General features: G+C 53.5%; 49 protein-coding genes. 20 read left to right on the forward strand and 29 right to left on the reverse strand.

The genetic code is table 11. The annotated features are described in order from the left end of the window. Positions 1–56: 56 nt before the first annotated feature. From ACR0IM_RS19835 to ACR0IM_RS19855, 5 genes are all read right to left on the reverse strand, one after another. Positions 57–533 carry a DUF411 domain-containing protein gene (locus ACR0IM_RS19835; RefSeq protein ID WP_480682970.1) on the reverse strand — a complete coding sequence of 159 codons (477 nt, stop codon included), beginning with the start codon at positions 531–533 and terminating at the stop codon, positions 57–59. Between the two features lie 93 nt (positions 534–626). Continuing rightward, complete coding sequence (locus tag ACR0IM_RS19840; RefSeq protein WP_480682971.1) at positions 627–1118, reverse strand: c-type cytochrome; 492 nt, start codon at positions 1116–1118, stop codon at positions 627–629. Between the two features lie 4 nt (positions 1119–1122). Then, positions 1123–2022: a c-type cytochrome gene (locus tag ACR0IM_RS19845; RefSeq protein WP_480682973.1), complete on the reverse strand. Its 900-nt coding sequence runs from the start codon at positions 2020–2022 to the stop codon at positions 1123–1125. Between the two features lie 9 nt (positions 2023–2031). Then, positions 2032–2601, reverse strand: a complete 570-nt coding sequence (locus ACR0IM_RS19850; RefSeq protein WP_480682974.1) for a c-type cytochrome — start codon at positions 2599–2601, stop codon at positions 2032–2034. Between the two features lie 55 nt (positions 2602–2656). Next, positions 2657–2962, reverse strand: a complete 306-nt coding sequence (locus tag ACR0IM_RS19855; RefSeq protein WP_480682975.1) for a hypothetical protein — start codon at positions 2960–2962, stop codon at positions 2657–2659. 141 nt (positions 2963–3103) lie between these two features. Between ACR0IM_RS19855 and ACR0IM_RS19860 the strand changes: the two genes are divergently transcribed. Beyond that, entirely contained in the window at positions 3104–3298 is a 195-nt protein-coding gene (locus ACR0IM_RS19860) for an RNA 2'-phosphotransferase (protein ID WP_480682976.1), read from the forward strand. Between the two features lie 552 nt (positions 3299–3850). Here the strand turns inward: ACR0IM_RS19860 and otnC are convergent. The 7 genes from otnC to ACR0IM_RS19895 are packed head-to-tail and all read right to left on the reverse strand — an operon-like array spanning position 3851 to position 10174. After that, positions 3851–4492 carry a 3-oxo-tetronate 4-phosphate decarboxylase gene (gene otnC, locus ACR0IM_RS19865; protein WP_480641999.1) on the reverse strand — a complete coding sequence of 214 codons (642 nt, stop codon included), beginning with the start codon at positions 4490–4492 and terminating at the stop codon, positions 3851–3853. Beyond that, complete coding sequence (gene otnK / locus ACR0IM_RS19870) at positions 4489–5766, reverse strand: 3-oxo-tetronate kinase (protein WP_480682977.1); 1278 nt, start codon at positions 5764–5766, stop codon at positions 4489–4491. Before otnK ends, otnC begins: the two co-directional genes overlap by 4 nt. Continuing rightward, the gene (locus tag ACR0IM_RS19875) at positions 5763–6560 is read right to left on the reverse strand and encodes an N-acyl homoserine lactonase family protein (RefSeq protein WP_480682978.1); all 798 of its coding nucleotides are present in this window, start codon (positions 6558–6560) and stop codon (positions 5763–5765) included. Before ACR0IM_RS19875 ends, otnK begins: the two co-directional genes overlap by 4 nt. Further along, entirely contained in the window at positions 6557–6844 is a 288-nt protein-coding gene (locus ACR0IM_RS19880; protein WP_480682979.1) for a putative quinol monooxygenase, read from the reverse strand. The genes ACR0IM_RS19875 and ACR0IM_RS19880 overlap by 4 nt, the downstream gene beginning before the upstream one ends. Further along, positions 6844–8355, reverse strand: a complete 1512-nt coding sequence (locus ACR0IM_RS19885; RefSeq protein WP_480641995.1) for a tripartite tricarboxylate transporter permease — start codon at positions 8353–8355, stop codon at positions 6844–6846. Before ACR0IM_RS19885 ends, ACR0IM_RS19880 begins: the two co-directional genes overlap by 1 nt. Before the next feature lie 4 nt (positions 8356–8359). Next, a complete protein-coding gene (locus ACR0IM_RS19890; protein ID WP_480682980.1) occupies positions 8360–9109 on the reverse strand; it encodes a hypothetical protein in 750 nt (249 codons plus the stop codon). Between the two features lie 57 nt (positions 9110–9166). Then, the gene (locus ACR0IM_RS19895) at positions 9167–10174 is read right to left on the reverse strand and encodes a Bug family tripartite tricarboxylate transporter substrate binding protein (RefSeq protein ID WP_480682981.1); all 1008 of its coding nucleotides are present in this window, start codon (positions 10172–10174) and stop codon (positions 9167–9169) included. Between the two features lie 135 nt (positions 10175–10309). Between ACR0IM_RS19895 and ACR0IM_RS19900 the strand changes: the two genes are divergently transcribed. The 3 genes from ACR0IM_RS19900 to ACR0IM_RS19910 are packed head-to-tail and all read left to right on the forward strand — an operon-like array spanning position 10310 to position 13100. After that, the gene (locus tag ACR0IM_RS19900) at positions 10310–11398 is read left to right on the forward strand and encodes an isocitrate/isopropylmalate dehydrogenase family protein (RefSeq protein WP_480682983.1); all 1089 of its coding nucleotides are present in this window, start codon (positions 10310–10312) and stop codon (positions 11396–11398) included. Continuing rightward, a complete protein-coding gene (locus tag ACR0IM_RS19905) occupies positions 11395–12426 on the forward strand; it encodes a Gfo/Idh/MocA family protein (RefSeq protein ID WP_480682984.1) in 1032 nt (343 codons plus the stop codon). The genes ACR0IM_RS19900 and ACR0IM_RS19905 overlap by 4 nt, the downstream gene beginning before the upstream one ends. Then, positions 12423–13100, forward strand: a complete 678-nt coding sequence (locus ACR0IM_RS19910; RefSeq protein ID WP_480682985.1) for a GntR family transcriptional regulator — start codon at positions 12423–12425, stop codon at positions 13098–13100. Before ACR0IM_RS19905 ends, ACR0IM_RS19910 begins: the two co-directional genes overlap by 4 nt. 83 nt (positions 13101–13183) lie before the next feature. Here ACR0IM_RS19910 and ACR0IM_RS19915 read toward each other — a convergent pair whose 3' ends face one another. The 8 genes from ACR0IM_RS19915 to ACR0IM_RS19950 all read right to left on the reverse strand — a co-directional run bounded on the left by ACR0IM_RS19915 (position 13184) and on the right by ACR0IM_RS19950 (position 17531). Then, entirely contained in the window at positions 13184–13354 is a 171-nt protein-coding gene (locus ACR0IM_RS19915) for a hypothetical protein (protein WP_480682986.1), read from the reverse strand. Positions 13355–13618: 264 nt separating this feature from the next. Beyond that, a complete protein-coding gene (locus ACR0IM_RS19920; RefSeq protein WP_480594764.1) occupies positions 13619–14173 on the reverse strand; it encodes a CIA30 family protein in 555 nt (184 codons plus the stop codon). An 11-nt stretch (positions 14174–14184) separates the two neighbouring features. Then, on the reverse strand, positions 14185–14637 hold the full coding sequence (locus ACR0IM_RS19925; RefSeq protein WP_480682987.1) for a TspO/MBR family protein: 453 nt from the start codon (positions 14635–14637) through the stop codon (positions 14185–14187). A gap of 13 nt (positions 14638–14650) precedes the next feature. Continuing rightward, positions 14651–15130, reverse strand: coding sequence for an aggregation factor core (locus ACR0IM_RS19930; RefSeq protein WP_480682988.1), 480 nt, complete (start codon positions 15128–15130; stop codon positions 14651–14653). 160 nt (positions 15131–15290) lie between these two features. Continuing rightward, on the reverse strand, positions 15291–15674 hold the full coding sequence (locus ACR0IM_RS19935) for a nuclear transport factor 2 family protein (RefSeq protein WP_480594767.1): 384 nt from the start codon (positions 15672–15674) through the stop codon (positions 15291–15293). A 144-nt stretch (positions 15675–15818) separates the two neighbouring features. Then, positions 15819–16199 (reverse strand): VOC family protein, encoded by a 381-nt coding sequence (locus ACR0IM_RS19940; RefSeq protein WP_480682989.1) that lies wholly within the window; start codon positions 16197–16199, stop codon positions 15819–15821. Continuing rightward, complete coding sequence (locus ACR0IM_RS19945; protein ID WP_480682990.1) at positions 16200–17213, reverse strand: zinc-binding alcohol dehydrogenase family protein; 1014 nt, start codon at positions 17211–17213, stop codon at positions 16200–16202. It abuts the gene before it with no gap. Between the two features lie 27 nt (positions 17214–17240). Continuing rightward, the gene (locus ACR0IM_RS19950; RefSeq protein WP_480682991.1) at positions 17241–17531 is read right to left on the reverse strand and encodes a putative quinol monooxygenase; all 291 of its coding nucleotides are present in this window, start codon (positions 17529–17531) and stop codon (positions 17241–17243) included. A 104-nt stretch (positions 17532–17635) separates the two neighbouring features. Here ACR0IM_RS19950 and ACR0IM_RS19955 point away from each other — a divergent pair, with 104 nt between their 5' ends. Next, positions 17636–18523: a LysR family transcriptional regulator gene (locus ACR0IM_RS19955; RefSeq protein WP_480682993.1), complete on the forward strand. Its 888-nt coding sequence runs from the start codon at positions 17636–17638 to the stop codon at positions 18521–18523. A gap of 509 nt (positions 18524–19032) precedes the next feature. On the opposite strand, the gene ACR0IM_RS19960 is transcribed toward ACR0IM_RS19955, so the two are convergent. Continuing rightward, entirely contained in the window at positions 19033–19926 is an 894-nt protein-coding gene (locus ACR0IM_RS19960; protein ID WP_480682994.1) for an ankyrin repeat domain-containing protein, read from the reverse strand. Positions 19927–20270: 344 nt separating this feature from the next. Here ACR0IM_RS19960 and ACR0IM_RS19965 point away from each other — a divergent pair, with 344 nt between their 5' ends. Next, positions 20271–21398 carry a linear amide C-N hydrolase gene (locus tag ACR0IM_RS19965; RefSeq protein ID WP_480682995.1) on the forward strand — a complete coding sequence of 376 codons (1128 nt, stop codon included), beginning with the start codon at positions 20271–20273 and terminating at the stop codon, positions 21396–21398. Positions 21399–21652: 254 nt separating this feature from the next. Here the strand turns inward: ACR0IM_RS19965 and ACR0IM_RS19970 are convergent, their stop codons facing one another. Further along, entirely contained in the window at positions 21653–22660 is a 1008-nt protein-coding gene (locus ACR0IM_RS19970) for a helix-turn-helix domain-containing protein (protein WP_480682996.1), read from the reverse strand. Between the two features lie 132 nt (positions 22661–22792). Between ACR0IM_RS19970 and ACR0IM_RS19975 the strand changes: the two genes are divergently transcribed. From ACR0IM_RS19975 to ACR0IM_RS19990, 4 genes are all read left to right on the forward strand, one after another. Further along, complete coding sequence (locus ACR0IM_RS19975; protein WP_170337131.1) at positions 22793–24190, forward strand: amidohydrolase family protein; 1398 nt, start codon at positions 22793–22795, stop codon at positions 24188–24190. A 26-nt stretch (positions 24191–24216) separates the two neighbouring features. After that, a complete protein-coding gene (locus ACR0IM_RS19980) occupies positions 24217–24981 on the forward strand; it encodes a DUF3299 domain-containing protein (protein WP_170798132.1) in 765 nt (254 codons plus the stop codon). Beyond that, a complete protein-coding gene (locus ACR0IM_RS19985) occupies positions 24978–26156 on the forward strand; it encodes a carbohydrate porin (RefSeq protein WP_480682997.1) in 1179 nt (392 codons plus the stop codon). Before ACR0IM_RS19980 ends, ACR0IM_RS19985 begins: the two co-directional genes overlap by 4 nt. Before the next feature lie 114 nt (positions 26157–26270). Continuing rightward, the gene (locus tag ACR0IM_RS19990) at positions 26271–26651 is read left to right on the forward strand and encodes a hypothetical protein (RefSeq protein WP_170568694.1); all 381 of its coding nucleotides are present in this window, start codon (positions 26271–26273) and stop codon (positions 26649–26651) included. Between the two features lie 377 nt (positions 26652–27028). Here ACR0IM_RS19990 and ACR0IM_RS19995 read toward each other — a convergent pair whose 3' ends face one another. The 3 genes from ACR0IM_RS19995 to ACR0IM_RS20005 all read right to left on the reverse strand — a co-directional run bounded on the left by ACR0IM_RS19995 (position 27029) and on the right by ACR0IM_RS20005 (position 29555). Continuing rightward, positions 27029–27229 (reverse strand): hypothetical protein, encoded by a 201-nt coding sequence (locus ACR0IM_RS19995; protein ID WP_480682998.1) that lies wholly within the window; start codon positions 27227–27229, stop codon positions 27029–27031. Positions 27230–27591: 362 nt separating this feature from the next. Next, on the reverse strand, positions 27592–28698 hold the full coding sequence (locus ACR0IM_RS20000) for an alkene reductase (RefSeq protein ID WP_480682999.1): 1107 nt from the start codon (positions 28696–28698) through the stop codon (positions 27592–27594). A 122-nt stretch (positions 28699–28820) separates the two neighbouring features. Beyond that, entirely contained in the window at positions 28821–29555 is a 735-nt protein-coding gene (locus tag ACR0IM_RS20005; RefSeq protein WP_480431840.1) for a TetR/AcrR family transcriptional regulator, read from the reverse strand. A 482-nt stretch (positions 29556–30037) separates the two neighbouring features. Between ACR0IM_RS20005 and ACR0IM_RS20010 the strand changes: the two genes are divergently transcribed. Continuing rightward, on the forward strand, positions 30038–30412 hold the full coding sequence (locus ACR0IM_RS20010) for a hypothetical protein (protein WP_480683000.1): 375 nt from the start codon (positions 30038–30040) through the stop codon (positions 30410–30412). Positions 30413–30734: 322 nt separating this feature from the next. On the opposite strand, the gene ACR0IM_RS20015 is transcribed toward ACR0IM_RS20010, so the two are convergent. From ACR0IM_RS20015 to ACR0IM_RS20025, 3 genes are all read right to left on the reverse strand, one after another. After that, positions 30735–31505 carry a lysophospholipid acyltransferase family protein gene (locus ACR0IM_RS20015; RefSeq protein WP_480683001.1) on the reverse strand — a complete coding sequence of 257 codons (771 nt, stop codon included), beginning with the start codon at positions 31503–31505 and terminating at the stop codon, positions 30735–30737. A gap of 529 nt (positions 31506–32034) precedes the next feature. After that, a complete protein-coding gene (locus tag ACR0IM_RS20020; protein ID WP_170575353.1) occupies positions 32035–32805 on the reverse strand; it encodes a hypothetical protein in 771 nt (256 codons plus the stop codon). A gap of 74 nt (positions 32806–32879) precedes the next feature. Further along, positions 32880–33395 carry a DUF805 domain-containing protein gene (locus ACR0IM_RS20025; RefSeq protein WP_170575351.1) on the reverse strand — a complete coding sequence of 172 codons (516 nt, stop codon included), beginning with the start codon at positions 33393–33395 and terminating at the stop codon, positions 32880–32882. Between the two features lie 560 nt (positions 33396–33955). On the opposite strand from ACR0IM_RS20025, the gene ACR0IM_RS20030 reads away from it, so the two are divergent. From ACR0IM_RS20030 to ACR0IM_RS20065, 8 genes are all read left to right on the forward strand, one after another. Then, positions 33956–34255: a hypothetical protein gene (locus tag ACR0IM_RS20030; protein WP_113790467.1), complete on the forward strand. Its 300-nt coding sequence runs from the start codon at positions 33956–33958 to the stop codon at positions 34253–34255. Between the two features lie 243 nt (positions 34256–34498). Next, the gene (locus ACR0IM_RS20035) at positions 34499–34918 is read left to right on the forward strand and encodes a hypothetical protein (RefSeq protein ID WP_170334806.1); all 420 of its coding nucleotides are present in this window, start codon (positions 34499–34501) and stop codon (positions 34916–34918) included. A gap of 55 nt (positions 34919–34973) precedes the next feature. Next, positions 34974–35588, forward strand: coding sequence for a hypothetical protein (locus tag ACR0IM_RS20040; RefSeq protein WP_170575347.1), 615 nt, complete (start codon positions 34974–34976; stop codon positions 35586–35588). A 52-nt stretch (positions 35589–35640) separates the two neighbouring features. Continuing rightward, positions 35641–35946 carry a hypothetical protein gene (locus ACR0IM_RS20045; protein ID WP_170334802.1) on the forward strand — a complete coding sequence of 102 codons (306 nt, stop codon included), beginning with the start codon at positions 35641–35643 and terminating at the stop codon, positions 35944–35946. Between the two features lie 42 nt (positions 35947–35988). Continuing rightward, positions 35989–36162, forward strand: coding sequence for a hypothetical protein (locus ACR0IM_RS20050; RefSeq protein WP_170334800.1), 174 nt, complete (start codon positions 35989–35991; stop codon positions 36160–36162). Between the two features lie 120 nt (positions 36163–36282). Next, the gene (locus ACR0IM_RS20055) at positions 36283–36927 is read left to right on the forward strand and encodes a hypothetical protein (protein WP_480683002.1); all 645 of its coding nucleotides are present in this window, start codon (positions 36283–36285) and stop codon (positions 36925–36927) included. A gap of 19 nt (positions 36928–36946) precedes the next feature. Continuing rightward, positions 36947–38380 carry a hypothetical protein gene (locus ACR0IM_RS20060; protein ID WP_480683003.1) on the forward strand — a complete coding sequence of 478 codons (1434 nt, stop codon included), beginning with the start codon at positions 36947–36949 and terminating at the stop codon, positions 38378–38380. Further along, positions 38370–39311: a metallophosphoesterase family protein gene (locus tag ACR0IM_RS20065; protein WP_480683004.1), complete on the forward strand. Its 942-nt coding sequence runs from the start codon at positions 38370–38372 to the stop codon at positions 39309–39311. Before ACR0IM_RS20060 ends, ACR0IM_RS20065 begins: the two co-directional genes overlap by 11 nt. Here ACR0IM_RS20065 and ACR0IM_RS20070 read toward each other — a convergent pair whose 3' ends face one another. After that, positions 39312–40070: a DUF4956 domain-containing protein gene (locus ACR0IM_RS20070; RefSeq protein WP_170520100.1), complete on the reverse strand. Its 759-nt coding sequence runs from the start codon at positions 40068–40070 to the stop codon at positions 39312–39314. 181 nt (positions 40071–40251) lie between these two features. Between ACR0IM_RS20070 and ACR0IM_RS20075 the strand changes: the two genes are divergently transcribed. Next, positions 40252–41184, forward strand: a complete 933-nt coding sequence (locus ACR0IM_RS20075) for an SdiA-regulated domain-containing protein (protein WP_480683005.1) — start codon at positions 40252–40254, stop codon at positions 41182–41184. Positions 41185–41353: the final 169 nt, after the last annotated feature.

The raw sequence follows: 41353 nt of genomic DNA on the forward strand, positions 1-41353 counted from the left end.
AAAAAAGGGCGGGTCAGGAGACCCGCCCTTGTTACCCATCAAACGGGTGCCGCGGTTCAGGCCGCCGCGTAGTGGTTGAACACTTCTGTGGTGCCATCCTTGCGGATCAGGAAGACCGAATAGGCCTCCCGTTCACTCTCCGGTCCCATGCCGGGTGAGCCAAAGGGCATACCGGGAACGGACAGCCCCACCGCATCGGGGCGCTCGGCCAGAAGACGCCGGATATCGGTTGGCGGCACATGGCCTTCGATGACGTAGCCCTCGACCAGTCCGGTGTGGCAGGAGGCCATCTCCTCCGGAACACCTTTGCTGGCTTTATACCGCGACAATGTCTCCCAGGAGGCGTTCTGCACCTCTATCTCGAATCCGTCGCGTTGCATGATGTCGATCCAGGCGCCGCAGCACCCGCAGTTCGGGTCCTTGAGGACCTCTAGCCGCAGTTTGGCGGTTGCCAGAGCCGGCGAGGCCAGAGCGATGCCGGAGGCACCGAGGCCAGCCAGGAAGAGGCGGCGATCGAGTGTCGGGTTGGTCATGTCATTTCCTTTCCGTTTTCGCGCTCGCGGTACGACGACGCGTTTTGTAATCGAGGCCGCAGGCAAGTGTCATGATTTGTGTCAAGCGGGCGGTCATAAGCCGCCCTGCATCTGTTCGCTTTCGGAGCGCACCGCCTGCATGTCGCGGATGCGCTCGGGCCAGGTGGATTTGATATAGGCCAGGATGTCCCAGATCTGCTGGTCGCTCAGGCTGTCTCCGAACCCCGGCATGCCGCTGGCAAAGCCGGGCACGCCACGGGCTTTGAGCGCCACTTCCCCACCCTGTTTGGTGTAGTCAAACAGCAGCGCATCCCCGTGGTGCCATGTATGGCCGGTCTCGTCATGCGGCGGCGCAGGCATTGTCCCATCCTCATTTGGGGCACGCCAGTTGGGCTGCCCTTCCAGATCGGCACCATGGCAGGACGCACAGAACTCGGCATAAAGCACCGCACCTTCCTCAACATCGGTCGTTTTCGGTTGCACTGGCGGTCCCGCCTCCGTGCCTGATGGCGCGAGCCAGGCGACCGCAGCACCGATGACGACCATCCCGGCCAAAGCAAATGCAAGGATTATTCCGGTTTTCATTGCCTCATCCCCCTTCATGTTCGTCCATCAGATAGGTCGCGATGGCTGTCCGGTCGGCCTCGGTCAGGAAACTTGTGCCGTAAAGCACGACCTCGCCCATGGACCCGCCAAAGGCATCCCCTTCGGGTGTAATGCCCGTACGCAGGGCATAGGCAAGGCTGGCCACATCCCATCCCTTGTCAGCCAATGTCAGGTGATCGATGGCTGGTGCTTTCTCACCACCTGGCAACGCATTGCTGCCCTTGAAGTGCTCCGTTTCCGACTTGCGCGCGCCAACGATGTTGCGCGCCGTATGGCAGGCCGCGCAATGGCTGGCCCCTTCGACCAGCTCGCGGCCCCGGTTCCATGTCTCCACCTTGCCCGTTATCGGCTCTGTCCTTGGAGGCTCCAGAAAAGCGGCGCGCCAGAGTTTCAACCCCCAGCGCTGGTTGAACGGAAAGCTCATTTCGGGCGGGCGCGAGGGTTCGGCGACCGGTGGCACGCTTTGGAATGCCGCCCAGAGATCGGCAACCTCTTGATCCGAGAAGTTGGCATAGAAAGGATAGGGAAAGGCCGGGTAATAGGCGTGCCCTTCGGGAGAGACCCCTTCGCGGACAGCGCGGGTGAACTGTGCCTGGCTCCAACTACCGATCCCGTGGTCAGGATCGGTGGTCAGGTTCGGCGAAAACAGCGTCCCAAACGGTGTATCCAACGCCATGCCACCCGCCAGTGGCGCTCCGCCTTTCGCATAATCGGTGTGACACGCGATGCAGCCAGAGGCGCGGGCCAGATAGGCACCGCGGTCGGCATCCCCCTCCACGGTGATGAGCGCGAGAGGCTGGCCGATCGGCCAGACCATCAGGCCGGCAAGGCTGACCGCGGCGATAACAGCGCCCGTCAGCCCCAGACGAAAGAACTTGCGCATCGTCCCGGCCTATTTCTCGACCCGAAAGCGGGTATGGCAGGCCGTGCAGACCTGTCCCATCATGGTGAAAACCCCGTCGGCCGGCATCTGTGACAGGTCCATCATATCGGAGCCTGCACCAGTGCCCATCATGCCACCCGCCATCATGCTGCCGCCCATCATATCACCTGCAGCAGACGTTTCACCGGCCATCATCAACCCGTTTTCGGAAGCGTCCGCCAATCCATCCGCCATCACGCGCAGCTGATCAGCTAGGGCCGAAAACGCGTCCCAGTCCTGCCAGATCTCTGGCTTCGCTTCGGATGGCGCATCAAGGCTGGCTTCGGGGAACAATCTGGTCATCGCCTCGCCCGCATGGCGACTGATATCCCCAGACCGTGCGCGCACAACGGATGCATCGTAATCGACCTGCCCCCGCATCATCGGCGTTAGCATTTTCATCGCCTCTTTCATCACCCCCATGCCATCCATGCGTTCTTTGACAACGCCGGTAGCTCCGCCATGCGCAAACACCGATTGGCTTGACACAGCCAGAACGGACGCAATCAACGCGCGCAGCAACAGTTTTTCAGTTTTCATCGGATTTCCCTGTCTGAGTTATCTCATCACGCCAAAGGGCGTGCGCAGATACGGATCAGATCAGGGCTTTGGGTGGGGGCGGATCAAAATTCGAAACAACCGGGATGCCCTTGGTCGCGCGCGGCAGCCCATACTGTTCGCTGCATCCCAATAGATTCGCGTAAAGATTTGACAGTTGGACGATCGCAGGGCCGCTGCAGAACGCCCCACCGTGACAATGGCCTTGATTGTCCTTTCCAGCATGTTCAGCGTGCGTTTGAACCTCTAGAGAAACCACGGAAGGCTCATGTTTTCCATGGGCCTCAGCGACGCCACTGGACATAAGCAGGGCGGCGACGAACACGCCAACCGCGACGAGCATCAGCCCGATCCATCTGCGCCTGTCCAAAAGCACCGCTCAACTCATCCCGTTGTCTAGTTTCAATTCTCTTACCAAGGCGATGATGTTCTCAACGTCCGCGCGGGTCAAGTCTTCGACCAGCGATAACTCGCCGAACCGCCAATGACGCGCGTTCACTCGCTTCTATCCCCTTGCGTTGATCCCGAGACCGCTGAAAAGGTAGGGCAACGGCACGGAAAACCGACCGTCCTTCGAATAGAAACTGGCAGTATGCATCGGGACGGTTATGCGTTCTATCGAGCGGACAATGCGGTTTGGTTGACGGATTTCGTCCCTGTGCAATACCTCGGTTTGTAATCCGCTCATAAAGTTGCAAAGCGGACGAGCACCTGAACCTAGCGGGCTTATTGAATGAAATTGGCGATGGAAGGCACCGGTCGTGAGCAAACCATCTTTGAAACAGTGGTTCGGACGTTTAGGTCCAGCCAGGGAAACCGACCGGATGCCATCGGGCTTGCCCATTAGTTTGCGCTGCTCGAAATTCGCGCCCAAGTGATGGTAGTTTCGGCGTGAATCCGTCAACTTTGAAGAATTATCGCTCATTTAGAAGTGTATTTTGATTGATATAATTCAAGCTTCATCTGAATAAGGCAACACATCTGGTAGGTCGTGGTAGATCCCCTTCAACTCAGTTCGACGAGGCTCGCCATTTCTGCCGGTCGACGCAATTGCAAAGTCGCAGGCATACCGAACTCACGCAATGCAACGGGTGTGTGGGGTTGTAGCGCATGCACTTATGATCACCATTAATTTAGGTTGAACAAAACACAGTCCGAAGGAGCCCCCTATTTGCACATAACTTTGCGCGGTTTGCCCGAAAGTTTGCACACGTACCATTTCGGTGTCGGTCTAAATCCTTCCGAAAACTTCCTTGAGTTCTGTGACTTGTTCTGCATCCAGTATCCGGGTTGGCATACCCCGCAGCGCCACGAGCAACTTGGCCGTTTCTTCTAACTCTTCTGCTGCACAGACCGCTGAGAAAAGGTCTTTTCCTGATACGACGGGTCCGTGGTTGGCCAGCAGAACCGCACTATATTTGCCACCCAGTTTGCGGATCAAATCACCGGATTGCGGGTCACCGGGCTTTATGTACGGAACCAGTTTGACCGTGCCGACGCGCATGACCACGTATGGTGTCAGTGGTGGAATACAGTCATTGGGATCGGTGTCTTCCAGACACGACAGAGCAGTGGCCCAGGTCGAATGTAGATGCACCACGGCGCCAGCCTCTGGTCTTGTCTCATAGAAGGCCTGGTGCAGAAAGACTTCCTTGGTTGGCTTGTCCCCAGAGACGTGGTTGCCATTAGGATCAATCTTGGCAATACGCTCAGGGTCGATATCTCCTAAAGTCGAATTGGTGGGTGTCATAAGGATTCCGTCGTGCAGACGTACGGATACATTGCCCGCAGTGCCGACAGAAAAGCCACGCGCAAACAGCGAGGCGCACAGTTCCGACATCTGCTGTCGCAGCGCCAATTCTTCAGAAATCACTTGCCTGCCTCCATCAATCTGAGGGCTTTCGCGAAAAAGTCCGCAGCGCCAAAGTTTCCAGACTTTAGTGCCATCGCAATGGGTTGAGTTTTTCCAACGCTCAGGACTGGCACCCCCGGATCAATCTCCGGTCCAATCGACATGGCAGGGAAACCCACTGTCTCAGACACGGCCTGGGATACTGCGCCGGAAGTCTCCCCTCCGGCCACGACAAGGCGCTTGTACCCCGTTTGGACAAGCTGCCGTGCTGTATCAGCAAAGAGATTGTCCAGCTTTTTCGCCACGGCTTCCTGACCGAAGTGGTTTTGGATCGCACGTACATCTTCCGGGCTTCCTGATGAATATGCGAGAGGCGCCCGGCCCGAATGCGTTTCAAAAAATTCCAGCAGCGTTTGCATGGTCACTTCCCCGGACATTACACCCGAAACATCAATGGCCAACGTCGGATGAGACGTCGCGTGAGTTTCGATCTGCCTGCGGGTCGCACCTGAACAAGACCCAGCAAGGATCGCTGCGGGTCCAATAATACCAGTGAATGCGCAACCGGCTCTTTTGGACGAAGCCTTTCCGAGAAAATTTCTGGGTAGCCCCAGCGCAATCCCCGACCCGCCAGTAACGAGCTTGGCGTCATACAGAGCCTCACCCCAAGCCAGCAAATCCTCATCCGAAATCGCATCACCGATCACAAATCGTTCGTCGGCCTTCTGCAAAGCAGCCGCAATCGCCTCTGGTCCTTGCTTCACGATATTAACTGGCACCAACCCAACCGCTTCGTCGGTCTGATGCTTTAACCAGCGCCTGATGTTCGCATCGGTCATTGGAGTAAGAGGGTGATTTTCCATCCCAGACTCGTGCAACAGCTTGCCAAGCACAAAAAGATGACCCTGATAGACGGTGCGCCCGGTTGTCGGAAAGGCCGGGCAGAAAACCACCTTTTGCGCACCCAGTTCGTCGGCCAACGCTTTCGCAACTGGGCCGATGTTTCCCTCCATCGTGGAATCGAAGGTCGAGCAATACTTGAAGATGAACTGCTGGCATCCTTGATCCGCGAGCCACCGCAAAGCGCTCAGACTGTCTGCAATGGCTTCCTCAACCGATGCAGTGCGGCTCTTGAGTGAGATCACACCCGCTTCGATCTCCTCATCGGCCGGGGTAGTAGGAATACCCGGAAATTGAGCCGTTCGTAATCCACCCTCCGGTTCCACGCCCCTCGCCAAGGTGTTCGCAATATCACTCGCACCAGTAAAGTCGTCTGCAATGACACCTATTTTCATATTTCGATCTCCCTCAAGGGCCCTGGATCCAAGCGGTGGATATGAGGCGCGGCACCGACCGGGAAAATCTCACGCACAAGTGGATCATGGCCGGGCACGATCAGGCGAGGAGCCGAGGCCAACCTCTCGAGTGTCTTGAAGCCATCCATCATGTCCTGCAAATCGACAACGATGGGAAAGGCTTTGCGCGCCATGAAATTCTCATAGTAATGCGAGGCGTCCGAGGCGAGAACCATCCACCCGGCTGCCGTTCTTACGCGAACGCATTGCAACCCGCGCGAATGCCCGCCGATGCAATGCACGGTCACCCCATCTGCAATCTCGGCCTCTCCATCGTAGAACACGACCTTACCTGAATAGAGGCGTTTTACGACCTCGCAAATATGGCCCGCGGTGAAAGGCGCGCGCAGGTGGTCGTGGCACATGCAGGGGCCGGTAGCGAAGGCCATTTCCGCCGATTGCATGTGCAACTTCGCGTTTGGGAACATATGCAGCCCGCCCGCGTGGTCATAGTGAAGATGGGTCACGATGATGTCTGTCACCGCTTCCGGTGTGATGTCCAAAGGGCGCAGAGCCTCGCGCGGGTCCATCGCAATGGGGCGACCACGGGCGGCAGCCTCTTCGGTGTCGTAACCGGTATCGACCAGAATAACATCGTTACCGTGCTTGAGTACCCAAATGAAATAGTCCATCGCATGAGGCGCGTCGTGGTCGTCATCCAAGATGAAGCTGTCGCTCCGGGTTCGAGCGTTGCGATCCGCGTATTTTATGGCGTGGATTTCCCAATCGTTCATCTGATGACCTCGGAAAACTGGTGAATTACCTTGGCGGCGATCATATCAGCCACAGCCGCATCGAAGGACTTGAAATGCGGGCTTTCGAGGTGAGCTTCGAAGGCGGTAATGTCATCATAAACTTCATAGAGAAAAACGGACTCATTATCTTTGCCGAGGCACACGTCGAACTGCTGGCATCCGGGTTCATCAAGCAAAGAGGTTGAAGCGTTTTCGATCATCAGCGGCAAAAAGGTGTCCCGCGTTCCGGGCTTGAGAGTGAAGGTGACAGTAACCACAAACATCAGACAGAAAGTCCTTTCAGGCGTGAGAATGCGCGCTTCGCAACGGGCAGTTGGCTGAGGATCAGACCGATGTTGAGCACCAGCAGAATGGCCGCACCGGGGCGTGAAAAGAAAACCGAAAGATCCCCATCCGACAGGAACAATGACCGGCGGAAGGTTTCATCAAACAGACTTCCCAATATAACCCCAATAACCAGCGGAGCGATTGGGTACTTCATGAGGTTCATGAAATAGGCAACGGCGCCAACGCCAAGCATCAGGTAAAGATCGTTGATGCCACCACCGACGCTGAAAGACCCGATTGTTGTCAGGACCATCACGACCGGCAGGAATATGGTCTGCGGGATGGCGAGTATTTTGATAAAGACCCGAGCGGTGAAAAGCCCCATCAGGAACATCGTCAGGGATGCCAGCACTAGGATTGCAACCACGCGCAGAATGATTTCTGGGTCTATCGTCGGGCCCGGGATCACATTGTTGATTTTGAAAGCCCCCATCAAAGCGGCGGCAGGCGGCGAACCGGGAATGCCCAACACCAAAAGCGGGATCAGCGCGCCTCCAATGCAAGCGTTATTTGCGGTCTCTGAGCAAAGCAGACCTTCCAATGACCCTTTTCCAAACTTGTCGCCGTCGGCAGATACGGTCTTCCCGACACCGTAGCTGACCCAACCAGCGACATCTTCGCCGACGCCCGGAAGCGCCCCTACCCCGGTCCCGATCACCCCAGACCGGCCAATGGTCGGTAGATAGCGTCGAATAGAGCGAAGGTTCGGAAGAATACGGCCATTCAATGCCAGAACTTTCCCGGCCTCAACGTGCCTCAAACCATCGATGATTTGGGGGATGGCAAAGGCCCCCATCAAAACTGGCACGACCTGAAATCCGCTCATCAGGTAAGACCAGCCGAAGGTATAGCGCGGCTCAGACAACAGAGGGTCGAGCCCCACCATGGACATCGCAAGCCCGATCAGACCGGCGATCCATCCCTTAATCACCAGGTCTTCGCTCATCAAAGTGCCAGAAAGCAGAATGCCGAAAAGGGCAAGCAGCGCTTTCTCCGGGCTTGCGATGTTCTTTGAAACCAAAAGCAGCGCCCAGACAAAAATCAAAAGCGTGATGGTCCCGATAACTGTGCCAATGAAACTGGCCGTTGTGGTCAGCCCAAGTGCTTCGCCCCCTCGACCCGCTTTGGCCAACGGGTAGCCATCCATGGCCGTTGCCGCGCTGGCTGCCGTACCCGGAATGTTCAGCAGGATTGACGGGTAAGAGCCACCGTAAATCGCGCCCACATAGGCCCCGAGCAAGGCGATGAGCGAATAGTCCAGCGGGATCTTGTTGCCGAAAAACCCCGTCAGGATCGTCACCGCCAGCGTTGCCGTAAGGCCGGGCAATGCGCCGAACGTGATGCCCAGGAATACGGATGCAATCAAATACAGATAGGTCAGCGGGTCCACTGCCAGATCAACGAACGCCGTCCCAAACCCAGCCAGTTGCGAAAGGATAAAGTCCATCCGGTCAATCTTTCCATAGCGGACGAAGCGTCACGTAGTAGTGGTATTCGATTTGTTTGAATATCAGCCCGCCACGCGAGGGAACGTTTTGCCGGAAGACAAACGCCATCGCGCAAACAAGGATGAGCGGGGCCAACACCGCGACTAGTGGCACGAACCGCAAAACGCGTTCGGAAGCCGCTTTGGTCAGCACCAAGAGTGTCAACGCGACCCAAACGGCCAATGTAAACCAATCATCAGCGTGTGCATTCCAATCCGCCTGAGCAGGAAACACGGCGAACGCAAACAAACCGGCAACGACAACTGCGATACTGGCCTCCAAAGCACGCCGCGCGTAACCTCCGTAGTAGCCGTAAGTCAAAGCTGTAATCAGCAACCCGGAACACAAAATGAAGTCCACCCTGGGAACCAGCCCGACGACATATGCAAGAAGGATCAGGCCTATTGTTGAAGCCCGATAGGCTTCCGACTTGTCCCATCCGATCCCCAAAGCAGTGAGCGCGTTTTGGGCCCCACCAGAGCGGATCGAAATAGCCAGCAAAACGAAGGACAGGACAAGCAGTCCACCGAAGATGAACAACGGTACAATTGCAGCCGAGTTGTACCAGTCCGACCCGCTTACACCTGCGCGGTTTTCACCCCAAAGGGGGATGTCCGACGTCTTCCAAAGGAAAAAGACGGACACCGCTATTAGAACAACCGAAGCCCAGAAATCGCGTGTCCGCATGACCAGAGTTTCGTCAGGTTTGTCCATTGCCTGCCTCCTATGGGAAAGGGCGCGATCAAGCGCGCCCTTTCAAAACTGATCGGATTAGGGCTTCTCGATACCCAGCGAGGCCGGATCGACGGTCGCGGCGCCCAGATCTTGCAAGGTATAGGCAAAGGTAGCCTCAAGGTTCGCAAACAACTCCTGAGCTTCTTCGCCGTGTTGACCACCGACATCGTAATTGTTGGCCGCAGCCCATTCAGCGACAGTGTCAGATGCTATCGCCTGTTCGAACGCTTCGCCGAGGGCTGCCTTCACATCATCTCCGGCCGAACTGTGAACGGCAAATCCGATGGCCTGTTTGAGCGGCAGGTACTGGTCGAGTCCGTCATAAATGCCAAAGGCAGATGGTACTGTAGCTCCGGCAATCTGCGCAACTTCGGGTGTCAACATCGCAAGAGGCTTCAACTGACCGCCTTCGATCAATGGGGCTTGTTCAGCCAAAGAGGTCACAACCAACGCGACCTCGCCTGCTATCGCCGCTTCCTGCCCTGGCGCTGAGCCCTTGTATGGAACAAACTTGAATTCTGCGCCGGACCCCTTCTCGATGGCGAGAAGGTTCAAGTGGTGGATCGAACCCGCGCCGGAAGCCGCAGCTGGAATAGTGCCAGGGGCAGCCTTGGCGGCGTCGACCAGTTCTTCCAGCGTGTTATAGGGGCTGTCGGCAGGAACCGAAATCAAGTCAGGTGATCCGCCAACAATAAACGGGTACCAAAAGTCGAATTTCTTATCCCAACCACCCTGTACCGCAGCGGTAACGTTCGACTCCGACAAACCAACCAATGTGTAGCCATCGTCCGGTTGGTTCATCACGTAAACCATTCCATTGGAGCCCGCGACTCCACCTGTTTGATTGATTACGTTGATCGAGACCGGAAGGTGTTTTTCCATCTCGGCCATGATCATCCGGTTGATCGTGTCCGTGCCACCACCGGCCCCCCAAACCACAGCTGTGGTGATATCCCGATAGGGGTAATCCTGTGCAGCAGCAGCCCCTGCAATCCCGGTTGCCATCACAGCTGCGGCCGCCAACCGCCCTAGCTTCAGTTTCATTTCCAGTCCTCCCAAAACAACTTCGCGTTTATTATTGCATTTATTTGCGTATACATTACACAATGCATTGTCAACGGAGTGTAACGAAAACAGCTATCGCGCTATGAATGCGTAACGGGAAGGAAGCGGGCTAAAATGAAAAAGAACTACAATGTGGCAGTGTTTCACGGGGACGGAATCGGCCCTGAAATCATGGCCCCTACGCTTGAAATTCTGCGCCAGCTTTCAGGCAACAATCCCAGCTACGAGCTAGCGTTTACGGACGCGCCAGCAGGCGCCTCTCACTACGCAGAAACCGGAGAATCGTTTCCAGCGGGATCACTTGAAACGGCACGTAAGGCTGACGCGATACTGCTTTCGGCAATGGGTTTACCGGATGTGCGCTACCCTGACGGAACCGAAATTTCACCACAGATCGACCTGCGAAAGCGGCTTGGCCTATTTGCTGGCGTACGCCCGGTAAAAGTAAGCAAGGGGCAATCGACTCCTTTGTCGCTCCCCAACGGAAAAGAGATCGACTTCGTCTTGATCCGCGAAAGCACAGAAGGGCTGTTCTTCACTCAAGGCGCAGGGGAAGTCACCGAGCACGAAGCACGTGAGACTCTGCTTATCACTCGTGAGGTGTCCGAAAAGCTGTTCCGCTTCGCATTTGAACTCGCCCGAAACCGCAAGGCAACCGGCCGTGGCCAGGGACGGGTCACCTGTGTCGACAAGGCCAATGTATTCAGAGCATTTGCATTCTTCAGATCGATGTTTGACGCTGAGGCCAGCCGCCACCACGATTTGCAGGCAGATCATGCCTATGTGGACGCTACCGCTCTATGGATGGTGCAAAAGCCCTGGGAGTTTGATGTCTTGGTGACCGAGAACATGTTCGGAGACATCCTCTCCGACCTTGGCGCAGGTCTCATGGGCGGTCTTGGGTTGGCTCCTTCAGCGGATATAGGATTGAACCACGCTGTGTTCCAACCCTGCCACGGCTCCGCTCCGGACATTGCTGGACAAGGTATTGCCAACCCCTTTGCTATGATCCTGTCCGCGGCAATGATGCTTGAGTGGTTAGGTTTGACCCATGATCACCCAGAACTGTCCTGCGACGGTGCACGATTGCGCGAAGCCGTGGAAAGAGTGACGACAAACGGCCACAACCTGACGCGGGACTTAGGTGGCACCGCGGGAACGCAGGCCGCAGCCTCATCAGTAATGGAAGCATTGCAGGCATGAATACTCAACAAGCCATCAGGGTCGCGTGTGTGGGTGCAGGTTATTTCAGCAAGTTCCACTACGACAGCTGGTCTCGAATGCCCGGCGCTGTCCCGGTTGCATCCTGTAACCGGGACATCAAAAAGGCGAAAGAAACAGGGCTGGCCGCTTATGATGATCTGTCAATAATGCTGGAGGCGGAAAAACCGGATCTCGTGGACATCATCCTTCCACCTGTAGCGCAGGCCGAGGCCATCCGAACGGCACTGCGCTCTGGAATAAAATGGTTGATCTGCCAAAAGCCATTCTGCTTGTCTTTGGATGAAGCTGAAAAGATCGCCTCCGAGGCTGAAGCGATAGGTACAACTATCGTTGTGCACGAGAATTTTCGCTTTCAGCCCTGGTATCGCTCAATCAAAGAGGCGATGACCGAGGGTCGAATTGGAACGCCCCTCCAAGCTACTTTCCGACTTCGGCCCGGCGACGGACAGGGGCCACGCGCCTATCTTGACCGGCAGCCGTACTTTCAGGAAATGCCGCGGTTCCTTGTTCATGAAACAGCGGTTCACTGGATAGACACGTTCCGATTTTTGTTCGATGCGCCCAGCGCGGTTTACGCAGACTTGCGCCAAGTTAATCCCGTTATCGCGGGCGAGGATGCAGGTTACATATTGTTTGACCATCCCAACGGTCTGAGGGCTCTGTTTGATGGAAACAGGTGCCTGGACCACAGTGCCGAAAACCTGCGTCAAACCATGGGCGAAGCTCTCATCGAAGGAACGGAAGGATCACTGGTTCTTAACGGCGACGGTTCAGTAGAACTCCGCGCTTTTGGAAAACAGGATCGACAACAAATTCTACCTCCGAGCGATCATGATGGATTTGGCGGAGATTGCGTCCACGCCTTGCAAAGTCACGTTGTTTCAGGCCTTCTACGGGGCACGCCGCTGGAAAACACGGCCCGAGATTATTTGGACGTGATCCGCATCGAAGAGAAAATCTATCATTCGGCTGCGGAGGGACGAAAGGTAAAGCTGGAGACACCGTGAAGGATCAGGACACCAAAACTCTTTCCAATACACAGCGCGCTGCAAGGGACTTGCGGCGGATGATTCTGTCCGGCGAACTTGCAGCCGGGACTGACCATCTGGAGTCGGAACTCGCCGAAACTCTGGGTATGTCCCGCACCCCGATACGGGAAGCTGCGCTGATGTTGGAGAGTAAAGGGTTGCTGGAAATGCGGCCCCGCAAAGGCGTGCGAATACTGCCTGTTTCATCGGACGATATGCGCGAAATTTACGACATATTGACGGAACTCGAGAGTCTCGCAGCACAGCGCGCCGCCGAAGCTGGTTATTCAGAAGATGAATTGGCGGTACTTGCTGGGTCAATCGCAAAAATGGATCACGCCATCGAAACCGAAGACCTGGAAGCCTGGGCGGAGGCCGATGAGTTGTTTCATCAGGAGCTCGTTCGCTTGGGCGGCAACAAACGGGTCGAAGCGATTGTCGCCATGATGAGCGACCAGGTGCGGCGCGCGCGCGCAACGACGTTGTTCATCAGACCCCTACCCGTCAAATCCAATGAAGATCACCGCGTCGTTTTCCAAGCGATTAGTGAAGGTCGACCGGATATCGCCCGTGAACGTCATCGAGAGCACAGGCTGCAAGCCAAGGCCATGCTTTGCGGGATTCTCGAAAAGCATCGACTTAACAGTCTCTGACCCTCTCGTGTCCGATCTTCAACCGACTAGAATAACTGCTTGTTTTCGACCTTCTTGGCGTCCGGAATTTTCGTTGAAAACGCTCAAGCTTCAGCGATCATTGTACCCCAGCTGGAAAAGCCGCCATCTGTCTCACAGATGATCATCTCCATCCCGGTTACCGCATCGTTCCCAAAATAACACTCCGCAAACGCACCAGTGCCGATAAATGATAGAGTCAGGGCAACAAGGCCCAAAGCTGCAATCCTCTTCATGATACTCACTCCTCTAGATGAGCGTCATGTGGGAGTTGTTTTTGGCTGAAAGTACTTTGCTTTGATTAAGTTACGTTAATGGAAGGCTGACAGAAGAGTTGTCTCTTCAGAAAGCAGCACGCTCTGAACGTTCGCTCAGAAAATGCATTTTCAGAATCTAAAATGAAGAAACAGCGCCTCTGCGTTCAGGCATTGGCACATTTCGATCTCACACGGCGTCAAGCAGACCTATTTGAAGGTTGCAGCCCCTCGCTTGGTCGACCTTCAGTAAAAACCAATCTCGCTGACATCTACACGGGCTTCGTGATCGCGCCCGTAGGCTACAACTCCAACTGAGGTGATTTCGTCAGCAACGGGAATAGCGCGCAACATGGCACCTGAAGCCTTGAAGCCTGACAGAGGTAAATGGACTTCGGTCCATTCGTCAGACGTTGCGAACTCGGCCTGATAGTATTGCCACGGAAGCACCGTGCCACGCGTCCTGAGGTGAACAAAGTATTGTCCGCCGTTGCCCCGCACCAACAGCCTGACGCCCGATACACCTGCATCTGGCCGATCAGGCAACTTGCGTCGGAACTGGATGAAACCGCCGTTGTTTTCTGTACTGACGGTTCCGGTCAACCGCGCGAATGCAACATCACCTTCCGAACTAAACTGCACTTGCCCTGAAGAAACTCCTCCCATGACAGTGTCCGCAACGTAGTCCCAACGCGTCTCCGGAGATTTGGAGAAGTTCTCAGCAAGCTTTCCATCAGCCTGTGCCATTGTAGATCCGATAAAAACAACACCTGAAACAAGCCCAACGAAGTTTCCAAGCATATTGTTCTTTCTCAGTTCAGTATCGCAATAAAAAGGTTCAAGGCCGTGGCGAATGCGACCCACACAAAGTACGGCAGGAAGGTCAGTGCGGAAACCCGATCTGAATTCCTGACCCGAGCGATGAACACGACGATGACAATCAGCAACGCGACAATGACCACAAGGGCCAACCATGGCAGTTGCAGTACGAAAAAGGTTGGAGACCACAAAAAGTTCAGACCCATCTGCGCCCACCACAGCTTCATGGCGGTCGAGCTTCTGTCTGCTTCAAACTGGCGCCAACCCGCCATGGCGATCAACACATAAAGCACCGTCCAAACCGGGGCAAAAATCCAATTTGGTGGATTGAAAGCAGGTTTAGAAAGCTGCGCATACCAATCGCCAGGTGCGGTCAGTGTCCCGATCAGGACGCCACCTCCCAACATGAGCGCAAGAAATGCTATGCGGATCAACGAATTCGACATTGTGGGTCGGCTTTCAGCAGTCCTTGGTCGTCACGTTGACAAGCGCTTCGGAAGAGAAGGTCGCAATACCGGTTTCATCCGCATCGGTATATGACACCGTGGCGCCTTCGATCTCCGACCCTGTTACGGTGATTTCGCGTTGCCCGATGGTGTCATCTACATCGATGGTAAAGGCTAGTCTGTCCCCGGCCGCGAGGGAAGCGATCTCAAGCTCAATTGTATTTTGCCCGTCCACAACCGAAGGAAATTGACGCAGTGCATCAGCGCCCTCAACAAATTCAAGAGGTTGGAAGACCTTCACGCCCGCGCCTTTATCTGTGACGTCGAAAATCAAACGTCCGGCAGATTGCGAAAAGTCAATTTTTAGAGTCGAGGCTTCAACTTCACACGTTCCGACATTTGTCAGAACAAAACGGTCCTTGGGTGCGCCTTCTATGAAGCGAATTTGAACTCCGGCTTGAAGCGATGTGGCTGAGAAAACTCCAAGGGTCACCGCAAAAACGCAGGGTGGGAGCATGTTTATCTCCTTGCTGAGAGGTACTTGGTAGATACGCTTCGGCGGGTTTCTTGGATCAGACTTATGCTTTTTGACTATTGCAGTTCAGCAGACAGGCTCTTTCGAAGTTCCATGCTCCGTGTCTAGATCGATTAGGTCAAAACATACCATTGTCGTTCTCGCTCTTCGCGGGGACTTCCTGAAGAACGTCCCAATGTTCGACAATCTTACCTTGAGCGTCGAGGCGAAAGATATCGATCCCTGCGTACTCGAGACCATCTGGCCAGATCTGATGGCAATGCAGAACAACGTGGTCGTCTTCAGAAAACGCACGTTTGATGTCCACGCGCTTTCCCGGGTATTCGGCGGCCATGCGCTCGAAATATTCGACAAACGCTTGCTTGCCGTCGCCAACATGCGGATTGTGCTGCGTATAGGTTTCACCAACAAAGGTCGCTATGGCCTCGGCTGGTCGACACTCGTTGAACATCATTTCGTAGAAAGCGATGACGTTTTTCTTGTTTGTTTCGATGTCCGGCATACTGACCTCCAAATCGACGTTTGCACCGCCCAAAAGTTTTGGCCCGCGTAATTTTCGGAAGCAACCCGGCAAGGACCTCGATCACCAATCGGCAAGAAGTTACCAGCTTGGTTTTGCGTTCCGACTGTTTCGAGGGTTTGCCACTTACTCGATTTCTTCGAAGTCGATATGAATATGATTTCCATCAGGATCGGCCACATGGATTTGGACCATGCGGGCCCCCGGGACGTTAGTTTTGCGATACTGGATCTGACATGAGGTCAGTTTTTCCTCGAATGCGCCCAACCCCGTGGCTGAGAGCGCAAAATGCTCGAGCTTGAGCTGCACTTCGGAGCCGACATTAGGCGTTCCTTCCTGACCCACAAGGTGGACCACGGCGTGATCACCCGCATACAACCAAGCTCCGGGAAACGGAAAATCAGGGCGGGCCCCGAGTTTCAAACCCAGGACCTTTTCATACCAAGTAACCATGTCAGACAACTTAGTTGTCACGATGTTCACATGATCCAGCCGTTCGATTCTCATCTAGAAACCCTCAAGCACGAGCTTTCCTTTGGCTTGGCCGCTTTCGAGGATAGCATGCGCTTTCATTAAGTTTGTTGCATTGATCTTACCAAGTGTTTCGGTTGCAGTGGATCTTATCTTTCCAACATCTATTAACCCAGCAACCTGATTCAGGATTTCGCTTTGACGGTTTATATCTCCAGTCCCAAAAAGCGAGCGAGTGTACATGAACTCCCAATGCACGGAGATCGACTTGGGTTTGAACGGCGCGATGTCAAATTTCTCTGGATCGTCGATCAACCCAAAACGACCTTGGGGTGTCATCACCTCTCCAGCCTGAGAGGCATAAAGCTGGGAATGGTTCGTTGAATAGATGAAATCCACGTTTTCGACACCAAGAGCCCCAAGCTGTGTGCCAAATGGTTCCGCATGGTTGATGACATGGTGTGCGCCCAACTCTCGAACCCACTCTTGTGTCTCGGTACGGGATGCGGTGGCAATCACCGTCAAGTCAGTGAGAGCCCGCGCCAATTGAATGGTGATTGACCCGACACCACCTGCGCCACCTATGACCAGCAGCGTATTGGACCCGCCGGGAACGGCATTTTGGACTCGCAAGCGGTCGAACAGCATCTCGTACGCAGTAAGCGTCGTGAGCGGCATCGCCGCAGCCGCTGTCGCAGTTATGGATTTTGGCGCGGCTCCGACGATACGCTCATCCACCAGATGAAACTCAGCATTGGTTCCCGATCGGTTGATCGCCCCGGCGTACCAAACAGTATCGCCCGGACTGAAAGTCTTAACCAATTCGCCAACGGCCTCGACGACCCCTACGGCGTCCCACCCCAAAATTTCAGGTGACGGGCCTTCAGGAGCACGTTTTTGCCGAATTTTCGTATCGACCGGGTTCACTGACACGGCCTGCACCTTCACCAACAAGTCGTGCCCCTTCGGTGTAGGTTTATCGGTCTCGAAATCGATTAACGCGTCCGCCCGATCAATCGATCCTGTCTGTCGGTATCCCACGGCTTTCATAACGTGCTCCTTTGTCCGGTTTTTTAATCAACCGATGATGGTCATCTCATTCAATGTGAATTCTGCAACTGCGCCCTCTGTTGCTTCCAGGTACGCAGTCAGATGCTGAGCACCCATGTGGGTCTGCCAAAGCTCTCGGCTTTCCCAGTTTTCGTAGAACACGAAATGAGCCGGGTTGTCGTTGTCCTGATGCAGGTCATAGTTGATGCAACCCTCTTCGGCGCGGGTTGTGTCGATGAGCTTGATAAGCTCAGCCTTTACAAGGTCAATTTTGTCGGGGTTGGCTTTGATGTTGGCGACGATTGTTAGCTTGGACATTGGAGTAGATCCCTTGTGTTCTTGAACGATGCGCAAGATTTACGCCGCAGTGTTTTCGGGATAAACAGGGCAGGATCGAACATATAATCCGGAAATTCCGCTTAATGCTCCTGGACAATCTTCGCTTGTTTCTGACCATAGCCGAGAAAGGCAGCCTTGTGGCCGCGGCGCGAGAGACTGGGATGTCGAGCACGACAGTATCCGAGCGGCTCGCGGCTCTGGAAGCACATTACGGTGTGGTTTTGTTCAACCGCACCACCCGTTCCATTAGCCTGACCGAAGAAGGCCGGGTACTAGCCGATGGCGCAAAAAGCGTACTTAGCGAATTTGCGGACCTGGACACACTTGTTCGGCACGGCGCCGAAACTCTATCTGGTCCAATTCGCATAAGCGCGCCTATCGACTTGGGACGGAGCTTTGTTTCCGAAGTTATTGCCGAATTCACCGAAGATAACCCTGCCGTCTCAATCGAGTTGTCCCTCTCAGACGGCTACGTCGACCTTGTTGGCCAGGGTTTTGACCTCGCCGTTCGCTTCGGCAACATCACAGACAGCTCGCTCAGATTGCGAAACCTAGGAAGCTACCAACGGTTCGTATGTGCATCCCCGGGTTACCTGGCCTCATTCGGAACGCCCGAAAAACCAGAAGACCTATTAAACCACAACTGCTTGGTCATGAGGTTTGGAGACATGATCGACAATGTTTGGGAGTTTGGATCAGGACCAAGTGCCAAGCGCGTATCGGTAAAGGGAAATCGAATAGTCAATGATGGTTCACTAATCCGCGATTGGGCGATTGCAGGTCATGGGGTCGTCTTGAAGTCGGAACTTGACGTCGGCGGCGATGTTCGATCTGGCAGACTTGTTTCTGTCTTGCGCGAGTTCCTCCCACCGCCGAAACCTTTGCAAATGATGCTTCCACCCAGCCGGGCCCAACCTCGGCGCGTAACAGCCTTGACTGAGTATTTGCGTCGCAAATTTAATGCGAGTTGAGACAGAGAGCGTTTGTGCAAAGACTATTTCTTCAAAAGGCACGCTCTGGTTCGCAGACTTGCAGGGTGAAGCCCGCTTGAAGTTAAAAAGACAAGCGCAGCGAGATTGGGATAACTTCCTGGCTTTGAGATTGCGGGAGTTGCGTAAAGGCGGCAGGCCTATGGTCTCAACACTGGGTGCCATCCCGGATGCGAGCGAGGTCAATGGCATTTGCAGTTCTGGCCGACATACCTATTCTTCAAAAAAGAAGCCAAGCGCGCTGCCGCGTTTGATGTCAATTGCACCGGTTAGCACTAGGCTTCAAGCCCCTAAGCTAGGCAGTTGTAACACAAGCTGTTGGCGTGTCTGCGTGTCTTCAGCCTCAGAGGCCCAACCGACCTCCAAAGGCAGATATTTCAGCGATCAACAAATTCGCTAGACCTCAGAAATTGCGCTCGCAGTCCGAAGCTGACATTCCCAACTGAGCTTGGCAATACCAGCCCGTGAACAAAGCAGCCGTACACCCATTGCTAGGGTGTAAGTTGGGTGAGATAGGCGATTATGGCGATCCGAGCTGATCGATCAGGTTGACTGCCACGAGTCATGTCGGTTCCGGGAACGATGTTGAATGGATCGGCCAGAAAAACGTTCAATTCATCGGGTGTCCAGTATCCAGTCTGGGTCTGCATCTCATCAGAATAAGGAAAGCCCTCGACTGATGCTTTGGCCCTCCCGACAACGCCGACAAGGTTGGGGCCAGGATGCTGACCCGCGCCAACTTCACCAGGCGTCATGCCATGACATCCGCCGCACTCGAAAGCCAACAGACGGCCTTCCTCAAGATCGGCCGCTTCAATTTCGCCCGGTTTCAGAGTGTCTACCGCTACTGGGCCTGCGCCCATCTCCCTCAAAAACGTGACCATCTCGGTTCGACCCTTCGTCCCCGCAAACTGAATTGGAGGCCAGCCAAAACGATCCTGCGCGTTAATGTCGGCGCCGTTTTCTAACAACATGCGGGCGGCTTCGATTGACCCGCGCTCGGCCGCCTGGTGGAGCGCCATAGACTTATATTCACCTCCGCGAAGGTTTGGATCAGCACCGGCTGCTAACAGTGCCGCGACAATTTCGGTGTGGTTATTGCGGGCGGCGACCCCCAACGCAGTGCCCATATCCGTCTCAGAATCTGGTTCAGCGCCCACAGACAAAAGGTGGTTAACTACCTCCGCTTGCCCACGCTGGGACGCAAAGTAAAGAGGCTTCACTAACGTTTCCGGGTCTTGTTGCGAACCTTCGGGAAGAGCTTCTTTCAGGGCTGGCATGTCGCCTGAGATAGCGAAGGAAACCAAATCCTGAGCCGAAGCTGCGCCGGGTAAGAATGCAACCAAAAAAAGCAAGTGAAATCGCCAGAACAATCGCAATTGCATCGTCGCCTCCTCCCTTAAGAGACTCTGATTGCAGAAGTGTAACACGTAGAGCGTACTGCGCCAAAACTAGGGTGAGCCAGCAGACAACGCGGGCCTTGAGCAACGGTATACAACTCTGTTGGCGATTAATTGCAATCGGACGAATGTAATTTACGGGCTCAGTGTTGCCGTTCTCAACAGTGATCATAATTGGCTGGTGGCAGCCCTAAGCGGAGCTTCTTTTTTGAGAATTAGTGCAGAGATCGAGGGAACTAGCAATGATCAAGAGTTGCGGCGGTGCTGTTTTCCTAGGTTAGTTGTTGTGGCACTGTTGTCACACAGTCCATTGGTATCGGGAGGTAGATATGTCCCTACTGAATTACTTAAATCGGTTCACAAACGTAGTCATTGCAAGTCTTTGCATCTGTGCGACCGCAAGCAATGCATGCACCGGAATTTCTCTAAAGGGCGCAGACGGCACGCTCGTTTTTGCACGAACGATGGAGTGGGGCACATTTGACCTCGGTGCCGAGTTTGTCGTTATTCCACGGGGCATTGAACTAAGCGCGACCAAAATGACTGACGGGCGGGATGGTATTAAATGGAACGCGAAATTTGGCGCAGCCGGCACTTCGGGAATGGGCCAACTCATCATGGGCGACATCATGAACGAGAGAGGGCTAACGGTCGGCACGTTTTACTTGCCTGGATATACGGAGTACCAAGAGTACATTCCGGAAGACGCCTCGAAGTCCATGTCTTCCACGGATGTTGCACTTTACCTTGCGACCCAATTCTCCTCGATAGATGAAATTCGAACCGGATTGCCGGATGTGCGGGTCGTACCTGTCGTCGACCCGATGATCGGCATCGTGCCACCTGTGCATTATATGGTGACCGAGCCCGGAGGCGACGCAGTTGTTATCCAATACATAGAAGGCGAACTGACGATATTTGATGCCCCTCTGGGCGTCGTTACAAATGCGCCTAACTATGACTGGCACATTGCTAACCTCAACAACTACCTAAACCTTTCGGCGATAGCACTCCCCTCGATTGAACTGGAGGGCGTCAAGTTCGCACCTTTGGGGGCTGGGAGCGGAATGATCGGTTTGCCGGGCGACTTTACACCTCCGTCTCGCTTCGTACGCGCTGTCGCTTTCACCCAGACAGCCCGCCCGACTGAAGGAGGGTTTGATACTGTCCGCGAAGCCTTTCGCATATTGGACAACTTCAATGTACCGACATCCGCTGCGGAGGGTTCATCGGCAACCGACGCTCTGGAGACTCTGATCTATAGCGCAACGCAGTGGACGATAGCTTCTGACCTTACGAACATGAGAATGTACTACCACACGGCTTGGAACCGAGACGTGCGAATGATTGATCTGAAAAAGATCGATTTTGAAGACAGTTCGGCAGGTATCCGACGTGTTCCGCTGGATGCTTCCCGCGAACCATCAGTTACAGAAGTGGATGCCTTTGCCAGGTGAGCAATCGAGAAGGCCATGCAGCGGTCATTCTAGTGTTTTGGTCAGATGACCGCGGCCAGCCCGAAGCGGACCTTCGCAACCAAGCTTTGCTAACTCCGAAATACACAACGAAACGGCCAGTTGCAGAGGTTGTATCGGCGGTGGCAACCAACCATTCATGTCGTCGACTAACCTGTTCAACGTCGCACTACAACTTCTCCGAACTGATCCCACGAGGACCTAATCTTCGAAGCGTTCATTTGGCTCGACCACATTTACTTGCTTCGGAACTTGGTCGGTGTCATTCCGGTCTGACCTCGGAAAAAGCGAGTGAAATGGGACTTGTCAGAATAGCCGAGCATCAGTCCGATCTCTGCAATTGTCATCTGGTTTTGTTTGAGGTGCTCCTTGGCGACATCGATACGCAGCCGTTTGATTTCGCGCGGTAGCGTTGTGCCTTGTTTTTGAAGCGCTTTCAGAAACCGTTCCGGTTGTATTCCCAGCATTCCAGCCACCATCTCTGGTCCCAAATCGGCTTCATCCAGTTTGTCGCGTAAGACAGATCGCAAAGCTGCCACCACGGTTACTTCTTCATCTTGTCGAAGTGATGCTATGGGCTTGGCAGAACCCTCAGAGACGTGGTGCAAAAACAACCATTCCACAGGAAAACTAATTTGCATTCCGGGATCAGTCCCAAGGCCAACCTCGATCCCTTTGTAGTCGATAGGCAGCCCATTGATGTATCTGCTTTCCCATCGCACACGGGAAGAGTCCCAGGACTCTCCGACGACGGTCTGCAATAGGCGTACATAGATTGCGGCACCAAAACCGGTCACCTGAATGGGTGGGACGGTTGGTTCCTGTTGCCTCTCGATACGATAAGTCGCTTTGTCTGCTTCAATGACAAGGCTGTGCCGCACAGAATTGGACTCCTGCGGCACGAGCTCAACAAAGCGGGTAAAAAACTCGAACAGCGTTTTTGTAGATTGCAAGGCTTGAGCGAAGGGCGGCCATCCTTGTAGGTCAAACGCTTCCCCTACATTCAGTCCTAGGTATCGATCCCCTGATACTTCTGAGAAAGCATTTACCAAGCCGTAAACCAACTCGGAGTGAACGAACACGGATGGGTTAGTCATCAGTTCAGCTTTCAAGCCGACCTGATCCAATGCTGGTTGCGGATTGATCTTACGTTCGGTGAGATATTGCAGAAAGGGAGCGGCTAAAGAGAGGCGAACAAAGCCCTCGCTATGCTCTCGGGAGGTGGAGTTGAAAGGCAAGCTCATAACCCTTGTTGGATTAGCTTTAAGAAGTGGCCATTTTTGCAGTCACATTCGTACATCCTAATTCAAAAGGGGCAACCGAGCCAATGAATTCCAGACTATAGTTGGCAAAACATGAATATGAAGGGAGTACTTATGTCCGGCTTACGAATGTCTCTTTGCTCGACGGCAATTGTCGCGGCAGTTCTTTCTTTTTCGGCGACCGCGCAGGCTCAGGATCAAGAAGAACCCCAAACGCTGTTTACCAACGTGCATGTCTTCGACGGTGTGAATGAGCAACGCATTGAAAATGCCAGTGTTCTGGTCGAGGGCAATCTGATCAAGTCCGTCTCAACCGATGCCATTGATGCGCCGAGCGCGACGGTTATCGACGGCGGTGGGCGCACTCTGACACCGGGCTTTATAGAGAATCACGCGCACCTGATGCTCATGGGGCCATCGATTGCCGAGATGGAAACCAACTCGACCTGGGAGGATTTCGCCATCCACGGGACCCGGATGGCCGAAATGTACCTGATGCAGGGCTTCACGACCGTTCGCGATGCCGGGGGCGCTGGCGGCGGGCTGCGGCGCGCAATTGACGCCGGCCAGATCGTCGGCCCCCGCTTTTATCCTTCCGGGGCATTTCTCGGAACACGTGGTGGTCACGCCGATTTCGCATCCTTCACATCTCCGCCGGGTGGGGTGACCAACTTTGGGACTCTGAATATGGCCCAACAGGTCAACGGTGTTGACGAAATTTACATGTATGGCCGCAACAACCTGCGCATGGGTGCCACGCAATTGAAGTTCATGCAATCAGGTGGGGTGATTTCGGCATTCGATCCATGGCAGTTGCTCGCCGGTTCGAAAGAAGAGATCGAGGCCGCTGTTCAGGTTGCCAACGAGTACGGCACCTATGTCATGGCACATTCCTACCGCAAAGAAGCGATCATCAATGCCCTGAATGCAGGGGTCAGAACCATTGAACACGGATTTCACTTTGACTGCGAGATTTCTGCTTTGATGAAAGAAAAAGGAGCGTACATCACGACGAACATCACAGCATTTGATCCAGGCCTACTTGATGTTCCGTCCGTGAAAAACAACCCCAACAGTTTGAGGAAGGCCAAATCGGCCTCGGCGACCTTCGAAGCCTATATTCCAAGCATGAAGGAATGCCCGGCGCCGCGAGGGTTCCAAACCGATTGCGTCGGGTCGGTCGAAGCGTGCAACATCCAGATCGCCTACGAGAAACATCTGAATAACCATTTCTTCGGCCCCTATGCGTCGATGGTAACCCTAACTTCGGTAGGTGGCGAGATCGCGGCACTTAGCGGTGATTTCATGAACCCCTATCCGGAAGGCAAACTGGGTGTGATCGAAGAAGGTGCCTATGCCGACATCCTGCTGATAGACGGCAACCCCCTCGAAGACTTCTCTGTCGTCGGAACGGGTGATCAGTGGTTTGGTGCGGACCCGAGGCCGGACAGCCCGGAAACAATCCGCCTGATCATGAAGGACGGTGTGATCTACAAAAACACACTGGATTGACCAGATAAAGCAGCCGGAGAGCATTCATGCGAAATTGGTTTTGCTCCGCAGTATTCGCAGGGTTGGTTTTGTGCGGTTATGATGCTGCGGCGACGCCTGGAACCGCGTTGGACTGGGCAGACCTGCTAGATCCGTCTGCGCAGGTCTTTGATGACCCCTATCGTGATCTCAGCCCTGAACAGTTCGACGATGTTCTTTTCGTTGTGCGTATACGCGGCAGGTTGCAGCAGGAGGTTGGCAGCGCCGAAGAACGGCAGAAATGGCAATTGCTTTTAGCAGAGACCGAAGACGCCTTGGTGTCAGACGGAATTGACGTCGACTGGTTACTCGATCAGCGCGAGGTTGTGACTGAACGTCGAAGAAAGGCTGGAACGAGCGGAAACCCGCAATTCGACGGCAGAACAATCACACTCGCGGGCTTTGCCATTCCTGCTCCAAGCGATCCGGACGGCCGGCCTGTGGCGTATTTAGTGCCAGAAAGAGGGATGTGCAGCCACATGCCTCCACCTCCGCCTAACCAGATGATCCGTGTGCGGTTGAACGGGGACTGGGCGCCTAGCTATTTCCACGAACCCGTTCGGCTGACAGGCACGCTGACTATCGATCCTTCCGTTCATAATATGATGGTTGTGGATGGCCTCATGCCTATGAATGCGACTTTCCAGCTAGAGGCGGAACGTGTCGAAACTCTGGAAACCGAGGCAGACAGGTTGGAATGGAAGCAGCGTGCTGCTGATCGCATCCGCGCGGCAGGAAATCGCAAGACCGGTGGGGCACAGGCGTCAAAATGATAAGACTTCTGGTTGCCGCATTGAGCCTTGCATTTGCTGGCGCAGCGTCGGCTCAGGGACTATCCGGGCCATCTTCAGTCGAAGCCGATCTTGCGCCCGGAGACGGGCTCACCGATCCGCAATATCGTTCCGATTTTCCACGCAACATCGCACCGGGTTGGTTTCAGTGGAAAGACCGACTGGCTGAGGGTGGTTTTCGGTTCAACATTGACTACCTGGCATTGGGCCAAACCACGGATGCTGATCTGGGAACCGGCGAAGCAGCCAGCGGAATTGCGCGGTTCTACGGCAGTTGGCAGGCAACTGAACGGGGGTCTCTGACATTCAAGATCGAAGACAGGCACAGTTATACTGACGTTGCTCCGCAATTTCTCGGGCTGGATGGCGGAGCCCTTTCAATCACGGGAACAGCCTTCAATGACAACGGTTTGCTTCTGACCAATTTGTTCTGGACCCAAAGGGCTGAGAATGGGTCGTGGGCGCTGCAAGTCGGCCAGATTGATGTAACGGACTTTGTGGATATCTACGGGTTGGTAAGCCCCTACAGTGGTTTTCAAAACCTGTCTTTCAATACCAACCCGACAATCAACACGCCCAACCAAGGCCTTGGTATTGCCGGTGGGGTAAAGCTGAGCGAGAACCTCTACGCCGTTGCCAGCGTATCAGACGCAAACGCCGACCCGTCCGATCCAAACTTTGATGTGTTTAGCGACGGCAATCTCTTCAAGTCGCTCGAACTTGGGTACACGTCCGGCTTTGATCGCATCTACTTCGACAATATCCATCTGACCCTCTGGCATGCGGATGCGGCTGACGATGGCAGTCGAGCAGAAGATTACGGCGCAGCGTTTTCCGCCGCATGGTTTGTTGACAATAAATGGATGCCGTTCTTCCGTGCAGGGGCCTCGAAGGGAACCGCAGCGCTTTATGAACGGTCGATTTCTGCCGGTCTCGGTTACTATGGTCGCAACACCGATTTGGCCGGTCTGGGCCTAAACTGGGCCGAAGCAAGAGGCATGGATGGCGATCAGTTCACGCTTGAAGCTTTCTACCGCTTTTCAATCTCACCCGGACTGCAGATCACGCCATCGGTACAATTCATTTCCGACCCGCTTCTAAATCCCGATCAGGACCGGATTACCCTGTTCGGTCTAAGAACCCGGATCGTTTTCTAATGCGGGGTGAAGGCAGTCACTAAGGGGTGTGCCAAAGGGCAACTAAGAGAGATCAAGCGCGTGCCGGAATTTTCAACGCCGGTCGAATGAATTTGGGAAGCAAAGGAACAATCTATGAAGATTGCATACGGAATTCTTGCAGCCTTAGCAGTTGTGTTTTTCATCCTTGGAGGCAGCGATGCCCATGCCAAAGACAACAAGGGTAAAAAGCCGAACAAGGGGGGCAAGAACGGTGATGTCAGCATTCAGATAGAAGACAAACCCGGCATAGGCCCAAAAGCTGTACCACCTGGACAGATCAAGCGCTACACGCGCGGTGCCAAGCTCCCATCTGACCTGGAGTTCGAGGATATTGGGGACCTTTCCAAATGGAAGCTTGGGGAGCCGGGCAAAGGAAACCGCTACATTCTGGTCGATGACGAAGTCCTCGAAGTTACGAATGACCTGTCTACCGTGGTCGATGCCGTCGGCATCGTCGGTGATCTTCTAAATTAGGCGAAAGTACGATGTTTCAGGGCAAGAACTACCTCGTTTGCCCTGACGCTGGCCGGGGCGATCATTTGTGAACCCCGGCCCAAGTTCAAAACCCGGATCCGAGGCGCTACGATGATAAAGGCCCTTCTTGTTCTTTTTGCGCTTGCTACCTTTTCGTCAGCACGCGCCCTACTCGCTCAGGAAAACGGTGCAACTGAAGTCCCGCAAACAATACGCTTTGAGGGCTATGTATAGCCCAGTCGCGAAGCAGAACTGTCGCCTTTGGTGGACAATGTGGTCAACCGGACTTTGCAAAGTCTGCTTTCTGCGCATCACAGACCTTAGTGCGCCGAGAAGCATTTTGTATTATGGGCTCAAGGCTGCCACTGATCTAGATTTCACGACTGGCCGTTGTTCGGGTGCAGCGGGTGGTTGGTCCACGAAATCGCAAACGCTCCATAATTGTTGTTTTTGTAAACCGTACTCCAATCGCGGAAGCCCGAGCTGGAATCATGTCCAGGCTTGCGAATATCTCTGACAACAAGGTCCGAGTTCTTGAAGATGAAGCCCCACATCTCGACATCTGTAGGGACGCTCATCACGCTGCATCCCCGCCATTGATTTTACTCACAAAAATTGAAGACATTCGCCCAAAATATTGCGCGCCATTTGCGCATAAGTTTGCACGATTTGCCCATAACAATGCGCTGTTCGAGAAACGCGTTCAATTGATGGTAGTCACCGCACATCTTCTTCAACTAAAACCGGGCGCCTCTCAATCAAAAGTGCATTCTGATTGGAAATATTCAACCCTGATCATAGGGAAGCAGTTCATTCGTAGGCTTGTGTTAGATCCCGGCTTCAAGAAAGGATATTGCCGTAACCGCGAGGTGAGCGCGTCCAAATCGGCGCGCTCACTCTATTTTGTATTGCCTGTCACTACGGAGGCTAGAGCGATGTATTATTCTGCGGCAACCGCTTCCTCTGCTAGTGCCGGGTAATCGGTGTACCCTTTTTCATTGCCGCCGTAGAGGGTAGTTGGATCGAGCTCATTCAGAGCGGCGCCTTTCTCCAACCGGTTGACAAGATCAGGGTTGGAAATAAACGGCCGGCCAAAGGCCACCAGATCGACGGCTCCGGTTTCAACCGCTTCAACCGCCATTTCCCGGTCATAAGCGTTGTTGCCCATTTTCGCACCGTCAAACAATTCATAGAGCGCCTTCAGATCGCCACCTTCCGGAATATCGCGCGGGCCGCCAGTCTGTCCCTCCACAAGATGGAGATAGGCCAGCCCATAGCCATTCAGCAATTTGACCGCATGGGTGAATGTCGCCTGCGGGTCACTGTCGGAGATGTTGTTGGCGTCCGAGAATGGGCTGAGGCGCACACCAACGCGGTCGGCGCCCCAGACATCGACAACCACGTCCATAACCTCTTTCAGGAACCGTGCTCTATTCTCGACAGGACCGCCGTATTCGTCTTCACGCCTGTTGGATTCGTCCCGCAGGAATTGATCGATAAGGTATCCGTTGGCTGCGTGGACCTCGACACCGTCGAAACCGGCCTCTTTGGCGTTTTCCGCGGCCCTCCGGTAGTCCGCAACGATGCCAGCAATTTCTTCGATGGCCAGAGCCCGCGGTTCAGATGTTTCAACAAACTGCTCACCATCAAACGTCTTGGCCTTAGCTCCAATTGCGGATGGTGCAACAGGGGCGCCACCATCCTGCTGCAAGCTGTAATGCGAAATCCGGCCCACATGCCAAAGCTGGATTACAATCTTCCCGTCCTTGGCATGGACGGCCTCAGTCACTTTTTTCCAGCCGTCGATCTGCGCTTCGGAATAAATGCCGGGCGTCCAGGCATAGCCCTTGCCTTGGGGCGAGATTTGCGAAGCCTCCGTGATGATCAGACCTGCACCCGCCCGCTGGGCGTAGTACTTGGCCTGCAATTCATGGACACTGTCATCCTCGGCTCTTGCCCGGTTGCGGGTCAATGGCGCCATGACAACGCGGTTTTTCAGCTCGATTGCACCAGCTTTGATGCCGGAGAACAGTTTTTCATCAGCCATTGCTGCTTCCTTCTTTGGTAAACTTCGTTCAGATATTATTGGACCAATCAGTCCAATAATAGGGTCACTGTCTCATGATTGAGTTTGTTTTAGGTTTCATTTCCTTATGGTGGCGGGAGGCCTTATGGCGAAATCACCAACCGGGCTTGTTTCAGGGTTTGCGATATCTGCTCAGCGGGAACGCCCGCCTTGCGCAAGGCTAGTGTTCCGATTGCAAGGGACGCAAAGGCGCGTGCCTTGTTGAGGGCCTGTCCCGGATCAGAAGGCTCAAGCGCTCTCGCAATAATCTCGTCAATATTCTCCAAATGCTGCCGCCCGAGAGCCGCCACTTCATCATCATGAGGAGCAAGTTCCGTCAGGCAGTTGATAAGCATGCAGCCATCACGGCCGCCTTGCGGGTTCGCCAAAGCTTCCATTATCGCACCAACAGGGTCATCTCCGCCTGCATCAGCAACGTCACGCAGCTCTTTCAAACCACGCCTTGAATAGTGGCTAAGGGCTTTGTGAAACAAAGCCTGCTTGTTGCCGAACGCACCATAGAAGCTAGACCGACTCAAACCCATGGCCTTGGTCAGATCGTCCAGGGACGCGGTCTCGTAGCCCTTGTGCCAAAATACGCACAAGGCTTTTTCCAATGCCTCAGCTTCGTCAAAGGCACGAGGTCTACCTGGACCTACGGATGGCTTGATGTCGCCATTTGGGAGAGTTTCTTTGCTCATGCGGATGATTTGGAATGATTGGTCCAGAAATTCAAGGTGGCGGTAGGGAATTTTTGGAATGGTCAGTCCGTATTGTGTCCAGAGAAAGGAATTTAGGTCGGTAGAAATACAAAACCTCCCCATCCCGCTTGGTGTCACGCTAATCTTAGGATCAGGACTGTTTGTCTTTTTGCGAGAGTGTCAAACGAGGAGGATCGTGATCGTAGAAAAGAGAGCCCGCGCTCGGTACTAGTTTCCAACACTGGACAGAGTGACTGGCGGCTTTGTCCAACGCGCTGATGTTGATCACTCACAAACCAGAGATTGGTTCGGTAGATTCATGGCCAATGCCCTCATCTTGTGAGGATTACCACTCCAATGAGTAACAAAGCCAGGAATTCAGAACTGGTTTTACGAGCATCAGAACGGCGGGTCATCGTAAGCAAACCAACAATAATTTCAGAGCGCTAGGTAAAAAAGCGAGGTTAGCTGAAGTTTAATTTGCCCAATGTGAACTTCTTAACTTTGGTTAGAATGGTTTTTTGGCAGTATCGTTTCATGAGTTGTTAGTGAGTTCAGTGAGTAAGTAGATGTATTTGCACAAATTCGAGGGGCATTGTTGCGCGGTCAATGACATCCGGATGGATGATTTTGCGCGTGAGTATCCGTTGCTGGACGATGTAGGCGTGCACGCACGATGGCAGAAGGGCTCCTGGCAGATCACGCGGATAGCCGACATCTGGACACGAACCGGGAAGGTACTTTCTTTGCCTTACAAAGGAGCCAACGCCTATCCATCTTTCCAGTTTGCTCAGGATGGAACCCCGCTTCCTTTGATGGAAAAAGTGTTGAAAGCCCTGCCACGTGAAATGACCCCGTGGCAATGCGCGTTCTGGTTAACCTCACCCAAACTGGAACTCGGAGGGGAAAGCCCGGCAAATCGCATTCAGACCGGAGATGATTGCATAGTCGGTATCGCAGGCGATGCTGGTGGTCTGATGGCAGCTTTGTGTTAGCTTTTGGTCAGTCATACGTCGTACAGCATCTGGCAAATTCATGTCTCCCCTGCTTTTTCTGCCTCCGGCAAGAATAGCGAGATCAGGGCACTTAAATGTCCATTCTCTTCTGAGAATTCAGAGACAATACCAAGCAGCCCATCCAAAATACGAATGGCCAAGAGCGTACTGAAATACGGGTACTAACTAGGTCTTTGAATATCGATACCCGTTGGAGAAAATCCCACCGACAAGTACAACTGCTCTGCAAATCTGTTATCTGCCGCTACGCGTAGCGGAAACTCAACAAACTCGGTTTCTGCATATTTCTGTCAAACAGACTTCACCGCTCAAATACAGCCATCATCTGCCTGCGCAATCGCGCCAGATCCTCATCCACACTAGCGGTAGGATCGCACGTAAATGTTGGCGAAGCCTCCACACGGATCGTCCCGCTGCGCGGTAAATGTTTGCCGCGTGGAAGTAGACTATCGCTGTCGTGGATGACAATAGGGGTGATCGTGCGGCCGGTTTCTCGGGCGACTAATACAGCACCCGCCTTAAAGTCCCCTAGCGATTCTGTTTTGGCCCGGGTGCCTTCTGGGAATAGCACAATGGAACAACGGGCAGGCATTTCCCTGACAGCCTTTGTCAGCGTATCCATGGCCGTTGAACCGGAATCCCGGTTGATAGGGACGAGACCCGCTCCATCAAAACCAGTACGCAGGAGTTTGCTGTTCCAGAACTCTGATTTCGCCGCGAAAGTGAACCATTTGGTGTCGGGCACCACATGCATGAGACTGAAGCCATCGAGATGGCTACGGTGGTTAACCACGATGATGCTGTTGGTGTCGGCGGCGAGGACATTCTTTTCCTCAGGACGCATCTCGACGCGGATGCTGAGGAGCCACAGCAGGCGGGAACATGACCGTTTCACCAGGCGCCAATACCAACCCCGAAACCCTCTGCGCCAAACGCAAAGAAGAGGGGCAAAGGCCACGAAGAGGAAATAAAACAGGCCGATAAGAACCAGTATAGCGCGCTTGATAAGGCGTATTGGCAATGGGTCAATGGCGCGAGTAGCGCGGTCTTGACCGTTAGGTGAAAAGGGCATGACGTCCTCTGATAGGGCCTGTGGCTGGTGCGTAAGCCATGAATAAAGGCCACCGGAGGTCCTCCGGCAGCGCTTTGACATGCGCCACTTGCGAAGGAAGACAGCCACCGCACACCTCTCTATCTGTCGAAGTCAGTACCAGATCAATGAGAAAAGACGACGTAGCGGAATGTATCTTGGTGCTTCAGTCTGACTTGAGTAACAACTGACCGGCCTTGGCATAGAATATCGGTAAGAGCCCAAAGTTACATCATCGGTCGAGAGCATCCGCAATTAGTTTGGCAAAGGTTCGGAGCTCGTTGTTCCCCGGATTCGGGATTGGTTTGAAGGTGATTACTTCTTGCTCGATGTAGCGTCGCGAGGTGACATCGTACTTGTCGAGAAGCGGTATCAGATGCGCATGAGCATGGGCGACATCACCACCCGAGAATTGAAATGCCACACGCTTCCTAGACCCGAAACCAGCACCATACCGGAAGCCAAACATTTCATCTGACGCACTACTTTGGCAGCTGGTTGGAAGGAGATATCAATTGCACTGATCATACCTGTAGTCCCCGTATTCCAGCCAGTTTGCCGAGCCTTCGCTAAAAATCAGAAACTCGGACCTGTCCTCCCCAAGTAGGGCGACGACAAATCCGGCGGGCGGCTCAGAGTTTCCGAAGTAACTGTAGGCCGTCATGGCTCTGATCGGCTCGCCATTGACCGTTACTCGCGCGTCCCACTCTCCGTCCGGTTTGTCCAAAATTACGGGTTCGATCACGCGCTCTATCGCTCCGCCACCACAATAGACGATACCTTCGGGCGCTTCGTAGGAGGTCTCTTGGCTAGCACCTGAATCGCACGCAGAACGAAGGGACCGAATTGCTGCGCTGGAACCTTTCAAGTCAAAGATCCCATAGCTGACATCTTGATCAATCATCGACAGATTAACCGATGCATTGGCCGCAAGCTGATCCAGAACAAAACCATAGTCCGGCTGACTATTGAAACTGACCTCGACGGGATAGTTGTCGACGATCTGCACGGCAGCGTTTTCTGCGCCAACCTGAAATGCTCCAACTTCGGTGGTGCCGTTCTTCAAGAAACGAATGGAAAGCCCCTGCTTGTCCGCAATGTCCTGGCTGTCCTCGAATCCAGCCGGAGCAAAGCGAATACGGTCACACTGAAGTTCCAGCGTCATGTTTCCTGTCTGAATAAACGCATTGGGGGTGGGCCCGGAGCTGAACGACCACTCCGCTGATGCTGTGGTCGCCACTGCCATCAGGAGCATTCCAATGGAAATGGTTTTGCAGCTCATTTTTTTCTCTCCATTGAGTTACGGTTCGCACTGTCGTTCAGCAGAAGTTCCAGCCAATTGCACCGGCAACCAGATCAGGACACAGGTTCGCCGTATTCGTTTGCGCCTTCTTGGGAAGGTCGTGTCAGCCACCAGATCATCAGGATAGACAGAACCAATTGAAGAATTGAGACAACAACAATACCGGTCACGCCCAGTACTGCCGCGGGTCCCCGTAATGCATCGGGGTTTTCGGTCCCCTGCTCCAATACCGAAAAGAACGCTACCCCACCCAGCATAACAAATAGCGTTGTAATGCTGAGCGCCATCGGCAGCAGCAAATACCAGCCAGGTCGTCCTGTATCATGCAGCCTTCGCCAACCGGCGGCCAGCATAGGTATGAGAACAGCCAGCTGGAAAACAGAGGACAGGACCCGAGATCCCTGGCCTGTTTCGGGGTTGGTCCCGAATATAATCGTATCCAGCACAGCTAAGGCAGCACTCACGACAACCACAAACAAGAAGAACCACCAGTATTCTGAGCGTATAGCCCGACCGGAGAACTGGAAGTATTTCGAGAAACACGTCTTAACGGCTTCACCAAATCCCATCTTTCAATCCCTTCATTGTTTTTGTGCGGCCTCAAATCGCTTCGCCGCTCAGGGGAACACACTCGTAGCTCCCACTTACTTTTTTGTTTGAACGCAGAGGCCTATCGTACGAGAGCGTAGAGAAATTTACGCGCGGAAAAAATATTGATTTATTTCAAATTAGATTCAAACATGCGAATTCGACACAACTTTATTTTACCTCCGTTGTTGTCGTTGCTGCTCGCTGTGCCGAGCCCTTTCGACTGCTGGAGTGAGTACCGGCGGTCGGAAGGCACTTTACAATGATTGAGCGCTGGGAGGACGCGATGCTCAGACTTAACGTACTCGCCCTCTTTCCAGAGTTTGCTCTAGCATTTGCTAGTGACTTCATTCGGCCTTCACACGTTAACGTCGGCCCCGATAGTCAACGAAATATCGTCCCGCCGACCAAGCCCACCGCGGCAAGTTTTGGGAAAGGTAGTCACAGGATCAAGGTATGTTCAATTGGCTGCACAGACGCGAGAGCTTCAAACAAGCGCATCCAATTTCACTAATTTCAAGGGAACCAGAGGGAGAAGAAGATGACCAACAAGATGGTGATGATTGCGGGCGCGACATGTTTCGCACTGCTTGCGGCCTGCGACGATACGAGTACATCAAGTGCGTCCGCCGAACTCACGCCGGCTCAGCAGGCGTGTTTGCGAGATGTAGCCAACACGACGAACAATTCGCAAGTCGTGGTGCTCTCATCCGCGTTTAGCGAGGCGGGAACACAGGTCACAGTCGGCGTAGGCGAGGATCGTGCTCCTTGGAATTGCATTGCTTACAGTGATGGCGCAACGGCTGGAATCGAGTTCCTGGGCGACGAAGGCGCATTGTGACCTGTCTGCTGCGTAGCTGAAATCGGCTGCGCAGCACAGGCTTGGTCTTCTGAGGCTCGACTTGGTTTGTAGAACCACCATCATCGTATTCTCGGTCCTGTACCTGTTGGCGTTGGTTGCATTCTTGACGGGCACATTTGGCTGGTTGGGACAGGAACGAGACCCTTTGTCCGGAGCGTTCCTACTGCCGTTGGGACTACCTTGGATACTTGTAGCGGACTTAGTTTCGGAGTCCGCCAAGCCATGGTTCGCGGCGATTGCACCGGTGCTCAACATTTTGGCGCTGGTTTTCATTTGCAGGTGGGCTCGCAGTTTACACCAGAAATGAAGGCGGACTTCTGTCTCACCAAAAGGGAGGAAAGCATGGGAAAAGTGATCTTGGGAATTGTGATCGGGCTCGTCCTCGGCGTGGTTGGGGCTATGACCTTGGGTGGCGGGGCCGCGGTGGGTGTCGGCGTTGCGACAGGCTTGTCCGCCGGTGTCTGCACCACATTGAAAGGAGCACAAGCCGAGAACCTGATCACCGCCGAGCAAGCGGATCAGATCCTCAACCGCGTAAATTCCGAAATGGCGTCACTGCAAGGAATGGAAACGACGGGCGAGATCGTCGGCAGCGCACAGGCATGCGATGAATTTCTGTCAAAGTTAAGAGACGCGAAGTGAGGTTCCGCTTTGCACGGAACAAAACAGTAAGGACAAGCCAACAGGGAACCATCTGATGAAACTCGTTTTACTCAAGCTCCTCGCACCCATGTTCGCAATCGCGGGCACAGCTGCTTTTGCAATGTCAGAAGCCGACGACGCGTGTATCGACCATTTGCGGCAGGTTGGTGGACCAGACGGTCAATCAGGTACAATTGAAAGCTCTCAGTTCTCGGAAGCTGGTACGCTCGTCATGCTGCGAGACGCAGGTGGAACACTTTGGCGTTGCATCGCGTACAAGGATGGAAGCATCGGCGAGATGTCGGTTGTCGAAGCGATGGATGATGGCGGTGGAGCAATGGCAGGCGCCGCCGGTTCTACCGGTAGCCAACGTGTCAAATTCGATGCTGGCTCCACCGGCGCAGAACTCGTTGGTGAACTCGCGCCCGGCGCCTCTCAGCAATATGTTCTGGGTGCCAAAAACGAACAGTTCCTCTACGTCCGCGTTGCTCCGCGAAATGGCTCCTTGGACTACGTTATTCGTAACCCCGATGGTTCTGAACTGTTGGGATTGATGTCGGCGGACAAGGAGTATCGAGGACAGCTTTGGCAATCTGGTGATCATGTTGTGGAGGTTATCAATCGCAGCAACTCTTCCGTCAGCTACAACGTAATTTTCGGAATTGAATAGGTGATCGACTAGAAACCCCGAAACGTAACCCCCAAAATGCTAGGAAAAACAGATGAAATCCAAAGTACTATTGGTGATAGGCACGATGTGCATTTCTGCGCTTGCAGCATGCGATGAGAGCAGCGGTTCGGTGGATGCAAGTGCACCTACTGTGGGCAGCTCTAGCGATCTTTCTTCATTTGAAGGGGCAAGAGCGGGCCAAGCTGAAATGGGCATTCAAAGTCTCGGGTTTGAACTCATCCGAAGCGAAGGTCTGACCTCGTACTGGTTTAACAAGGATACTGGTGCATGTGCTCGGATCACGACATCCGAGGGAAGGTACTCAGATGTAGCAATGCTGCCATCAAGTGACTGCTGACAAAATTCCATCAATCCCAAATCTGAAAGAAGGAGCTCACACTTGCATTTCGACCTGGCACATGCGGCGGTCATCATCGCCGCTCTAGTTATCACAAACATGGCATTGAAATCGGCGGGGGTGATCAATGAAGAAAACAAGCACCAATGGAACTGGAAAGTTGTTCTAGCCTACTTCGTAGTCGTTGTTATCATCAATCTGGTGTGGCCCATCTAAAGTTTCACAGCGGAAAGCTAATCGCCCACTTGAAATGGTTATCGTGAACTAGCCCTTCCGAGAGATTATCAGGTCGGAAGAGTGTAACCATCAAGTGCTCAAGAATAGGAAGGAGCTGGCATGCGGTTTTTGATGTCCCTCATATTCATTGGTGTTCTCGCAACCGCTGCCAATTCTGACGTGACCAGTCGAAACGGTGGCCCAAGCGACAGTCAATTGCTTTCAAAGGGTAGCAACGGCGGTGTTGATGGTGTCGCTTTTTTTCGCCCGGTCTTAAGCGGTGTCCTGTATCGATCCGGTTTCAAGGGCGGCGACAAGGATCGAACGGGCCTAAGTGAGGGTCAACGCGAAACTCTGTGCGGTGAAGGGTTTTCAACCGGGTTTTATGCCGACTTTGGCAAAAACACTGAATACGGTCGCACCAGTTGTGGAAACGGATCCTTTGACTATCAAAGCGCCAGATCCTCCCGACCCGGTGCTGTCATGGCGTCCATACACGAGGTGATTGAAAACCCTGGAAAGGGCCCTGTTCTGGTGCACTGTATGTGGGGGGTTCATTCCTCAGGTGCATTGTCGGCGATGGCGCTCGTTCAGTTTTGCGGTTGGACAGAAGAAAGGGCCAAGGAATATTGGAATGATGCCCGAAACGGGGCCCCATGTTCAGGCGGGTGCGACCAGTGGATCGACTCAAAATTCTCCAACTTTAGTGTCGACCCCAAGTTGAAAATCTCCACCGAACAACAGGCAGCGATTTGCCCTAAATGATACCGGGAGGACTATCCAAATGAAGTTCAATCTTCTGGGGTCACTTGCTCTCATTGCACCCACTGTCTTGTGGGCGAACGACGATGTTCTAGGTGAAGCCACGACATTTGATAGTCCCAATGGTGTTACGGAACGCTGTATTCGGATCGAAAAAGTTCCAACGGGCGAGTACAGGAACAGCGATCTTGAAGAAGAAACTGCCTATTGCGAGATCGATTTCTATGCCTCCGAAATTGCTATTTGCCCGAAAACCTGGAGCACCAGCCCAGGAATGGCCGTCTACGATATTTCGGAAGGACTTTACGTGGGGAACCGTTCTGAATTCGAGAGAAACGCTTGCAAGGAGGGAAAGGCGGCAAAAGATCTGGCCAAGGACAGGGTGGCTAAATTCAAGTCCACCATGAACCAAAAAGGCACCAGTGGCACGTTTTCCACGTCTTCACTGCTTTACTATCATTTCTCCAGATATTTCGACGCGACTGTCAAAGTTCCAGTAGCCGTTTGGCGTAGCATGGACGCCCAGGCGCATTTCTCCGAGGTCGCCGAGCCTGGCCTTGCGATTTCCGGTGGTTCTCATGGCGGGCGCATGAACCACGAAGGCTGGCGGGTCTTCGCAGCTGCGGATACCGACCCGAACTCATACCAACCGACAGATGATCTATTCACATCGGATCGCACGCAAATATACGGTGTGCTGCTTGATAGCCCTGGCCATCGATACGGCTCGGAAATCAACGGCACCCGTAAATCCGGTTGGGGGAAAGGTCAGAACCGCGATTTTCAGGAAACGCCCGCTTTCTTGGCTTTGCGTTCTTCAAAACCATTGTCAGAGGCAATCGCAGAGGGCGTCAGAGAAGGACGAAAAGACCGGATAATCAACAAGGATCTCGGCCCCGATGTCAGTGACCAACAGATGGCATTTTGGATGCAAGAACTCACCGAGATTGTTCTACTCGACTTCATCTTTAGCCAGCAGGACCGCGTAGGAAACATAGACTTCACACCTTATTGGTATTGGGTCGAAGACGGAGGCCTGAAGCATAGGAAGGCCAAGCACCATGAGCCAAACGATGGAGATGTTCCCGCCGACGCATTATTGATCCGTCGCAGCAATCTAAACGACAACGATGCTGGTGGGCGGGTAGAGTATGCCAATTTCGCAAAATCTACTCAAATGCTAGAGAAAATGCGGCACTTCTCTCCAAGTACGTATCGGCGCTTGGTTGCATTGAATAATGACCTTCAATCGCAAGGCCCGGTTTATGAATGGTTGTCGCAGAGCCTTGGGTTGTCAGATAGGCAGATTGCACAAGTTGTAAAAAACACCGCGCTGGCAACATCCATCCTCCAGGACAATTGTTCTAATGGTGATTTGATGTTCGACTTGGATCCTGTCGCACTCTTTTTGAGAGGCGACACAGAAGTAAAGGCGGTGAACTGTAGTGACCCGTAAGCTTTCTACGCTCTTTGCGGCATTCATTTGGACCGCGCTGCTCGCCTGCAAAGCCGTGGCTTTGGATGTCATCGTAATATCGGATCTGAACGGAAGCTATGGCTCGGTAAAATACGATGCGCGCGTCGACAAGGCGATTAAGCGGATAGTCGAGATTGATCCAGATCTGGTTATTTCGACCGGAGATATGGTCGCGGGACAGCGCATTCCCAACTTGTCCGACAAACAGGTCAGGGAGATGTGGAAGGCGTTTCACGAGGCCGTATCAGATCCTTTAGAGGCTGCCGGCATTCCATTTGCGGTCACGCCAGGAAACCATGATGCCTCTGCTTACCGTGGGTTCGAGCGTGAAAGAAAAATATACGCAGAGGAATGGGCTCCGAGAAAACCAGACGTTGATTTCCTAGTTTCAGATGACTACCCGTTCTTCTACGCGTTTGAGATGCAGGGCATTGTGTTTGCGTCTCTGGATGCAACGACCCTTGGTCCGCTATCCGGTGACCAGCAGGACCGGCTACAGGAATTGGGTGCAGACGGGGACCCGATTGTCACTTTCAGTCACCTCCCACTTTGGCCGTTCGCGATCCAGCGCGAACGCGAAATCATCGGTGACCCTACACTTGAAAAAATCTATCTGGAAAGCGGTGTTGTTTTGCATCTGTCAGGCCACCATCATGCCTTCTACCCCGGTTGGAAAGACGGTGTGGCTTATGTCTCTCAAGCTTGTTTGGGAGGTGGTCCGCGGCGGCTTATTGGCGATAGCGCCAGATCACCTCACAGCTTCACTCATGTTACGTTCCAGCCGAACGGAGAGTTTGGGATAGCAGTATATCGAGGCCCTGACTTCGAAAGGTCGATAAACTTCAAGTCGCTCCCGAAAGAGATCAGATCCCCGAATGCGGTGTTGAAACGCTTAGACCTTGTGAAATGACTAGAGGTTGAGTTTCAGCTCAACTTTATCAGGGACCAGATCGTTTATCATCTCTTCTATCCGGGCTTCTGAAAGCCCTCCCGAGGTGATGAAAAGCAATGAGACGCGAGACTTTCCGGGGACGTGGTGTTTTCTGACCAGCTTCCAGCCAGCGTCTGCGGCCATAGCTTCAATGGCACCGCTGACGTTCAATGAGTGTTCTTCGTCTGAAGCTTTGAGCGAAATTTCCACACCCTTGTTTCGTCCACCGAGCCAAATGAAACACCAACATACAACCGCCACCAGTGTGGCCATCAGCGGCAAGCCCAAACCGACCGCAAGACCAAGAACAGTCACGATTATCATTTCGACAGTGTCCACCGGATCATCGAGATTGGAGCGGAACCTGAGCAACGCTCCGATTCCAAATATGACAAAACCGATCATTGACCCGTGCTGAACCACCAGAAAACCAACCGCCATGCCGATAAGCGCATACAGGAAGAAAAGCCTTGGCATAACTATGTCGCGGACGCTTCTACGGGCTTTACGTCTCACCGGATGATAGACGATCAAGCCAGCCAGAATGATCGTGACGATCACATCGAGAGTAAAGAAATACAGTTCCTGTTTGCCACGAAACTGCGTCCACCGGCGTTCGATAACGATTTCTGACCCCGAAGCCCCGGCCAGCATCGTCGCAGGGTCGACTTGTGACACCGCAGCACCTGGCAACAGCAGCATCAACAACACGGTCACAAGTGTGAGGGTCGTATTCAACTTGTCTTCCTTCCTGCTCAAGCCAAAGGCTTAAGCTTAACAAAAGCACATCGTGCCCTATTCAATTCAATCGCAACAGGCGGGATCAGGTAAAGAGATTACAGTGCATTCTTCGGACATCGTATCCGGACTGTGATACGAACGCTGATACAGGGATGTGGTCCAAGCGCGAGAGAATCCAATGACAGAAAACAGAGTGTTTTCGTCAAAAGCTGAAATTTCACGGTGTTTCTGCAAACTTAGACGACTCGCTTTTACGGCCAGCTTGGTTGCGGCAGCCTTCTTGCCTTGGACCGATTTTGCCTACGCTGAAAGTGCTGGTTTGGTTCTGGTCGATAATTTCAAGGTGGCAGACAAATCAGAGGGATTTTCAGAGCCTTCCGGTTTGGCAATGTCTAACGCTGAAGGCTTCTTGTGGTCTGTAAGTGATGCCGAACCTAAACTGCACCTACTCGGAGTCGACGGGGTATTAGGAAACTCTTTCAAGTTACCAGCATTGGCAGGATCAGATTTGGAGGGTGTTGCACCTCGAAAAGATGGGTCTGTTTTGGTGCTTCAAGAAACTGACCGATCAATCCTAGTCGTTCACCCAACTGACCCCATTCAACTGACGACAATACCTCTCGCATCTCTTAAAGGTTACCCGACCGCCGCTGCATTACTCGTCGGCAACCCATTGAACAAGGGACCCGAAGGCATCGCCGTTGACCCGGAATCCGGGCGGGTCTTCGTTGGCATTGAGGGACAACCAAGGTTGTTAATGGTGTTATCGCCAGAGCTAGACGAAATTATTGAGATCATTCCTTTAGCCCGCGATGCAGGTTTTATCTCCGAGCGTGTAGATGATGATGAACTGGATTTGAGTGGCCTGACATGGTCCCGGTCCTCGCGTTCTCTTTGGATTGTGAGTGACAAAAGCCGTCAGATCTTCGTCTACAATCCAGAGTCCAAGTCCGTAAAGTCTATCAGTTTGACGTTCACAGAAGATGGAAAACAAAAAGAAGTTAAACATCCCGAAGGGATCGCCCTCGATGAAACCAGAGGGCTTCTCTATATCCTGACAGACGATGCCAAGAAATCGCGGCTTTATGTTTTTGAGCAACCGGAATTGTGAGGACTGTTCTACTAGTTCTCTACTCTAACTTGTTGAAAAGCCGGGTTGTGTAATTGAGCGCCGTCGTATGTGCGGCATATTGTCTGACGTCAGCGCCAATGGGACAGTTTAGGTCGATTTGATAAGAGAGGGTTTCTGGCTCATCGTAACCGCCAAGGAGTGGAGATGA

Source organism: Ruegeria sp. BF6, assembly GCF_056538665.1.

Coding starts and splice junctions, on each gene's coding strand:
- ACR0IM_RS19835 (WP_480682970.1), bottom strand. CDS start 533: ATGACCAACCCGACACTCGATCGCCGCCTCTTCCTGGCTGGCCTCGGT.
- ACR0IM_RS19840 (WP_480682971.1), bottom strand. CDS start 1,118: ATGAAAACCGGAATAATCCTTGCATTTGCTTTGGCCGGGATGGTCGTC.
- ACR0IM_RS19845 (WP_480682973.1), bottom strand. CDS start 2,022: ATGCGCAAGTTCTTTCGTCTGGGGCTGACGGGCGCTGTTATCGCCGCG.
- ACR0IM_RS19850 (WP_480682974.1), bottom strand. CDS start 2,601: ATGAAAACTGAAAAACTGTTGCTGCGCGCGTTGATTGCGTCCGTTCTG.
- ACR0IM_RS19855 (WP_480682975.1), bottom strand. CDS start 2,962: ATGCTCGTCGCGGTTGGCGTGTTCGTCGCCGCCCTGCTTATGTCCAGT.
- ACR0IM_RS19860 (WP_480682976.1), top strand. CDS start 3,104: ATGACGCGCGTTCACTCGCTTCTATCCCCTTGCGTTGATCCCGAGACC.
- otnK (WP_480682977.1), bottom strand. CDS start 5,766: ATGAAAATAGGTGTCATTGCAGACGACTTTACTGGTGCGAGTGATATT.
- ACR0IM_RS19875 (WP_480682978.1), bottom strand. CDS start 6,560: ATGAACGATTGGGAAATCCACGCCATAAAATACGCGGATCGCAACGCT.
- ACR0IM_RS19880 (WP_480682979.1), bottom strand. CDS start 6,844: ATGTTTGTGGTTACTGTCACCTTCACTCTCAAGCCCGGAACGCGGGAC.
- ACR0IM_RS19885 (WP_480641995.1), bottom strand. CDS start 8,355: ATGGACTTTATCCTTTCGCAACTGGCTGGGTTTGGGACGGCGTTCGTT.
- ACR0IM_RS19890 (WP_480682980.1), bottom strand. CDS start 9,109: ATGGACAAACCTGACGAAACTCTGGTCATGCGGACACGCGATTTCTGG.
- ACR0IM_RS19895 (WP_480682981.1), bottom strand. CDS start 10,174: ATGAAACTGAAGCTAGGGCGGTTGGCGGCCGCAGCTGTGATGGCAACC.
- ACR0IM_RS19900 (WP_480682983.1), top strand. CDS start 10,310: ATGAAAAAGAACTACAATGTGGCAGTGTTTCACGGGGACGGAATCGGC.
- ACR0IM_RS19905 (WP_480682984.1), top strand. CDS start 11,395: ATGAATACTCAACAAGCCATCAGGGTCGCGTGTGTGGGTGCAGGTTAT.
- ACR0IM_RS19915 (WP_480682986.1), bottom strand. CDS start 13,354: ATGAAGAGGATTGCAGCTTTGGGCCTTGTTGCCCTGACTCTATCATTT.
- ACR0IM_RS19920 (WP_480594764.1), bottom strand. CDS start 14,173: ATGCTTGGAAACTTCGTTGGGCTTGTTTCAGGTGTTGTTTTTATCGGA.
- ACR0IM_RS19925 (WP_480682987.1), bottom strand. CDS start 14,637: ATGTCGAATTCGTTGATCCGCATAGCATTTCTTGCGCTCATGTTGGGA.
- ACR0IM_RS19935 (WP_480594767.1), bottom strand. CDS start 15,674: ATGCCGGACATCGAAACAAACAAGAAAAACGTCATCGCTTTCTACGAA.
- ACR0IM_RS19940 (WP_480682989.1), bottom strand. CDS start 16,199: ATGAGAATCGAACGGCTGGATCATGTGAACATCGTGACAACTAAGTTG.
- ACR0IM_RS19945 (WP_480682990.1), bottom strand. CDS start 17,213: ATGAAAGCCGTGGGATACCGACAGACAGGATCGATTGATCGGGCGGAC.
- ACR0IM_RS19950 (WP_480682991.1), bottom strand. CDS start 17,531: ATGTCCAAGCTAACAATCGTCGCCAACATCAAAGCCAACCCCGACAAA.
- ACR0IM_RS19955 (WP_480682993.1), top strand. CDS start 17,636: ATGCTCCTGGACAATCTTCGCTTGTTTCTGACCATAGCCGAGAAAGGC.
- ACR0IM_RS19960 (WP_480682994.1), bottom strand. CDS start 19,926: ATGCAATTGCGATTGTTCTGGCGATTTCACTTGCTTTTTTTGGTTGCA.
- ACR0IM_RS19965 (WP_480682995.1), top strand. CDS start 20,271: ATGTCCCTACTGAATTACTTAAATCGGTTCACAAACGTAGTCATTGCA.
- ACR0IM_RS19970 (WP_480682996.1), bottom strand. CDS start 22,660: ATGAGCTTGCCTTTCAACTCCACCTCCCGAGAGCATAGCGAGGGCTTT.
- ACR0IM_RS19975 (WP_170337131.1), top strand. CDS start 22,793: ATGTCCGGCTTACGAATGTCTCTTTGCTCGACGGCAATTGTCGCGGCA.
- ACR0IM_RS19980 (WP_170798132.1), top strand. CDS start 24,217: ATGCGAAATTGGTTTTGCTCCGCAGTATTCGCAGGGTTGGTTTTGTGC.
- ACR0IM_RS19985 (WP_480682997.1), top strand. CDS start 24,978: ATGATAAGACTTCTGGTTGCCGCATTGAGCCTTGCATTTGCTGGCGCA.
- ACR0IM_RS19990 (WP_170568694.1), top strand. CDS start 26,271: ATGAAGATTGCATACGGAATTCTTGCAGCCTTAGCAGTTGTGTTTTTC.
- ACR0IM_RS19995 (WP_480682998.1), bottom strand. CDS start 27,229: ATGAGCGTCCCTACAGATGTCGAGATGTGGGGCTTCATCTTCAAGAAC.
- ACR0IM_RS20000 (WP_480682999.1), bottom strand. CDS start 28,698: ATGGCTGATGAAAAACTGTTCTCCGGCATCAAAGCTGGTGCAATCGAG.
- ACR0IM_RS20010 (WP_480683000.1), top strand. CDS start 30,038: ATGGATGATTTTGCGCGTGAGTATCCGTTGCTGGACGATGTAGGCGTG.
- ACR0IM_RS20015 (WP_480683001.1), bottom strand. CDS start 31,505: ATGCCCTTTTCACCTAACGGTCAAGACCGCGCTACTCGCGCCATTGAC.
- ACR0IM_RS20020 (WP_170575353.1), bottom strand. CDS start 32,805: ATGAGCTGCAAAACCATTTCCATTGGAATGCTCCTGATGGCAGTGGCG.
- ACR0IM_RS20025 (WP_170575351.1), bottom strand. CDS start 33,395: ATGGGATTTGGTGAAGCCGTTAAGACGTGTTTCTCGAAATACTTCCAG.
- ACR0IM_RS20030 (WP_113790467.1), top strand. CDS start 33,956: ATGACCAACAAGATGGTGATGATTGCGGGCGCGACATGTTTCGCACTG.
- ACR0IM_RS20035 (WP_170334806.1), top strand. CDS start 34,499: ATGGTTCGCGGCGATTGCACCGGTGCTCAACATTTTGGCGCTGGTTTT.
- ACR0IM_RS20040 (WP_170575347.1), top strand. CDS start 34,974: ATGAAACTCGTTTTACTCAAGCTCCTCGCACCCATGTTCGCAATCGCG.
- ACR0IM_RS20045 (WP_170334802.1), top strand. CDS start 35,641: ATGAAATCCAAAGTACTATTGGTGATAGGCACGATGTGCATTTCTGCG.
- ACR0IM_RS20055 (WP_480683002.1), top strand. CDS start 36,283: ATGCGGTTTTTGATGTCCCTCATATTCATTGGTGTTCTCGCAACCGCT.
- ACR0IM_RS20060 (WP_480683003.1), top strand. CDS start 36,947: ATGAAGTTCAATCTTCTGGGGTCACTTGCTCTCATTGCACCCACTGTC.
- ACR0IM_RS20075 (WP_480683005.1), top strand. CDS start 40,252: ATGACAGAAAACAGAGTGTTTTCGTCAAAAGCTGAAATTTCACGGTGT.